The organism is Aquimarina megaterium XH134 (genome assembly GCF_000520975.1).
In the GTDB taxonomy this organism is placed as follows: Bacteria; Bacteroidota; Bacteroidia; order Flavobacteriales; family Flavobacteriaceae; genus Aquimarina; species Aquimarina megaterium.
Map to the genome: position 1 here is coordinate 1 of NZ_JACB01000035.1, position 57,671 is coordinate 57,671.

General features: G+C 33.0%; 48 protein-coding genes (1 of these 48 running past the window's edge). 21 read left to right on the top strand and 27 right to left on the bottom strand.

Annotation, left to right across the window (positions count from 1 at the left end):
• The 6 genes from Z053_RS0118100 to gcvP all read right to left on the bottom strand — a co-directional run.
• On the bottom strand, positions 1-1,140 hold a 1,140-nt coding region (locus Z053_RS0118100), incomplete at its 3' end, for a TlpA family protein disulfide reductase (protein ID WP_025666401.1).
• A gap of 96 nt (positions 1,141-1,236) precedes the next feature.
• On the bottom strand, positions 1,237-2,088 hold the full coding sequence (locus Z053_RS0118105) for a glycosyltransferase (RefSeq protein ID WP_025666402.1): 852 nt from the start codon (positions 2,086-2,088) through the stop codon (positions 1,237-1,239).
• 39 nt (positions 2,089-2,127) lie between these two features.
• Positions 2,128-2,658, bottom strand: a complete 531-nt coding sequence (locus Z053_RS0118110; RefSeq protein ID WP_025666403.1) for a class I SAM-dependent methyltransferase — start codon at positions 2,656-2,658, stop codon at positions 2,128-2,130.
• Between the two features lie 84 nt (positions 2,659-2,742).
• Complete coding sequence (locus tag Z053_RS0118115; protein ID WP_025666404.1) at positions 2,743-3,801, bottom strand: 3-oxoacyl-ACP synthase III family protein; 1,059 nt, start codon at positions 3,799-3,801, stop codon at positions 2,743-2,745.
• A gap of 225 nt (positions 3,802-4,026) precedes the next feature.
• Positions 4,027-4,392, bottom strand: a complete 366-nt coding sequence (locus Z053_RS0118120) for a group III truncated hemoglobin (protein ID WP_025666405.1) — start codon at positions 4,390-4,392, stop codon at positions 4,027-4,029.
• Positions 4,393-4,645: 253 nt separating this feature from the next.
• Complete coding sequence (gene gcvP / locus Z053_RS0118125; protein ID WP_025666406.1) at positions 4,646-7,501, bottom strand: aminomethyl-transferring glycine dehydrogenase; 2,856 nt, start codon at positions 7,499-7,501, stop codon at positions 4,646-4,648.
• A gap of 227 nt (positions 7,502-7,728) precedes the next feature.
• Between gcvP and Z053_RS0118130 the strand changes: the two genes are divergently transcribed.
• Positions 7,729-8,469 (top strand): UbiA prenyltransferase family protein, encoded by a 741-nt coding sequence (locus Z053_RS0118130; RefSeq protein WP_051476094.1) that lies wholly within the window; start codon positions 7,729-7,731, stop codon positions 8,467-8,469.
• Here Z053_RS0118130 and Z053_RS0118135 read toward each other — a convergent pair.
• The 8 genes from Z053_RS0118135 to Z053_RS0118170 form a co-directional block, all read right to left on the bottom strand.
• A complete protein-coding gene (locus Z053_RS0118135) occupies positions 8,462-8,719 on the bottom strand; it encodes a hypothetical protein (protein ID WP_025666408.1) in 258 nt (85 codons plus the stop codon). The genes Z053_RS0118130 and Z053_RS0118135 overlap by 8 nt on opposite strands.
• A 55-nt stretch (positions 8,720-8,774) precedes the next feature.
• Positions 8,775-9,023: a hypothetical protein gene (locus Z053_RS0118140; protein WP_025666409.1), complete on the bottom strand. Its 249-nt coding sequence runs from the start codon at positions 9,021-9,023 to the stop codon at positions 8,775-8,777.
• Positions 9,024-9,029: 6 nt separating this feature from the next.
• A complete protein-coding gene (locus Z053_RS0118145) occupies positions 9,030-9,584 on the bottom strand; it encodes a sigma-70 family RNA polymerase sigma factor (RefSeq protein ID WP_025666410.1) in 555 nt (184 codons plus the stop codon).
• Between the two features lie 99 nt (positions 9,585-9,683).
• Entirely contained in the window at positions 9,684-10,169 is a 486-nt protein-coding gene (locus Z053_RS0118150) for an SRPBCC family protein (RefSeq protein ID WP_025666411.1), read from the bottom strand.
• Positions 10,166-11,083: a TIGR01777 family oxidoreductase gene (locus Z053_RS0118155; RefSeq protein WP_025666412.1), complete on the bottom strand. Its 918-nt coding sequence runs from the start codon at positions 11,081-11,083 to the stop codon at positions 10,166-10,168. Before Z053_RS0118155 ends, Z053_RS0118150 begins: the two co-directional genes overlap by 4 nt.
• A gap of 13 nt (positions 11,084-11,096) precedes the next feature.
• A complete protein-coding gene (locus Z053_RS0118160) occupies positions 11,097-11,978 on the bottom strand; it encodes a class I SAM-dependent methyltransferase (protein ID WP_025666413.1) in 882 nt (293 codons plus the stop codon).
• Positions 11,979-11,990: 12 nt separating this feature from the next.
• Entirely contained in the window at positions 11,991-12,434 is a 444-nt protein-coding gene (locus Z053_RS0118165) for a hypothetical protein (protein WP_025666414.1), read from the bottom strand.
• A gap of 89 nt (positions 12,435-12,523) precedes the next feature.
• Positions 12,524-13,027 (bottom strand): GbsR/MarR family transcriptional regulator, encoded by a 504-nt coding sequence (locus tag Z053_RS0118170; protein ID WP_025666415.1) that lies wholly within the window; start codon positions 13,025-13,027, stop codon positions 12,524-12,526.
• A 612-nt stretch (positions 13,028-13,639) separates the two neighbouring features.
• On the opposite strand from Z053_RS0118170, the gene Z053_RS30345 reads away from it, so the two are divergent.
• Entirely contained in the window at positions 13,640-16,021 is a 2,382-nt protein-coding gene (locus Z053_RS30345; RefSeq protein ID WP_081748295.1) for a M20/M25/M40 family metallo-hydrolase, read from the top strand.
• Positions 16,022-17,137: 1,116 nt separating this feature from the next.
• Here Z053_RS30345 and Z053_RS0118180 read toward each other — a convergent pair.
• The 3 genes from Z053_RS0118180 to Z053_RS0118195 all read right to left on the bottom strand — a co-directional run bounded on the left by Z053_RS0118180 (position 17,138) and on the right by Z053_RS0118195 (position 21,471).
• On the bottom strand, positions 17,138-19,159 hold the full coding sequence (locus Z053_RS0118180; protein ID WP_025666417.1) for a M3 family metallopeptidase: 2,022 nt from the start codon (positions 19,157-19,159) through the stop codon (positions 17,138-17,140).
• A 580-nt stretch (positions 19,160-19,739) separates the two neighbouring features.
• Complete coding sequence (gene purE / locus Z053_RS0118190) at positions 19,740-20,225, bottom strand: 5-(carboxyamino)imidazole ribonucleotide mutase (protein ID WP_025666418.1); 486 nt, start codon at positions 20,223-20,225, stop codon at positions 19,740-19,742.
• Between the two features lie 91 nt (positions 20,226-20,316).
• Positions 20,317-21,471 (bottom strand): 5-(carboxyamino)imidazole ribonucleotide synthase, encoded by a 1,155-nt coding sequence (locus tag Z053_RS0118195; RefSeq protein ID WP_025666419.1) that lies wholly within the window; start codon positions 21,469-21,471, stop codon positions 20,317-20,319.
• A 292-nt stretch (positions 21,472-21,763) separates the two neighbouring features.
• On the opposite strand from Z053_RS0118195, the gene Z053_RS30740 reads away from it, so the two are divergent.
• The 7 genes from Z053_RS30740 (at position 21,764) to Z053_RS0118230 (ending at position 27,837) form a co-directional block, all read left to right on the top strand.
• On the top strand, positions 21,764-22,870 hold the full coding sequence (locus tag Z053_RS30740; RefSeq protein WP_081748296.1) for an adenylate kinase: 1,107 nt from the start codon (positions 21,764-21,766) through the stop codon (positions 22,868-22,870).
• Between the two features lie 86 nt (positions 22,871-22,956).
• Complete coding sequence (gene obgE, locus Z053_RS0118205; protein ID WP_025666421.1) at positions 22,957-23,955, top strand: GTPase ObgE; 999 nt, start codon at positions 22,957-22,959, stop codon at positions 23,953-23,955.
• A gap of 423 nt (positions 23,956-24,378) precedes the next feature.
• A complete protein-coding gene (locus Z053_RS0118210) occupies positions 24,379-25,758 on the top strand; it encodes a hypothetical protein (RefSeq protein ID WP_025666422.1) in 1,380 nt (459 codons plus the stop codon).
• A 59-nt stretch (positions 25,759-25,817) separates the two neighbouring features.
• Positions 25,818-26,171, top strand: a complete 354-nt coding sequence (locus Z053_RS0118215; RefSeq protein WP_025666423.1) for a hypothetical protein — start codon at positions 25,818-25,820, stop codon at positions 26,169-26,171.
• 146 nt (positions 26,172-26,317) lie between these two features.
• Positions 26,318-26,662: a hypothetical protein gene (locus tag Z053_RS0118220; protein WP_025666424.1), complete on the top strand. Its 345-nt coding sequence runs from the start codon at positions 26,318-26,320 to the stop codon at positions 26,660-26,662.
• 10 nt (positions 26,663-26,672) lie between these two features.
• Positions 26,673-27,194, top strand: a complete 522-nt coding sequence (locus tag Z053_RS0118225) for a hypothetical protein (protein WP_025666425.1) — start codon at positions 26,673-26,675, stop codon at positions 27,192-27,194.
• Between the two features lies 1 nt (position 27,195).
• Entirely contained in the window at positions 27,196-27,837 is a 642-nt protein-coding gene (locus Z053_RS0118230; protein ID WP_025666426.1) for a hypothetical protein, read from the top strand.
• Positions 27,838-28,131: 294 nt separating this feature from the next.
• Here Z053_RS0118230 and Z053_RS0118235 read toward each other — a convergent pair whose 3' ends face one another.
• Complete coding sequence (locus Z053_RS0118235; protein WP_025666427.1) at positions 28,132-28,578, bottom strand: carboxymuconolactone decarboxylase family protein; 447 nt, start codon at positions 28,576-28,578, stop codon at positions 28,132-28,134.
• A 313-nt stretch (positions 28,579-28,891) separates the two neighbouring features.
• On the opposite strand from Z053_RS0118235, the gene Z053_RS0118240 reads away from it, so the two are divergent.
• A complete protein-coding gene (locus Z053_RS0118240; RefSeq protein WP_025666428.1) occupies positions 28,892-29,488 on the top strand; it encodes a fasciclin domain-containing protein in 597 nt (198 codons plus the stop codon).
• A gap of 57 nt (positions 29,489-29,545) precedes the next feature.
• On the opposite strand, the gene Z053_RS0118245 is transcribed toward Z053_RS0118240, so the two are convergent.
• Positions 29,546-30,208, bottom strand: coding sequence for a TIGR02117 family protein (locus Z053_RS0118245; protein ID WP_025666429.1), 663 nt, complete (start codon positions 30,206-30,208; stop codon positions 29,546-29,548).
• Between the two features lie 98 nt (positions 30,209-30,306).
• The gene (locus Z053_RS0118250; protein WP_241459842.1) at positions 30,307-36,366 is read right to left on the bottom strand and encodes an alpha-2-macroglobulin family protein; all 6,060 of its coding nucleotides are present in this window, start codon (positions 36,364-36,366) and stop codon (positions 30,307-30,309) included.
• Positions 36,367-36,759: 393 nt separating this feature from the next.
• On the opposite strand from Z053_RS0118250, the gene Z053_RS0118255 reads away from it, so the two are divergent.
• Positions 36,760-38,118, top strand: a complete 1,359-nt coding sequence (locus tag Z053_RS0118255) for a UDP-N-acetylmuramate--L-alanine ligase (RefSeq protein ID WP_025666431.1) — start codon at positions 36,760-36,762, stop codon at positions 38,116-38,118.
• Between the two features lie 115 nt (positions 38,119-38,233).
• Here the strand turns inward: Z053_RS0118255 and Z053_RS0118260 are convergent, their stop codons facing one another.
• Both Z053_RS0118260 and Z053_RS0118265 read right to left on the bottom strand, forming a co-directional pair.
• A complete protein-coding gene (locus Z053_RS0118260; RefSeq protein WP_025666432.1) occupies positions 38,234-38,677 on the bottom strand; it encodes a DUF1569 domain-containing protein in 444 nt (147 codons plus the stop codon).
• Between the two features lie 107 nt (positions 38,678-38,784).
• Entirely contained in the window at positions 38,785-39,228 is a 444-nt protein-coding gene (locus Z053_RS0118265) for a hypothetical protein (RefSeq protein WP_025666433.1), read from the bottom strand.
• A gap of 230 nt (positions 39,229-39,458) precedes the next feature.
• On the opposite strand from Z053_RS0118265, the gene radC reads away from it, so the two are divergent.
• The 6 genes from radC (at position 39,459) to Z053_RS31610 (ending at position 45,216) form a co-directional block, all read left to right on the top strand.
• On the top strand, positions 39,459-40,157 hold the full coding sequence (radC, locus tag Z053_RS0118270) for a RadC family protein (protein WP_025666434.1): 699 nt from the start codon (positions 39,459-39,461) through the stop codon (positions 40,155-40,157).
• Positions 40,158-40,203: 46 nt separating this feature from the next.
• Positions 40,204-41,508, top strand: a complete 1,305-nt coding sequence (locus tag Z053_RS0118275; RefSeq protein WP_025666435.1) for a DUF7033 domain-containing protein — start codon at positions 40,204-40,206, stop codon at positions 41,506-41,508.
• A complete protein-coding gene (locus Z053_RS0118280) occupies positions 41,501-42,187 on the top strand; it encodes a YjjG family noncanonical pyrimidine nucleotidase (protein WP_025666436.1) in 687 nt (228 codons plus the stop codon). The genes Z053_RS0118275 and Z053_RS0118280 overlap by 8 nt, the downstream gene beginning before the upstream one ends.
• Before the next feature lie 262 nt (positions 42,188-42,449).
• Positions 42,450-43,025, top strand: a complete 576-nt coding sequence (locus Z053_RS0118285) for a hypothetical protein (protein WP_152538338.1) — start codon at positions 42,450-42,452, stop codon at positions 43,023-43,025.
• Positions 43,022-44,404, top strand: coding sequence for a DUF5723 family protein (locus Z053_RS0118290; RefSeq protein WP_025666438.1), 1,383 nt, complete (start codon positions 43,022-43,024; stop codon positions 44,402-44,404). The genes Z053_RS0118285 and Z053_RS0118290 overlap by 4 nt, the downstream gene beginning before the upstream one ends.
• A gap of 5 nt (positions 44,405-44,409) precedes the next feature.
• Entirely contained in the window at positions 44,410-45,216 is an 807-nt protein-coding gene (locus tag Z053_RS31610) for a hypothetical protein (protein ID WP_025666439.1), read from the top strand.
• Between the two features lie 58 nt (positions 45,217-45,274).
• Here Z053_RS31610 and Z053_RS0118300 read toward each other — a convergent pair whose 3' ends face one another.
• The gene (locus tag Z053_RS0118300; RefSeq protein ID WP_025666440.1) at positions 45,275-46,552 is read right to left on the bottom strand and encodes a replication-associated recombination protein A; all 1,278 of its coding nucleotides are present in this window, start codon (positions 46,550-46,552) and stop codon (positions 45,275-45,277) included.
• Between the two features lie 202 nt (positions 46,553-46,754).
• Here Z053_RS0118300 and Z053_RS0118305 point away from each other — a divergent pair, with 202 nt between their 5' ends.
• Positions 46,755-47,498, top strand: a complete 744-nt coding sequence (locus Z053_RS0118305; RefSeq protein WP_025666441.1) for a rhomboid family intramembrane serine protease — start codon at positions 46,755-46,757, stop codon at positions 47,496-47,498.
• A gap of 6 nt (positions 47,499-47,504) precedes the next feature.
• Here the strand turns inward: Z053_RS0118305 and rlmB are convergent, their stop codons facing one another.
• From rlmB to Z053_RS0118325, 4 genes are all read right to left on the bottom strand, one after another.
• A complete protein-coding gene (rlmB, locus tag Z053_RS0118310) occupies positions 47,505-48,239 on the bottom strand; it encodes a 23S rRNA (guanosine(2251)-2'-O)-methyltransferase RlmB (RefSeq protein WP_025666442.1) in 735 nt (244 codons plus the stop codon).
• Between the two features lie 194 nt (positions 48,240-48,433).
• A complete protein-coding gene (locus Z053_RS0118315) occupies positions 48,434-49,624 on the bottom strand; it encodes a hypothetical protein (protein WP_025666443.1) in 1,191 nt (396 codons plus the stop codon).
• 481 nt (positions 49,625-50,105) lie between these two features.
• A complete protein-coding gene (locus tag Z053_RS0118320; RefSeq protein WP_025666444.1) occupies positions 50,106-51,500 on the bottom strand; it encodes a SusD/RagB family nutrient-binding outer membrane lipoprotein in 1,395 nt (464 codons plus the stop codon).
• An 11-nt stretch (positions 51,501-51,511) separates the two neighbouring features.
• Positions 51,512-54,691: a SusC/RagA family TonB-linked outer membrane protein gene (locus tag Z053_RS0118325; RefSeq protein ID WP_025666445.1), complete on the bottom strand. Its 3,180-nt coding sequence runs from the start codon at positions 54,689-54,691 to the stop codon at positions 51,512-51,514.
• 1,035 nt (positions 54,692-55,726) lie between these two features.
• On the opposite strand from Z053_RS0118325, the gene rpsL reads away from it, so the two are divergent.
• The 3 genes in view from rpsL to fusA are tightly spaced (at most 23 nt apart) and all read left to right on the top strand, a layout consistent with a single transcriptional unit that may run on beyond the window.
• Complete coding sequence (gene rpsL, locus Z053_RS0118330) at positions 55,727-56,101, top strand: 30S ribosomal protein S12 (protein WP_024770883.1); 375 nt, start codon at positions 55,727-55,729, stop codon at positions 56,099-56,101.
• A gap of 23 nt (positions 56,102-56,124) precedes the next feature.
• Complete coding sequence (gene rpsG, locus Z053_RS0118335; RefSeq protein WP_024770882.1) at positions 56,125-56,601, top strand: 30S ribosomal protein S7; 477 nt, start codon at positions 56,125-56,127, stop codon at positions 56,599-56,601.
• A gap of 10 nt (positions 56,602-56,611) precedes the next feature.
• Positions 56,612-57,671: the beginning of an elongation factor G gene (gene fusA, locus Z053_RS0118340; RefSeq protein WP_025666446.1), read on the top strand. Its footprint extends 1,067 nt past the window's final position; the window shows 1,060 of its 2,127 coding nt (coding positions 1-1,060); its start codon is at positions 56,612-56,614; the stop codon falls past the right edge of the window.

A 57,671-nucleotide genomic window follows, 5' to 3' on the forward strand; every position in this document is an offset into this window, starting at 1 on the left:
ATATTGTTTTTCGATTTTCTTTAGGTGCGGAATTTCGGCCTTACAAGGTCCACACCAGGTAGCCCAAACATCGATGTATACATATTTTCCTTTAAGATCACTAAGTGAAGTTGTTCCTCCTTTGTAATTTTCATAATCATTAAATACGGGCGACACATTACCTTTAACCAATACTTTTATTTTTTCGAATTTATTGGTTAATTCACTTTTAAATTCTTCATCGTCTGAGGCTGCCATTAGCATATCATATAATTCTGCAGCATTATCATTTCTAGGTGATACTTGATATGCTATATTTTTCATAAAAGCATTTCTGATATTTTTACTCTTTAGTTGAGCCAAATTCTCCATCATTGCTTTATCCATAGAGATACTGTCATTCGAAGCTTTTTCTTCAGAAATTCTATAAAAAACATCAGAACTTAATCTTCTATAAGCGTTAGATTTCTCATAATCTTCGCCATTATCAATATTAAAATCTTTTAATTCATCCAAAAGACCTTCTGGAGCTTTATAGTCTTCTTTCTTTGCATAATGGCTATGAGTCGACGGATAATTATTTAACATTGATAAGTATTCATAGCGATTATCCTTAGTTTGAGTAGCTACAAATTCGGGATCTAAATTTTTATATTTTTTAATTGCGTCGTTTTTAGCTTGTTCATTTTGAGATATTAATTTTTTAAACTCATCGACTTCATTCATAAAAAGTTTTTTATACCCTTCTGGACCACCAGCAAAAAGACTTTCTTCTATTAAAGCTTTTTCTGCCAGATAATTGTTGGCATCCGCGGCAGTACCCGTATATTTTATACTTTCATCAAACTGTTTAGTATCTATTGTTAATTCTAATTGATCTCCATGATCTAAATATAGGGATGATCTTTCACGACCAATCACAAAAGTATAGGAACCTTTGGATTCAATTTTTAAAGTATCAGAGAAAGTACCATCTTCATTAATTGGTATGACTTTTTTGAAGCTATCACTATTTCTAAATACGCTAATCTCATTTTCTAGAGTATTACTTACTTTTCCAGAGAAAAGCACATAATCTACTTTTTCTGCTTTGTTTTCCTTATTACAAGCAGCTAAACATAGTACGCAACTTAATGCCCAAAGAAATGGTTTGATTTTCATGAAATTATTTTTTAAAAAAAATTATTGTTTCAATGTAAGAATAATTTATGGTAAAAAAGTTAAAGAAATACTAGTTTTTCCGAATGGAACTATTCGCTATATGAGCTTTTTTTTCATTTTTTTCCAACGAAGTTTACGAATAAAATCTCCTTCTTTTTCGGAAACGAGGAAAGCCTCTTTTTTTGCTTTTGCTTTATAATATCCTGTTAAATAATTATTGATCAGGCGTGGTTGTTTTTTAAGCAATGCCAATTTTACTGAAGCAATTAGCGTAATCCAAAACCCGTATCTCATTTTATACATGGCTTCACCATGCACATATTTTGTGTTTTTATTATAGTTCTTTCCTGTTGGTTTAAGATGTTTTACAATTAAACTATGGCAAGTTTTGGTTTTCCATCCATGATATTGAGCTAATAATACATCTAGGGTATCCCAGCCAATTGATTTTTTAAGCCCATTAATAGCTTCAAAACATTCTTTTCGATATGCTTTTATAGGGCCTCGAACATGATTCTTATCTGCAATATGCTCATATACCCATTTGTTCTTTTTTTCGATATATAGAATGCCAGAAGCGATACCGACTTTTGAATCTGATTCAAAAATATCAGCAATAGTTTTTAAGTAATTTTCTTGAAAAATTAGGTCAGCATCAAATTTGCAAATGATATCATAATTAGTATCCAAAGTTTGAAAACCTTGATAAAAGGCGTTAATAACTTTGCTTCCAGGCATATGCTCTTTAGAAGAATTGTTGATGTTGATCAATGAGATAAAATTATACTTGCTTATAAATTTATGTATAATTGGTACTGTATTATCTGTAGAATTATCATTTACAACCACTATTTTTTTGGGAAGTAACGTTTGTGAAACGAGAGAATCGAGAGTTTCTTCGATAAATCTTTCCTCATTATGAGCAGGTATGATAATAGATATATTCAAAAAGTATATTTTTAGATTTTATTATTCAAAACACACACATTAAGGTTTTTTTACTCGCTCGGCATACACAATATAATATCTGGGAGTAAAAAGTCTTAATAAAGGACGTAACCCGATTTTTTTAACAGGATGTGCCCATTTATTTCTTGCTTTAATTTCCCAACCTGCTTTTTCGAGTAACCAATCAAATTGCCAATCTTCAAATTCGTGATAATGTCTGTCCCAGGGATCAGTTTTGCTACGATATGCCGAAGAAAACCATAATTTTAATGGGATAGAAGCAACCAGCTTATCAGCTTTGATGTCACGTAAAACATTAAAAGGAGCGATAAGGTGCTCAAAAATTTCGAAGGCAGTAACAATTTGAATATCTTCTTTTTGTACCGCTTCTGTGTCGAGGTCCAGATCTTCGCCAGAAGTGTTTGATACTGTATATCCTTCTTTTTCCATAAACTCTACAAATGGATTTCTAACTCCCAAATCCAGAACATTACCTGGAGCAGGCGTATTTTCTCTAAGAAATTCTAAAGTTTTTTGGTATCGTCGGTGAGGAAAATTTCCTTCGTACATAATAGTTAAATCAGTAATTATAGTGTAAAAATAGACAATTACCCAGATTACTATCTGTACATCTAAGAGAATTTTACAAAAGGTTTAAAATTGGTATAAAAGAGTATTAATGTTCATCCCTGCGCCTACACTGGCAAATAGCAAAATATCTCCTTCTTTAATGGATTGGTTTTCTACTTTACCATTTAAAATAAGGTCATATAGAGTAGGAACAGTAGCAACACTACTATTTCCTAGCTTTTGAATAGTCATGGGCATAATGCCATCGGGTACTTCCTGGTCATATAGACCATAGAACCTTTTTGCAATAGCTTCATCCATTTTCTCATTAGCTTGATGAATGATAATTTTTTTGATATCTGTGATGTTAATATCAGTTTTATCAAGGCAGATTTTCATGGCTTTAGGTACTTGATTTAAAGCAAACTCATATATTTTTCTCCCATGCATTTTGATGTATCTCGTATCATCATTAGAGATATTATTGTTTGTTTTTCCGAAGAATAAAAAATTACTTTCTTCAAGTGTATAAGAAGCACTTATTGAAGAAATTATCCCTCCAGGTTGTTTTGTTTTTTCTAGTATCACAGCTCCTGACCCATCAGAATAAATCATAGAATCCCGATCATGCTTATCTATAACACGAGATAAAGTTTCTGCCCCAATAACAAGACATTTTTGAGCCATATTACTTTTTATATATGATTGGGCTTGTATGACTCCTTCTATCCAGCCAGGGCATCCAAAAAGCAAATCATATGCGACGCAGTATGGATTTTTTATTTTTAATTTATGTTTTACTCTTGCCGCAAGACTGGGGACAGTATCTGCCTGAGAGGAACTTTTGTCTACATCGCCAAAATTATGAGCTACAATAATGTAATCAAGGGTTTCAGGATCAATTTTTGAGTCTATAATTGCTTTTTTTGCGGAAAGAAATGCTAAATCAGAAGTGTTTTGATGGGTAGAGGCATATCTACGTTCTTCAATACCAGTGATTTTTTTGAATTTATCAATTATAGCGGTAGTGTTATGTTCGATTAAGACCTTGTTTTCAGTAAAGAATTGATGATTGGTAAAATCGTTGTTTTTTCTAATTTCATTAGGAATATAGCTCCCAGTACCCGTTATTTTGATATTCATTGTACCCAATTATTTATTATAAATGGTAAGGTACATGATAAGAGTTATTTTATTATGCATACATAACAGATACTACGATGCCCAACTCTTTTATGGATTTGATTAAACTCTGTTGTACATTAGAAAACTTATTATAGTTTGATACTACTTAGGAATATTTCACTGCACTTATTAGCCTTCATAATATAGAGTTTTAATGCATAGTTCGGGTTTAGAACTAATAGATTATTCTATTTTTAATTGCATAACTGTTACAATAGATAAAGCTCTTGTTTTGATAAGATGTGCTTTTTCTCCTTCAAAATTACGATCTACCGTTTTGTGAAACAGTGATAGCCAAGTATCGAAATGAATTTTTTCTAACTTTTTTTTACTGCTTAAATTTTTATGAATCTGCATCACATTCTTTTTGTAATTTCCTGTTCTAAATAATTGCTGTTCCCAAAAATCTGTGATTTCCGGAATATGTTCTTCGAGATTAATTTTTGCAATTTTGGTAAAAAAGATACCAATTGTAGGATCTGCAAAAGCGTCTTTATAAAACGCGTTCATTAAGAATTCTATGTCTTGTCTTGAAGTTATATCTTTCATCTGTTCTTTTTATTATTTTTTAGTTGTCAGATGGAATTACTCATCTGTTGATTACTTTTAATCAAGGTATTCGTGAATCTTTGATTTCACCATTGAACATCTCAGTTGGTATCAACTTTAGTTGTTATGGTTCATTTCATAGGTTTACTGTGCAGTTTTAAAAATTACACTTATTTTTTGATCATAGTATGGTTAACAAAAAAAGAGGCAACCATAAAGTCACCTCTTCATCATTCATGGGTTAATAGCTTTTTTAAGCTTCTGTTTCCATATACTCTTCAATAGGAGCACAGGTACAAATTAAGTTTCTATCTCCATATGCATCATCTACACGACGAACAGATGGCCAAAACTTGTTATCAGCTACATATGATAATGGATATGCTGCTTGCTCTCTCGAATATGGGAAATCCCAGGAGTCAGCTGTAAGCATAGCGAGTGTATGAGGTGCATTTTTCATTACATTATTTGGATTATCAGCAGTTGCTTCTGCTATTTCCTTACGTATTGCAATCATTGCATCACAAAAACGATCTAGTTCTGATTTACTTTCACTTTCGGTAGGTTCGATCATAATGGTTCCTGCTACCGGGAAAGAAACTGTTGGAGCATGAAATCCATAATCCATAAGTCGTTTTGCAATATCGGTAACCTCTATACCATTTGCTTTAAATGGTCTACAGTCCAAGATCATTTCATGAGCAGCTCTTCCTTTTTCTCCTACATACAATACGTCATAATGCCCATCTAAACGTTCTTTGATATAATTAGCGTTTAAAATAGCGTATTGAGTAGCTTCTTTTAATCCATTTACTCCAAGCATAGTAATATATCCATAAGATATCAAACATGCTAGGGCAGACCCCCAAGGAGCAGCAGAAATTGCTGTTATTGCCTGATCTCCTCCGGTAGTGATTATTGGATTACCTGGTAAAAATGGAACCAGCTGTTGTGCAACACAAATTGGCCCAACGCCAGGGCCACCACCACCGTGAGGTATAGCAAAGGTTTTGTGTAAGTTAAGGTGACACACGTCTGCGCCTATTGCACCAGGATTGGTTAAACCAACCTGTGCGTTCATATTGGCACCATCCATATATACTTGTCCACCATTATCATGAATAATTTGAGTGATTTCTCTAATTCCAGATTCATATACACCGTGTGTAGATGGATATGTAACCATTAAGGCGGCTAGGTTATCTTTATATTTTAGTGCTTTTTCTCTTAGGTCATCTATATCAATATTACCTTCTTCTGTGGCTTTGGTAACAATTACTTTCATTCCTGCCATTACTGCAGAGGCGGGATTTGTGCCATGAGCAGATGAGGGAATCAAACAAATATTACGATGATGATCTCCATTTGACTCATGATATGCTCTAATTACCATTAATCCGGCAAATTCTCCTTGTGCACCAGAGTTTGGTTGTAAAGAGGTAGCTGCAAATCCTGTAATTTCTGTAAGCTGTTCTTCGAGTTTTTTTAGAACTTCTTGATATCCCAGAGCTTGATGTACTGGAGCAAAAGGATGAATGTTCCCCCATTGTGGATCACTAAGTGGTAACATTTCTGAGGCCGCATTAAGTTTCATCGTACAGGATCCTAACGGGATCATCGAGTGATTTAATGACAGATCTTTTCGCTCTAACTTTTTAATATAACGCATTAATTCTGTCTCAGAATGATAAGAATTGAATACTTCATTTGTTAAAAAGTCGGTATTACGTCTTAGGTCTTTATCTATATTATTTGAAGTATCAATTTTCTGAATAGGAGTATATTCTTTTCCTGCAACTTTTGCAAAAATTGATAGAATAGTATTTAGATCTTCAATTGTTGTTGCTTCATTTAAAGAAATTGAAATTGTATCAGAATCCGGATAAAAGAAATTTACTTCATTAGCTTCTGCGATTTCTTTTATTTTGGTTGCATCTCCTTGTATACGAACGGTATCAAAATAGGCAGTATTAAGTTGATTGAAACCTAATTTTTCTAATTCTGTACTTAATGTTACGGCCGATGTGTTAACTTTTGAAGCAATATAACTTAAGCCTTCCGGACCGTGATATACGCTGTACATTCCGGCCATAACAGCCAATAGTACTTGTGCTGTACAGATATTAGAAGTTGCTTTATCTCGTTTAATATGTTGTTCGCGCGTTTGTAGTGCCATTCGTAAGGCACGACCTCCGTTTAAATCTTGAGTAACTCCTATGATTCTGCCAGGAATAGTTCTTTTATATGCTTCTCTTGTAGCAAAAAATCCGGCATGTGGTCCACCATATCCAAGAGGGATTCCAAAACGTTGTGTAGTTCCCACTACGACATCTGCATCAAAGCTTCCTGGGGATTTTAATGATACTAAACTTAATATATCTGCAGCTACAGCAACTTTGATTTCTGCCAGGTGAGCTTTTTCAACAAAACCTGCATAATCATGTACCTGACCCGATTTACCTGGGTATTGCAAAATAGCGCCATAAAATTCGGTCGAAAAATCAAATTGCTGATGATCTCCTACTACCAATTGGATATCAAGAGGAATTGCTCTTGTTTGTAGTAAGGAAAGTGTTTGCGGCAATATTTCTTCGGAAACAAAAAACTTGTTTACATTATTTTTTTTCTGATCTCTGGATCGTACAGCAAATAACATAGTCATTGCTTCTGCAGCAGCTGTACTCTCATCTAATAAAGAGGCATTAGCCAACTCCATACCTGTAAGATCACAGACCATGGTTTGATAATTTAGTAATGCTTCTAATCTACCTTGCGCAATTTCTGCTTGGTAGGGGGTATATGCAGTGTACCATCCTGGGTTTTCGAGGATATTACGTTGTATAACTGCGGGTAAACTAGCTTCGTGATATCCTAAACCGATATAAGTTTTGAATACTTTATTTTTTGCTGAAAGCTTTTGTATATGTGCAGAATATTCTTGCTCACTTAAGGCAAAATCTAGATTTAACGATTTTTTTAAAAGAATATCATCAGGAACAGTTTCGTAGATTAATTGTTCTAAAGAATCTGCTTTAATTGTGTTTAACATCTCGCCAAGATCTTTTGTTGATGGACCTATATGACGTAGTTTAAAGGAATCAGTTTTCATAACGAAAAAAAACAGTTGAAATTGAGATTTCAAAAATACATATTTAATTGCTAAAACTTTCACAATTAATTAACCTAGACCTATCAAGTTTTTAACCAAATTCGGGTTTTGTTAACACATAACCCCTAATAAATAACGTGAAAACCTTAAAAAGTATATTCAGATTCTATATTAACGGTAGTATTCATGTCGCTTTAGCTATATGTGCTTTAGTACAAGTTACCTTTATGAAATATGGAATATCAGATCAATATACCTTCCTCCTTTTTTCTTTTTTAGGTGCTATTACGGCGTATAATTTTGTAAAATATTCTAAAGTCTCTAAACTTTACCACAAAAGATTGACCAAATCGATGAAAGGGATTCGTGTTTTAACCATTTTGAGTTGCGTGTCTTTTATCTACCTTTCGTTTAGAGTGTCGATTAATACGTGGCTCTATATGGCACCGTTTATAGCACTTACTGTTTTGTATGTTGTTCCTGTTTTTCCTAACAAAAAGAACTTAAGGAGCCTTGCAGGGGTAAAAATTTTTATTATCGGAATGGTTTGGGCTGGTATGACTGTATTGGTTCCATTAGTACATGTTAAAGGAAATCTGAATTTAAATTTTTTAATAGAAATGATTCAACGGTTTTTATTTATTGTGGTTATGATGTTACCTTTCGAGGTAAGAGATTTGCAGTATGATGATGTAGCTTTAGAAACGATTCCGCAAAAAATTGGAGTTACAAGAACTAAGCTTTTTGGTAGTATTTTATTAGTTATCTTTTTATTATTAACTGCTGTAAAAGATGAGTTGTTATCATCGATAGAAATTTTAAGTACTATATTGATAACTACAATAAGTTTATTCTTTTTATGGGGAACAGATAAGAAGCAATCAGAATATTATTGTTCTTTTTGGGTAGAGAGTATTCCTATAATGTGGTTAATAATTCTCGTTATTCTGGAGTCTTTATTTAGTTAATTCTTTTTGTTATTTCTTTTTTCATTGCTTCTTTATCTGAAGCGCTGATTGATTGTGTTTTAGAATTGTTAATGGTTTTTGTAAGTTTTGTGTTTCTTTTGGAATACGCTCGCGTTACTTTACAATAGATCAGGCGAATATTAAGTTTTATTATTTCGAGAAAAGATGCTTCACCATATTGATTTTTATCGCAAATATGTTTTGCTTCTTCACAGGATACAAATACTTTATTCTTATTCGTAGTTTTCATTATGCTATTTGGGTAATTCTTTTATTCGAGGGCATTATACTATAACTATTTAAGGTTACATTCTTTGCTTTAATCGTTCTTTCATTGCTTCTTTATCAGAACGGTTAATACTAATCACTTTTGGGCTCTTTACCAATTTGGTTAACTTCATGTTTTTTGCAGTGTACTTCCTGCATGCTCTACAATATATCAAATGTATGTTCAGCTTTACTTTTTCCCAAAAAGAAGCTTCTTTATACTGATTTTTGTCACAGAAGTGATTTGCTTCTGAACAACTTACTAATATTCCCTTTTTATTACTCATTTTTTCCTAAAACCAATTTTTTTCTAGACATTCGGCCATGGCTGTACGTGCTCTATGGATGATCACCCATAAGTTAGACGCAGTGATATCAAATTCATTACAAATAGCTTCAGTATCGAAACCTTGTATTGTTTTTAATTTAAAAATAACAGCTTGTTTTTGAGGCAATTTTCCCATGCAATCATGTATGGCTAGACCTAATTCTTCGTTTTCGATCTCGCCTTCTGCATTGCCATCAAAAGGATCTGCTACACGTTCTTCTAACCAATCACCTTCAGTTTCAGAATCAGAGGTATAGTTCATTCTTACCTCTGCTTTACCTTTATTACTATTAATTTTACGATAGTGATCGATGATTTTTCTTTTCAGAATAGAAATAAGCCAGGTACGTTCACTAGCTTCGCCTTTAAAATTTTTCATGGATTTAAGTCCGGCAAAGAATGTTTCCTGTACTAAATCTTGAGCAATTTCTTTATCATCAACTCTTACAATGGTATAGTTGAATAGGTAATCACTGTACTTATCCACCCACATATTTGGGTCTATGGTATTTGTTGACATTATATTTCCTGTTGTTATATTCACCAAAAATAGGATAAAAAGTTGAATCTTATAGGCGCTTTAACGAATCAGTATTTTGTGTCTATTAATATTGAATCCTTATAAATAGTTATTATAATGCGATTTTACTGCGTTTTTGGATTCTAAATACAGTTTTATAGATTGATTGCGAGCAGAAAGAAATTGAGTGAGATGCTTTTTTAGGGCTAGATTATCAAATAATTTACCTAAAATACTGTAGGGTGTTTCGTATTCGAGTATATCGATCATTTCTGTTCCAAATGCTGTTTTATAAAAAATATGTTGATGTTTAAAAAACTTAAAACATCCTTTAACCATTTCATCGGTAAAGTTATTTGGGGATTCATACTCGGTAATTATACTTTTATGAATGAGATGAATCCCAAAATGTTGCCCTCTCCAGGTAACGGTTTCTCCTAATTCGATTAATCCCGAAGTTTTTCCTGCTATGGCTTTTTCTTTAGTCTTGTTTGCAGATACCATATGAAAGTCAATACTCCTAGCTAAATCAAATACCTCTTTAACCGGGTTTTTGATTTGAGTTGTTAGTCGTATAGTTGTCATAATTTTCTAGATAAGTGAATTAATGCTGGTTTAAGTTCGGGATATAAGAACTGAAATCCATTATTCATAAGTTTTGAAGGGATTACATTTCTACTCTTGAGTACAAGTTCGGTTTCTGTGTTAATAATTCTTGCTCCAAGTTGAAGTATGGGTTTTGAAATAGGAACTCCGAAGGGAATTCTCATAACTTTTCTAAGTGTTTTCATAAAGGCTGAATTAGTTACTGGTTTAGGTGAAACAATATTTATCACACCTTCAATGCTAGGGTTTTTAATAATAAATTCGATACTTCTTGCAAAGTCTATTTCGTGTATCCAGCTTAATTTTTGATTCCCATTACCTTGTTTTCCCCCTAACCCAATTTTGGTTAAATTAAGAATTGATGGCAAAGCTCCTCCCTTTTCTCCTAAGACAATAGATGTTCTTAAAGCAATTTTTCTGGTTTTGGTAGTTTGCTGATTAAAAAAAGTTTTTTCCCATGATGTAGCGACATCAACAGAAAAACCAGTCCCTATTTCTCCGTCAATTTCGTTCATTTCTTTATCTAAAGAATGCCGATAGATGGTTGCTGTTGATGAGTTTAACCAGATTTTAGGAGGGTTTTTGCATTTGCTTATAACTTCTCCCAAAATAGAGGTTGAGGTTACTCTTGAATTTAAAATAAGATCTTTATTTTTTTGAGTGTATCTACAATCTACTGATTTACCTGCTAAATTGATTAATATTTCTGCATCCTCTAGTTCTTGTACCCAATCTCCAGAGGTTTTTGCATTCCAATGAATAAATTGAACGTTCTTTTCTATTCTACTTTTTCCACGAGTTAGAATTGTAATAGTTTCTGCTTTCGTTTTAAAATATTCAACAAGTACCTTTCCAAGAAAACCTGTTCCTGCTGCTATAACTATTTTTTTCATATGTTTTCTAATTTCATTTTTCTGCAGTGATTAAATAATATCCAAAACTTTTGGTATGTAGACCAGAAAGTAATGCAAATAGCGATCCTTTTAAGTTTTTTATGCTTTGTGGTTTTAGAATTTCTCTTCTACATAGTTTTTTTAGCATAAATCCTGTAATTGCAAAAGGAACATGAAGAACAGAAGGAGCAACTCTAAATGATACATCTTCGATATTTACATTCTTAAAACCTATGTGTTTTAATGTCTGTTCTATTTTTTTAATACTTCCTAAACCTTCTAAGCTCCATCCTTTGCAAAGTTGTTCGTAGCAATAATTACTACCTATGCATAATTGCTCTTCATCTTTTTTTAAGAATGCATCGGCTATTACTAATTTAGAGCCTGGTTTTAGTATTCTGTATGCTTCCTGTAAAGCTTCTTTACTATGCCCAGAATGACAAAAACTTTCTATAGCATAAGCTCCATCTACACTATTAGTTTTAAAAGATGTATTGCAATAATTTTCTTCTAAAATCAACCCATTCTTATGTTGTAACCTTTTATTTCCCTCCCTTACCTGAAAAGAAGAAAGTGTTACACCAATGATATGTAGTAGAGGGTATTTTCTTAATCCATACTGTATCGCCCCGCCAATACCACATCCCAGGTCTGCTACGAGTGAATTTTGTTTAGGAGCTTGTAAACGATTAAAAACCTGCTGATTCATTTCGTTAAGCATTGAATCTCTTTTTAGAATACTGGTTTTGAAAGGGATATAATATCCAAAATGCATATTGAAATCGGTACTCCAGAACTTATAATCTTCTGTTGCTTCATCATAAAACCTGATTATTTTTTCTTTTGTAGCAGATTTTTTAAGTCTTAGTTTGTCTAATATGGTAAGTGTACTCATGATGATATAGTTTTAGGAGAGGTTAAAAAAACCAATACAATTATAGATTAACAATAAAGTATAAACAGTAGCAAAAAGGACGAATAGGCAATTCATAACATAGCTACCTATTTTGAATATCTTTTTCTTTGGAATTTCATACATAGGATAATATGCTATTTGGGTTGCAACTTTACCAACCCAGTAGGCTGCTATTAGTCCGGTTAATGCAATTGCTAATTCAGATTGTTCCTTAAGGTGGGAGGTAAGTAGGATTGCTATTAATCCAAAAGAAAAATTAAGACCTTGGATGTATCTTCCATACGTTTTTGCGATTTCTTGATTGAGTGGCTTTAGCTGCTTTACATCGGTATACCAATCAAATACTTTATGTCTTATATAAGGATATATTAATGCAGTGAATATTTGACCGATACCTGCTGTAATAATCAACCAGTTTGGAATATAAAATTTCATGTTTTGTTAATTTTAAAGTTTCAGAAAAAATTGAAACTATGATTGAAAATAAAAAGGAGAACATCTCCTTTTTTGTTTACGGTGCTTTTTTATTTAATTAATTTCACCAACGCTTTTGTGATCCAGTTATGATCCTGACCAATAACTCTATTCATTAAAATATCTAAGGTATCAGCCATTTCATGTAATGCCTTGGTTTGTTTTATTAATTCTTTGGTTTTTGCAGTTCCATCTTCATCAATGTTCGAAACATCTTTTAAGATTTTAATAGTCGGTTGTAATTCTCTTCTACTTCTTTCTTTGGCGATTTGTCTTGCCAGTTCTTGTACATCCTTCTCTGAAGTGAAATATTCTTTTCGTTCTCCCATTTTATTCTCTTTGAAAACAATACCCCAATCCATCAATTGACGTAAATTCATACTGGTGTTGCCTCTAGAGATTTGTAATTGTTCCATAATATCTTCCATAGAAAGAGGTTCTGGGGATATTAATAATAAAGCATGGATCTGTGCCATTGCTTTATTGATGCCCCATAAGGTTCCTAAAGACCCCCAGGTAGAGATAAATTTATTTTTTGCTTCATCATAATTCATATTACAAATATATAAAAAATTTTAAACTTTCAAAAAATATTGAAAGATTAAAAATGATCTATAACCCGAATCAGTAGTATTTTGATGTGATGTATTGACTATACTATAGCCAAAAGGTGTACTAAATTGTGTTTTAGGACATCTTTTCATTGATTTAGGACATACTTATATTGGCTAGGTAGGGCTTTTTTGGTAGTTTAGTTACTTAAAACACACAAAATCAACTTATGAAACTTAATAACCTACTTAGGAGCATTTGCTATGTGACCTGGGATTCCTCCCGATCTTTGCAATCGATCTATAACATCACTTCACAAAAAGAACTTATTATTACAAGAGGCAAGCTATAGATTTTAGGTATCACTTTAATCTTTGATGGCACGTATATAGTCTAGTAGAGATAGGTTTATTTTTACTATTGATGAGTGAATGGTATCATATATAGATGATAAATTTTAAAGAATATTCACTTTTTACTTTCTTCATAATTGATAGATTATTACGGATTTACCTTGATTATTCTATGATAAAACGTCTTTTGTTCGACTTTGATATTATGTACTTTAGCTACTACACAAACACAAATTATAAACTCAACAAACTAAACTAACGATGAGAAAACTAAATCTATTTTTTTTAGCGGTATCGCTAAGCGTATTAACGTCATGTATTTATGCGCAGGAACGATCAAAAATGTTTCATGCGACGATGGATACTCAGGACGCATTAAAACTAAAAAAGAATCATCCCAATGATGTGAAAATTATTAAATCGGTTAACAAATATAGTGCCGTAATGCTGAATGAACATTCGGCAGAAGAACTACATCATACGGGATTAAGGCATGGACCAGGATATTTTTATGAAACTTCAGAAAAAACTGCTATAGAAGCAATAGTGAAAGCTAATTCAATTCAAAAATCAAAAAATCAATCCTCAACAAAAGCAGCAGTTGCTTTTGAGATTACTCAGGATCAATTGGTAAATCAAAGTTTAGGGTTGGTAAATAACACTAATATTGATAGACAAATTAAAGAACTTGAGAATTATGGTACCCGCTACCACACAAAAAGTAGTGCAAAAAGAGCTTCTACAGACTTAAAAGCAAAATGGGAGGGACTTGCCGGTAATCGTAGCGATGTATCGGTTAGACTTGTCAACCATTCTGGTTCCCCAATGCCGTCTGTTATTATGACGATTACCGGTACAGAAAAACCAAATGAGTATGTGGTTTTGGGAGGACATTTGGATTCGACATCACCACGTGATCAAAATAATGCTCCGGGAGCAGATGATAATGCTTCTGGTATTGCAACAATTACAGAAGTTGCCAGAGTATTATTTAGCATGAACTACAAACCAAAAAGAACAGTAGAATTTATGGCATTTGCTGCAGAAGAAATCGGTTTGGTAGGGTCTAAAGAAATAGCAAGAGATTATAAAAATCGTAATGTAAATATAGTGAGCTATATGCAATTGGATATGACTAATTATAAAGGTTCTACACAGGATGTCTTTATTACAACAGATTCATATAATAGTACTTCTTTAAATAATTTCTTGAAAAAATTAATGGATCATTATAATGCTTCTGGAACACATAAAATTACGTATAGTAATTCTGCTTGTAACTATGGATGTTCTGATCACCATAGTTTTGCACAACAAGGATATGAAACAGCATTTCCTATAGAAGCAAAATTTAGTGAGAGCAACCCTAATATTCATACGTCAAGGGATACTTCATCTAGATTTCCTACCTCAAATGCAACACATGCTGCCAAATTTGCCAAATTAGCTTTAGAATACCTTATCGAAATTTCTAATGCAGGCTCTGGAGGCAATCCTCCAACAGGATATTGTGCATCTAATGGGCAAAAAACATCAGACGAGTATATAGGTAAAGTTGCTTTAGGAACAATTAATAAAACCTCTACTGCAGGAAGCGGAGGGTATAGCGATTTTACAGCAGAAACTACTAATCTATCTAAAGGAACATCACATACCATTACGGTGACACCAACGTGGTCTGGAAGTACTTATGATGAAGGATATGCAGTATGGATTGATTATAATCAGGATAAAGATTTTGCTGATTCTGGCGAGTTGGTTTGGAGCAAAGCGGCTTCAAAAACAACACCAGTAAGTGGTAGCTTTACTGTACCAGTAGGAGCAAAAAATGGAAGCACAAGAATGAGAGTTTCTATGAAATATAATGCAATTCCTACTGCTTGTGAGTCTTTTGAATATGGAGAAGTAGAAGATTATACTGTTGTTATCGGAGGATCTGGTGGGGGAGATACTCAGGCGCCTTCTGCTCCTTCAGGATTATCCTCATCAAATGTAGCGCAAACTACTTTAACACTATCATGGACATCTTCTACAGATAATGTTGGCGTGACCGGATATGATGTGTATAAAGGAAATACAGTTGAAACTTCTGTTTCTGGAACCACGACTAACATTACAGGCTTAACTGCTAATACTGCATATACATTTAGTGTAAAAGCAAAAGATGCTGCAGGTAATGTATCTGCTGCAAGTAATGTGATAAATGTAACCACCACAGGAGGAAGCAGTGACCCTTGTGCTGGTGTTCCGCCATATAGTTCTTCTGAAACCTATCAGCCTGGTGATCGAGTAACGTACCAGGGGAGTCTATATGAAAAAACCAATACAGGTTGGACTTATATTGGATCTTGTGGAGCACTGTTCGCAAGAAGCTCTACTGTTGATGTATTAGCAGATGATAGTATGTCTTTTGATTTTTATCCTAATCCAGTAACAGAAGATCATATAGAGATTACTGTTAATAATGAGCTGTGGAAATCAGGAAGTGTATTGGTTGTAGATGTAAAAGGAAATATTGTACGAGAGATTAGGCTTAAAAATAAAGTTACTCAAGTCAATACTTCTAAATTTTCTACTGGAGTATACTTTTTGACACTTTTTAATGGATCAAAAAGTGCTACAAAACAGATGATTATAAAATAATTATAACATATCAACTCATCTTAACTTTTTTTCTGTTAGTGAAAATAAAGTTAAGATGAGTTTATTGATAACTACCCAGTATGATAGTTTTGTGAACTGGATTACTATAGAATCAAACTATTATGGCATTTAGAGCCTTGTTAAGGGGAACCTTTTTCTTATGAAACTTTGTTTTACTTATTTTGAGATAGAACAAAAAAGGAAACTACAAATGCACAAAAAATAATAGAAATTACTCAAAACAATATTCTAATCCCAATACAATTGTTTGAGCTTTAATATGGTATACAAACTCGTCATAATTCAGGGAAAAGTATACTTCTCTTGAAAACAAAAAAGCAGATACATTTCACTAATGTATCTGCTTTTTTACTAATTTTTTTATTGTTAAATATCTCTATTGCTTACCCTAAGAAATCAGAAGCATAGATACCTTACTTATGAACTCTTAAGAAAACAAATGATCGATAGCATTAGCAAAGAACGATCAGAGAGGTATTAACAAAATTGTTTAAAGGCACATATTTCAGTTTTATACAAAGAAAAATAACAGCATGCCATATTATCAGGGCAATCAGAATCAGAATTACATTCTGTATACCTACCACCGTTAATACTTTTTTGCTGAGTTTTACTTAAGACCTTCCCTAAAGTTAAAATTGTTTTTTTCATTTTTACAATAATTTAATTAATATGAATTTGGTATAACACTATTTAATTCTAAAAATTTGTAGTTATTCTTGAGTTTTAATTTTAATGTGCTTTAGTTCAAAAAAAAGAATAATATTCTCATTCCTATACCCTGAAAACAGGGTTTTAGGAATTCTATATGTAAAATGGATTTAAGAGACTTTATTATTACTCAATCACGTAAGCATAAAGACTTATATAGTATTGTATTTATATTTATAAAAAGGAAATATTGCACAAGAGATTAAGCTTAAAAGTGAAGCTGTCTAAATCAAGATTTCAAAATTTTCTGGCGAAGTATACTTTTGGTAGATCAAAAAAAATATACAAAGAAGATGATTATAAAATGATAGCGAAGGATATATTAGATTTACCAAATGGGATCTGTTAAAGTTTTTAGCTTCAACAGATCCCATTTGGTATTTTTTATTTAATTAATCCTGCTCGTTTTAATAACGCTTCAGGCTTAGGTTCTTGTCCTCTAAAACGTTTATAAAGAGTCATAGGGTTTTCTGTACCTCCTTTAGATAACACATGATCTTTAAATTTGGTAGCGATTTCACGATTAAAAATTCCATTTTCTTTAAAATACTCAAAAGCATCAGCATCTAATACTTCTGCCCATTTATAAGAATAATACCCCGCAGAATACCCTCCTTGAAAAATATGCGAAAAAGCTGTACTCATACAGTTTTCCTCTACATTTGGATACAAAGAAGTTGCCGAAAAAGTAGTTTTTTCATGTGCTTTTACGTCTTTTATATCGCTAGGATCTTGTGCATGCCATGACATGTCGAGTAGTCCAAAACTCAATTGACGCAGTGTAGACATACCTTCCATAAAGGTTGCAGATTCTTTAATCTTTTCGACCAATTCCATTGGGATTATTTCACCTGTTTCATAGTGTTTTGCAAAAAGCTCTAAAGCTTCTTTTTCATAACACCAATTTTCCATAACTTGACTAGGTAATTCTACAAAATCCCAGTATACACTAGTTCCCGACAAACCGGGATAGGTAGTATTAGCCAGCATACCATGTAATGCATGACCAAATTCATGAAATAGTGTTGTTACTTCATTAAACGTTAATAAAGATGGTTTACTAGGTGTAGGTTTGGTGAAGTTGCAAACAATAGAAACATGAGGTCTTATGTTTTTATCATTCTTCCTCATTTGTGATTTATAGGATGTCATCCATGCTCCATTACGTTTTCCTGGTCTGGGATGAAAATCGGCATAAAACAATGAAACAAAATTACCTTCAGTATCAGTAACATGATAAGTTTTTACTTCTTCATGGTATTTGTCTACATCATTAACTTCTTTAAACTGAAGACCAAATAATTTATGGGCTACAGTAAAAACCCCTTCAATTACATTTTCTAACTTGAAATAAGGTTTCAGTTTTTCATCATCAAGGTCAAAAAGCTTTTGTTTTAGTTTTTCTGAATAGTAAGCTCCGTCCCATTTTTGTAAGTGATCAATCTCATCTAATTCCTTTGCATAAGATGTTAATTGTTTAAATTCTCTTTCTGCCGCAGGTTTGGCCTTCTCTAAAATTTCATTTAGAAAAGAAAATACAGTATCGGGAGTTTCTGCCATTCGTTCTTCCAGTATATAATTGGCATGAGAGGAATATCCTAAAAGAAGAGCACGTTGATGTCTAAGGTTTGCAATTTTTAAAACAATTTCCTGGTTGTCAAGATCGTCGTTGTGAAATCCTTTGGATCCAAAAGCAAGAGCTAGTTTTTTACGCAACTCTCGATTATCGGCATAAGTGATAAAAGGAATATAGCTTGGGTAATCCAGAGTGATTAACCACCCTTTTTTACCTTTTGCTTCTGCCATAGATTTTGCTGCTTCCTTAGCTCCTTCTGGTAAACCAGCTAGATCAGATTCGTTGGTAAGCAACATCTCAAATTTATTAGTCTCGGCCAAGACATTTTCGCCAAACTTTAGGCTTAGCGTAGAAAGCTCTTTATCAACCTCTCTTAGTTTTTCTTTTTTTTCATCAGGAAGATTAGCTCCATTTCTCGAGAACGATTTGTATCTTTTTTCAAGAAGTCTGGATTGTTCTGGATTAAGATCTAATGATTCTTTTTGTGTATACACTACTTCGATTCTCTTAAATAAGTCGAGATTAAGTGCTATGTCATTACTAAATTCTGAAAGTAGAGGAGAGGCTTCTTGTGCTATTTTTTGAATCTCCTCATTAGTCTCAGCACTATTTAAATTAAAAAAGACACTTGTAACTCTATCTAACAACTCTCCGCAATATTCTAATGCCTCTATAGTATTAGAAAATGAAGGTGGTTCGGAATTAGAGACTATGGTATCAACTTGTTTTTTGGCAATAGAAATGCCGTTTTTTATAGCCGGTAAAAAATGATCTGACTTTATTTCTGAAAATGGTGCAGCATCAAATGGTTTTAATAGTGGATTGTTCATTGTGTATTAATGATTTCTTCTTGTTTTTTTATGTTACGTGTTCTTACATCGGAAAAAACAGCCTTTTATCGAAAAACGTTGCCAGGTTATGGGTGTTTTTCATTAAACTAAATTTTATACCAATAGATTTGATTAGGTTTATTAGTATGGTCTAGTATTTAGAATAAAAGATTATTTTTATTTGGGGTATGAATATAAATAATTGTTCTAATGCAAAGACCAAATATATCGAAAGAGCTGCATTTTGCAGCTCTTTTGTCTTCTATTTTTTAGTAAAAAACCCATTTTTTACTAAAAAAACTGTTTTACTGTCTGTTTTTTCGATCAAAAAATAGTTAAAAAAATCTTAATTATTGTTTTTTGTCGATGAAATTGGTATTTCATCGAAAACTATGAATATTTTAGCATTACTTTTATTGTGTAATTAAAGTAAGGTTTTACCTTTGTTGTAGGTTTTAAGAGTAATGGTCTTACGATGAATTTTTTGTGTAATATATTTAAGTTGGTTAATAAATATTGTTATATTCTTTTGTAAGGCCTGATATTCAAAAGAGTCACTGAAAAGTGACTCTTTTTTTTGTTATTTTTTTATCTGCTTAGCTCCTTCGATTACTTTTTGCTTTAATCCTTCTTTGTAGATTAAGATTTTATCTAAAACACATGTATCATTTGCACCTATAATTTGTGCTGCTAAAATACCAGCATTTAGAGCTCCATCTAAAGCTACAGTAGCTACAGGAACTCCGCCAGGCATTTGTAAAATAGATAAAACAGAGTCCCATCCATCGATAGAGTTACGAGACTTAACAGGAACGCCAATCACTGGTAGAGGAGATAATGAAGCCACCATCCCGGGAAGATGAGCAGCGCCACCAGCACCAGCTACAATAACTTGTATGCCTCTTGTATGAGCATTTTTGGCATAATCAAATAATTTTTCTGGAGTACGATGTGCCGAAACAATGTCTACTTCGACTTCGATATCAAAACCTCGTAATACTTCGATAGCTTTTTCCATTACTGGCATATCACTAGTACTACCCATTATTATTCCTACCTTGCTCATTATATTATTTGTTATTGTTAGTATTTGTTTGTCAAAAATTAGTAATCATAATAGAGTATGAAGGTATATAAAATAAGTTTCTACACCTCTGTTAACTAATTACTTGTATTGTGTTTTTTACTTTTTCAGCTATTTTTCGAGCTTCATCTATGTTTTCATGAACTATAGTAACATGCCCCATTTTTCTATAAGGACGTGTTTGTTTTTTACCATAAATATGTGGTGTAACACCTTTCATTTTCATGATTTCTTCTATGTTTTTATAAATAACATCTCCTGTGTATCCTTCTTGACCTACCAGATTGACCATAATACCACCTACTTTACTTTCTGTAGCTCCTAAAGGCAAATCTAGGATAGCTCTTATGTGTTGTTCAAATTGATTAGTATAGCTTGCTTCGATGCTATAATGTCCACTATTATGTGGTCTTGGTGCAACTTCATTTACAAGAATCTCATCTTCTTGTGTTTGAAACATTTCTACAGCCAGTACTCCTACATGCTCAAAAGCTTTAGACACTTTCTCGGCAATTTTTACTGCTTTTTGAGCAATTTTAGAATCAATTCTGGCTGGGCAAATCACATATTCTACCTGGTTGGCCTCTGGATGAAACTCCATCTCTACCACAGGATAGGTTTTGATTTCTCCACTAGGATTGCGAACAACAATTACAGCTAATTCATTTTTAAAATCAACTAAATGTTCTGCAATGCATTCTGTATCAGGAATTTTTGCTAAATCTGCTCCAGATCTAATAATAGAAACGCCTTTACCATCATATCCTCCCTGTGTACTTTTCCAAACAAATGGAAGTTTGATTCTATTGTTGGTAATTCCTTCAGTAAGGTGAGCCTTGTTAGAAAACCGTGTGAACTCTGCAGTTGGAATTTTGTTTTCCTCGTAAAAAAGCTTCTGTTCTCCTTTGTTTTGTATCTTTTCCAGAGTTTTTGAACTTGGATAGACTTTTTTGCCTTCTTTCTCTAGTTGAACTAAAGCTTCTAGATTTACAGTTTCAATTTCAAAAGTGAGTATATCTACCTTTTTTCCAAAATTATAAACAGTCTCATAATCCATCAAATTACCTTGTTGAAAATGATCACATGCAATTTTGCAAGGAGCATCTTGACTTGGGTCAAGGACATATGTTTGGATGTCATATTTTCGGGTGTCATAAAGCATCATCTTACCTAGCTGACCTCCTCCTAGTATTCCTAACTTAAAGTTTGACGAGAAAAAATTTGTCATTTTCGGGGTTTCAAATTTATCTTAAAATGCAAAAATAATTTTTTCAGAAGGAATAACCACAATAATGTAAGGTAAATGCAATAAGTTAACCATAATAAAGCTTATTTTGTTGGTATGCGTTTTTATTTGTTGATGATTAAATCTATACTAATTCTGTATTTGTATAACAATCATTTTGACCTGTTTGTGGTTGTAAGAAGGTTGATGTCGTAATTCTTAGTTATGCTCATTACTAATCACTATCTTTGCGGCTTTAAATTAAAAAATCAAACCAGAACAAGTATAAAATAAGATGGTAAAACTGCACGATTTACAGTTTGTTCCTTTCATTAGTGAAGAAGAAATAAAGACTGCAATAGATAAGGTATCTGCTGGATTAAATCAAGATTTAGCAGATAAAAACCCTTTATTTATAGGAGTATTAAATGGTGCGTTTATGTTTGCTTCAGAGGTTTTGAAACGGTTTGATTATGATTGCGAAATTAGCTTTGTGAAATTAGCATCGTACGAAGGAACCGAAACTACGCACGAGGTTAAAGAGTTAGTAGGTCTAGGTGAAGAGGTTTCAGGAAGAACAGTGGTGATCTTAGAAGATATTGTAGATACGGGTAATACGATCGAAGTGCTAACAAAAATGTTAGTAGAAAAAGGGTGCTTAACATACAAAATAGCTACTCTATTTTATAAACCCGAAGCATATACTAAAAAAATTAATATAAATTATATTGGGATAGAAATCCCAAATCGATTTATTGTAGGATACGGACTTGATTATAATGGATTAGGGCGTAATCTTACAGAAGTTTATCAATTAAAACCAAACAACATGACAAATTTGGTGTTATTCGGACCTCCAGGAGCAGGAAAAGGAACACAAGCAGAAGTTTTAAAACAAAAATATAATCTGATACATATCTCTACAGGAGATGTGTTTAGATACAACATAAAAAATGAAACAGAGTTAGGTACTTTGGCAAAATCATATATCGATAAAGGTCAATTGGTACCAGATGAGGTTACAATTAATATGCTGAATGCCGAAGTTGATAAAAACCCAGAAGCTAAAGGCTTTATTTTTGATGGGTTTCCAAGGACCGAGGCTCAGGCAGATTCGCTAGCTAAATTACTAGAGTCAAAAGGAGCAATGGTTAGTGCAATGGTAGCTCTAGAGGTAGATGATGAGGTATTAGTACAACGATTACTCGAAAGAGGAAAAACATCAGGACGACCCGATGATGCAGATGAAAAAGTGATACGTAATCGTATTAAAGTATATTATGACGAAACAGCTATCTTAAAGAATTACTACCAAAAACAAGATAAATATTTTGGAGTAGATGGAGTAGGAGGTATCGATGAAATTACAGAGAGGTTAAGTAGTGTAATAGACAAACTTTAGTTTGTGAAAGCTGAATCTAATTCAGTATAGTAAAAGTAAAATTGAAATATCTCTGATTTTTATTAGGGTGATATAGGAAACGAATTATGACAGAAGGGAATTTTGTAGATTATGTAAAATTACATATAACTTCCGGGAACGGAGGGAAAGGATCTGCACATTTACATCGTGAGAAATACATTACCAAAGGAGGACCCGATGGTGGTGATGGAGGCCGTGGTGGTCATGTTATTATTCGCGCAAACCCTAACATGTGGACACTACATCACCTTAAATTTAAACGCCATCTAAGAGCTGGTCACGGAGGGCACGGAAGTAAAAGCAGAAGCACAGGAGCCGATGGAGAAGATGTTTATGTAGATGTACCTCTGGGAACAGTAATTCGGGATACCGAAACACAAGATATTATTAAAGAAATTACCGAGGTAGGACAAGAATATATTGCTGCCGAAGGTGGTATGGGGGGTAGAGGTAACTGGCATTTTAAAAGCCCAACAAATCAAACTCCTCGCTATGCCCAACCAGGTGTAGAAGGACAAGAACATGATGTTACGCTAGAGCTTAAAGTACTGGCAGATGTTGGATTGGTAGGGTTTCCTAATGCAGGAAAATCTACTTTGCTGTCGGTTATAACCGCCGCAAAACCAAAAATTGCAGATTATGAGTTTACTACACTTAAACCAAATCTGGGTATTGTAGAATATAGAGATTTTCAAACTTTTGTGATGGCTGATATTCCTGGTATTATAGAAGGAGCAGCAGAAGGTAAAGGTATAGGCCATCGTTTTTTACGTCATATCGAACGTAATTCTACCTTGTTGTTTTTGATTCCGGCAGATGCTCCCGATATCAAAGAACAATATGAAATCCTTTTGGATGAACTACGACGGTACAATCCAGATTTATTAGATAAAGAACGACTTATAGCAATATCGAAATCTGATATGTTAGATAATGAATTAAAAGAAGAATTGAAGGTAGAGTTAGATCAGCAACTCAACGTTTCTTACCTGTTTATTTCTTCGGTAGCACAACAAGGTTTGCAAGAGTTAAAAGATAAGCTTTGGCAAATGTTGAATGACTAAAAATTTGATTTCTTATTTTGTAATATAGTATTAGTGCTAATTCTACTTTAGCATTAAGATAATATATTAACTTTTTTTGCATAGTTTCATATTTAGTGCACCACTTATTTTTCTAATAAAAAAGACTTACAATTCTTCAATTTCTTTTTCTACAAAGTAGAAACCAAACATTCTGGAGTTCTTCATTGCATTGTTATATGTAGTTCCTTCTCTTGAAATGTAATATTACCATTCAATAAAAGATCTTAACCATAGATCAAAAGCCAAAATTCCCATTATAACCCCAGAAAGGTTCTTTGCTAATTTTTCAAATATCAAATAATACGTATCGAATATCACTAAAAGCAATGCGGATATGAAGTAAAGCTATTTTTGTTTTGACCGATATCTATATTTGAACACTTAAAAAATTCCTTTAATAATATGAATCAATTTAAGAGTATTCTCATTGTCATTTTAGTATTGTTTTCTGTAAAGACAAGTGCTCAAAAAATTCCTGATGGACTCTATTTTGTGAGCGGAAATAAAATAAATCAAATTACTATTCTTAATAGAAGAGATGGAAGTATAAAAGCAACATTCGATACATATCGAGGAACTTCAGAGATGGCTTTTTCATTACTAAAAAACATACCAGGTAGTTATGAAAGTGTTGATACTAAAGAAAGTTACATTTTGACAAAAAAGAATAACCTTTTAACACTTCTGGTATTAGGAGATATGAATCTGGTCATAAAAAAAGAAGTTTTGGCGATTAGTAAAAAAGAACTAAAAGCGGCAAAAAAACAACTAGGTATTAAGTCCGAATTATCTAAGGAGTTAGGAAGCCTTTGGGGGAAAAAGAAAAAGAAGGAGGAGGAAGAAAAAGGGCCTTTAGAATATTTTGTGAAAGATGCAACGTCAGATTTTCATCAAAAGAATGTTGGGAAAATAGTTTTCTTTTCTAAAGAGCCTACTGTTGGTAACGAAGATGTATCAACAATAAAAACAGATTTTAAAGTTGGAGATGAAATTTGGGGAGTGGCTTACTTTCCTGCAAAAATGAAAGATAGCTATTATTTGAAACGGCTAAGTAATCGTTTTCAAGATAATTTTGGACGAAATCACTATTGGATAACTATAGGAATGGATAAAATGGAGAAAGATCTGTTGCCAAAAGAAAATGAAGTAGTAAATCAATGTACCGTGAAAAGGTTGAAAAAAGCAGATTTAGAGAAAAATTATGCGGTATTTCAAATAGTTCCTTCTTCTCTAGAGAGTATGAAAACGGATAGAGATGGAGCTTCCTTTTTGTTGGGAAGAATGGGCGAGCGCTTAGATCCTTATAAGCATAATTTAAGAATTTCACTTACCGATGGGAAAATGGATCAGGAAGATGAACTCTATTTTGGTACGATAACCTATGATACAACAAAGGGAACAGAAAGTTTAATAATGATGGCTAAAGAAATTGAAGAAGGAGCTTTAAAAGCAAAAAGAGCACCTACTCCTGTAAAACATAATGCAAATTTGGAAGCAGAAATGATGCAACAAATTGAGTTATGGGCAAATACGAAAGACTGGCCAGGGGTGAAATTTCATAAAGTTATGATCACATTAGATTGGCAAATCTTAAGGGATGATTATGGAAATATTACGGGAAATTATGTAGAAGGTGATGTGCTATATTCTGATGATGAAGGCTGTGGTTATAGAAATTTTGGATTTTTAAAAGCCTATTTAGGTAATGGGCAATATGATGAAAACATCAAACAGCATACCATTGGTCATAGAGGAGAATTAAGTTGTGATAAAGTGAAATAAACAACAAAATACAGGTACTGATTATAGAAAAGGTTACTTAGCCAGTAAAAAAAATAGTTATGAAAGAAGAGTTAGTAAAAGAAGGAATCCAAAAAGAAGAAAAAGTAGGATATCTTAAATCAAAAGTAAACTTGATGCAGGGAACACTTTATTTAACACCCAATAGACTTGTGTTAGATGCCCATAAGACTGGTGTAAGTGGATTAGGGCTTTTGGGTAGTTTACTCAAAAAACAAGTTGAAAAGAAAAGTTTTGGATTTAATCTTGAGTTTAAGGAAATACAGAAAATAACCCAGGGAAAACATGGTGTAACAAAAAATGTCCTGGAGGTTACAAGTAAACAAAATGAAACATATAGGATCATTGTGAAAAATTATGAAGAGTGGGAAAATGAATTGAATCAAAAATTGTAACCTTTTAATTTGAACAAAAGGAAATATACTCTTTTAGAATCAAAAGAAGATCTATCCCTTCTCCTAAAAAGATTTGTTGGTTTAAACCAACAAATAATCAAGGTTGCATTTAAATAAAACGATTATAAAATTGTAGGAAACTAAACATGGCGAGAAAAATTGAAATAACCACAGAGAAAACTCTTAACAAAGAAGTATTAAAAGATTATCTAAACATGATGTTTTCTTCTTTTGGATATGAGGTGTATCTAAGTTCCTTGATAGGAGCAGATGTTGTTATTAAGAAGAATAACTGGATAGGTGCTTCTGTTAAGTTGAAAACTAAATCTGATAAAAACTATATAGTAATAAGTGGGTTTTCGCCATCAACAATGGCAAGAATACTAGTCTCTGGTATTCTTCCCATCTTAATATTATTACCAAAATGGTTACGATTTGAAAAAGAAATAGAAAGTATAATTAAAGAGGATCAAGCAATTTTTAATACATGAATAATAGCAAATGGTTTATAAATTAAATACAGAAAATGTAAATGCAGCAAAAGAAGAAATAAAAGAATTTGTTTCTGGATTAGCAGCTAAGTTAGATAATAATTTTGGAGATGAATATATAGTTTCTTTAGGGAAAGACACCGAAATAGAAGACGATTGGAGTTATGACATAAAAATAAGAAAAGGAAATAAAATCGGTGCTTCATTATCTCTAAATTGGAAGAAACAACATTCTGGTGATCTAAATATAGAGATTTCAGAATCTACAAAGATTGGTAGTTTCTTGATGTATGCTATAGTTTTTCCTTTTATGCTTATAGGTGCTTATATGGGAGCTAATCATATAGCACCATTAGATTTTTTACCAGGTTATAAATTGGCAGGAGCTTTGGGAGGAGTTATAGCTCTTATTCCAGGAATGATTTTGATGACTCTTATTAAATCGATTATACTTAAAAAATATAAAGAGGAGAATGCAAATCTTATGAAAAAAGTACTAAGTACAACGGGTAATACATTTCAGAAAATTTAATATGAAAATAGTTATAAAATTTTTTATCGGATTTGTTATTTTTTTGGTACTAGGAGCAATCATTCTTGGTGTTATAGCAAATGAACAGGATGGAGCAAGACAGCATTTTAGATTGTTTAATACCAGTGAAGAGCAAAAGTCAGTTACTTTTGAGATGATTTATGAAGATGGTACACCAAGTGATGTTTGGGCAATAAACGAAATAATTGATCCAGGAAATACTACAAATGGAAAACTCCTCCCCGGGACTTATTTGGTTAAAATATGGGATCATGAAGAAGTACTGGAAAACGAATTTGAATTTTCATTTAGTTTACCTAATCCAGAAGAATCAAACTATAATTATTACAGGTTTGATATAGCTATGGATAAAGATTTTAGAGTTGTAAATATGGCAGCAGCTTATGAAGGGAGCTCGCTGGCCAATACGATGTCTAAAGCAGTAGGGGCACATCAAGATGAAATTTTGATAGTAGAGACTTACATGGGAAACAGGCCTTTTTTAATTCCAGAAAGTTATACAGATCGCACATTTATTGATGTGTATGAGGATATGCCTAATCGAATTAAATACGGAGAATTAATTTATAGATTAGAAATTGTAGGTGTCGATAGTAAAACAGCTAATGAAACAATAAAATAATTATGAGTTAAGAAGTAACCAAACTCATGTTGTATTGTTTTGAATGTTAAAAATATAGATGAGCACAGAAGTATAAAAATAGAGTTATACTTTGTAGTTTACCTTCTGTGCTAGATCTTAATGTGTTATGCTGATTACTTTTTACTTAATAATGTATCGATTTCGAGATATTTTTCTTTGATGATGCTAAGCCCAAATCGGTCTGCCACAGCAGATAAAAAACCTAAAGCAATACTTACTCTTAGAAAGAGTTAGATATTGATAATCTTCATTGATATAAAAATTTAATTCTTTTTAAGAAGGTATTGGAGTCATTAAAGTAGCTCTTCCTATTCTATTCCATACATTGATACAACAAATTGCCATAATAATGTCTGCCACTTTTTTTTCACCAAAAAGATGAATGGCTTTTTGATATAACTCATCACTTAATCCATCTGCAGAAATATGTGTTATTTCTTCTGTCATTTCCAGGATGACTTGTTCCTCTTCAGTAAAAAAAGGAGATTCTCTCCAAAAAGGCAAAGCATGTATGCGATATTGTTTTTCTCCTTGATTAACAGCTTCCTGAATATGCATTTGCACACAGTAGGCACAACCATTAATTTGTGAAGCCCTAATTTCTATCAATAAAAACTCTAAGTCAGATAATGAACTTTTTTTGATATCATCATAAAGTGCCAAAATAGGCTTGTAGGCATTTGGATTAACCTCACTAATATCGATCCGATCTTTTTTCATGTCATTGATTTTATTTGCTTAAGACAAAATTCAATATATAAGATGACTAAAAAAATAATCTAGATTAAGAAATGCATTATGAGTATGACTAAAAACGAATACTAGAAGAAACGTTACGGATAATAAGTTGACGTTTATAATTTTGCTCCCCCTGCTACCTTTATAGAGTAATTGTATAGTAGTGTTCTTTGGCTCTTAAAATTTGTTGAATAATGAATTTAGTGTTTTGTTAAGATTTATTTAACCAAAATTTACCAAAGAAAAATGCTTCTTTGCCGTTTCCATACAAACAAAAAAACGAAAAATCCTTACAATGAAAATTAGAAATGTATTACCAGTTTTTGCTTTATCCGGATTGTTATTACTGACCGCCTGTAGTGAAACGAAAAATGATAGGACTACACAAAACGAAAAATTAATAGCACAGAATGTAACACCTTCGGAAACTATTAAAGAAAAACTACCCACTATACTCGAATTTGCTTCTATGGATAAAGGGTTTTCTACACTCACATCTGCAATTAAAGTGACCGAATTAGCAAAATCACTAGAGGATAATGGTTCGTTTACCATATTTGCCCCGGTAAATTTAGCTTTCGATAAATTAAACCCGATCACATTAGAAAAATTGCTAAAACCAGAAAATAAAGAGCAATTAAAAGCTATTTTGAATTGTCATATCATACCTAATGTAATTACAAAAGAAGATATTGTTATTGCGATTAATGAAGGTAACGGAAGTGTAAAATTAAAAACAATAGGAGGAACATTATTGACTGCAACAATGAAAGGGGATAGAGTTTTTCTTATCGATAAAATGGGTAATGGAGGTAATCTGGTGACTACAGATGTTAAGGCATCTAATGGACTTATCCATACCATAGATGCAGTAATGATGCCCAAGAAATAAAATTACATCTTTATAATATTTCTAGACCTGTCGGTTTAAAACCAGGCAGGTTTTTTTTTATCTATCAGATTGATTTTTATGCATGCCCAGTAATCCAAAATCAAAGGGTGTCCATAAACACGCTTTTATATCGCTTTGTTTCAATCCGGTGTTGACCCAACTATTACAAGTGTTAAAGCATGTATAATTTCCTGTAGCCTCATAAAAGTCATCGTTTTTGTAATACCCTAAACCGGGTAATACTATCTTTTTGTTTTCACTATTTAGTCTAAAAGTAGCAGAGATATATTGGTTTATTTTTGTGAGTTGTTTTTGATTGACTCTTAGAGCTACCCAATCCTCTTGCATAGAAGAATGCCTGGTAACATGTAATAAGGTCGGAGTATTAAGAAATAAAGCTTGAAATCCATTAACAAATGTAAGATCAGCCCATAATGGAGTTTCGACATAAAAGTTTTTATCGCCCCAGCCAAATGAGAAATATTGTGCCTGAGGAGTATCTAACTGATCTTCTAATACACTAGTATTTAGGTCGTTTTTGGCAATGATAATTTCTAAATGAACACCATTAGAGCTCAGGTAAACAGTATGATTTTTTTCTTCGCTATCTTGTTTTCCATTTACTGGAATATAGGTTAATACCAAAGATATGATAAGATATAATGCCGGGAGTATTAAAATGATCCCAATGTATTTAAATATCTTTTTGATTATCCTCATAAGATAAAGTCTGAATATTAGTTAGTCTTCTTCAAGAATACCAAACTGTACTCGGTAAACTTGGAGAAGACTAAAATAATTAAAAGAAATGTATTATTCTATTTGATGGTTACTCTGATTCCTTCAGAATGACTAGAGAATTCTGGGGCATACATACTTTGTATCGTGGTGATACCATTAGAAAAATCTCCTTTATTATTGACACGAAGGTCATACTCAAAAACATATACTCCTTTGGGTAAATAGTCAAAGAAAAAGTTTGTAGAAGCATCTTTCGTACTTTCATAATATCCTAAACCATCTTGCCATTTGTATTGTGAGATTACATTGATGGGTTCTAAACCAGATGCTCTCATATCTTTCATATGAACGAACTCCATTGCACGATCAGATCTCAATTCGATACGTACTCTTATCAGATCACCTAATTCTAGCTTAGTTTTTGAAGTAATTTCTGTAATTTCTTCACCCGTATCTGTATTCTTCTTTAGGAACAATTTTTTCTTTAAAGAGAGTGGTGTTTTTGCCGAAGTGATTTTGTCTAGCTCTTCAAAATATTGCCAGTATAAAGCTCCCCAGGCAATACCTTTTCCTTTTTTAGAGATTTTGGCAGTTGCCATATTAGGTTTTATTTCATTACCATTCCAGGAGGTTTTAAAATACCCTGTTCCAGCTTCGACTTTTACATCTTCCATTTTACCCGGATCGATTTTTTGATCTCCTAATACGATATCTACCATATCGGTTACCGATAACCAATCACTACCTTGTAGTAATAATGCATATACAGCATCAGAAGTAGCTTTAGTGGTTTTCCAACGATTGGTTTGTTTGTTTTTAAGTAACCAGATTTTTAGATTATCAACAATTTCGGTTCGTTTAGGTTCTGCTTCCACTTCAGAAAAGACTTCAATCATTAAAGATTGAGTTTCAATTGGAGCCTGATACCAGAACCAACTTGCTGTATTAGATTTCCAATACATTCCTAATTCTTCACTAGATATACTTTTTTCGTCTAGTGATCTTATGATTTTATTAGCTGTTGCACTATCATCGTTTCGGTGTGTTATTAAGGCTAACATTCCCTGTGCATACAAACTCTGATTTAACCAGTATTTTTTGGATTGTCCAAGATAGTAGTTCCAAGCCTCGTTAGTATTTTTTGGCCTTTTGATATTGGTAAAGAAACTACGCATATACAAATAATGAATCTGAGTATAGCTTAAATGATTTTTATTAATATCAATCTTGTTTTTTTCACAATACCGTTTAAGTTCTTTGTATTCTTTTACAAACTCTGCATCCAGAAAACGAACTGCATTTTGTAGCATAGTCGAAGTATCTCTATCATATTGAGTAACACCTAATTTTTTTAGATGTCCGAAACCTGTGGCAATATGTTGCGTGATGAATCTGTTTTCTCTTCCTCCCTGAAACCATGGGAACCCACCAGAACCATACTGCATTTGTTTTAATTTGTTTAATGCAGATTGTAGTTCATTATTCATTTTATTAAGATCAAACAGTAAAGCAATTCGTTTCTTTTGTTCGGTTTCGCTTTGTGCATCACGTAACCAAGGTGTTTCCTGAATCATCAGGGATTTTAATTCATGGTTTTTTTCAAGATTACTTAGTAGGGCATCGCTAGATTTCCATTGATTAAATACTTCCTGAATTCTAGGATTAGAGTTAGCGATATGGCTAGCTAAGGTATTTGCATAATACCTCGAAAATGTTTGCTCTGCACATTCATATGGATACTCCATAAGGTAGGGTAGTGCCTGTACGGCGTACCAAGCTGGATTAGAAGTCATCTCCAGAGTAAGCTTATGGTGTTTTAATGTACTAGAGGTGTTATCTTTTAATTTATCTAGTGTAAATGTCTTTGTTTGATCAGAACGAATCCACATTGGTAACGTCTCGGTAACCAACATTCGATTACTTAATACCGGAAGTACATTTTGTTCGCCATCAGAGAAATCTCCTGCTTTTGCTATGATTTTATATTGAACAGTCTGTACATCATCGGGAATCTGAAGCTCCCAGGATACATTAGTGTTTCCTTTGGCTTTTACCATAAAGTCTAGACGAGCATTATTGTTTTGAAGCTTGGTATCTATCACTTTATTGGTTAACGCATCAAATAATTGTAACTCTACAATACCATTAAGATCTTTGGTAGCAAGATTTGATATTTTAGAACTTAATACAATCTTATCGCCTTCTCGTAAAAATCTGGGTGGATTAGGAAGAATCATTAACTCTTTTTGAGTTACTGTTTCTAAAGTTGTTGTTGCTGCATTTAGCCCTTTGGTATGTGATAGAAGCTGTAATTTCCATTTTGTTAATGCCTCTGGAGCGGTAAAATTAAAACTTACATTACCTTCTGCATCGGTGGTTAATTGCGGAAAGAAAAAAGCAGTTTCCTGTAGGTTTTTTCGAATTTTAACACCTTCAAGAGATTGCTGTTCTTGTTGTTTTTGTTCTTGTTGTTTTCCTGCTCTACTTTCTTCCTTGTCTTTCTCGACAATATCGCCAGCAACTCCGGCAACTCCATCATCGGCATTAAATTCTGCTTCTTCCATTACTTCATTGGCAACGGCAGATTTGGCAGCAGATCTTTTCATCATTGGTGCAGGAGCACCACTCTCCATAATATCGTAATTTCTATTTCTTCCAAAATATTGTTGCCCAAAGTATAAACCATACCAGTTTAGTTGATCATACCCCTGGCTACTATAATGATATGATGGATTATTGTGGTTTTGTAATCTAAACGTGAGCACTCCAAAACTCTGCGTAGCATGTCGTTTGCTCTGCGTATAATATGTAGGGCGATTGATGGGATCAAAATACCACTGATGAGGTCTGAACTGATCTAAAGAAGCATCATACATACTTGCTAATAGTTCTGCACTTACCTTATCACCTTTAGGGCCTTTGATCGTAAAACTCCAGGTTTCCTGTTGACCAGGAAGTAATTTGTCTCTAAAGGTTTTGGTTTCTATACTAAGCTCTGTAGCTTCATAAGGTACAGGAATTATTATTGCTCCGCTCTGGTATCCATTGTAATTTAGGTAGCTGTACCCTATTGAAAATCCTCCCAAATCTTCTTTTGTTACTGGAATTCTAATAGTTTTACTATTCTTCGAGAGCTTAATAATTTTGGTTTCGATAATAGTATGGTTCTTCTCAATGTCTACTGTAATTGTTATATCTTCTGAGGCAGAACTAAACTTAACAATTGCTTCATCTCCGATTTTATAGTTCGATTTATTGGTAGTGACCTCAAACAATTGCTGATCACTAATATTTTTGTCTTCCAGACTATATAGGGTAATGTATTGGATATCCTTTACATCCTGACCGAATCGATCTTTGGTATTTAATTCGATAACATATTTACCAGACTCCCACTTTTTGATGTTACCTAAAGAAAGTTGTTGTGTTCCTGTTTCATTTTCTTTTGTCGATGCAGTATTAAACGGTTTATTCAGTACCATATTTCCTTTATCCCATTTTCGATAATCATGCTCATTTTTAAAAGCATCATGTGGGAATAATTCTTCAAATTTTTCTTTTTTGAAACCTTCATAATCAGGCGCTTTCCATGGGCGAATTCGCATAGGTTTTTTAGGAGCTTTCAATTTGTAAACCTTAATTGTTCCTGCTGTAGCAACAGACTCATTATTTAGGTTAATGGTGGTTATCGTAAGTGTGTTGTCTTTTTGTGTTTTATCAATCTTATCTTTGATCGTAATAGCAGCGGTCAACGCGTGATATCCTACATTAACTATTGTTGTAGTACTACGTGTTTCTCCGTTTATATCGATTACATCTGCTGTAACCTCGTAATTAAAAATTGGTAAATCCTCTTTAGATACCCCTAGATCAGGAAGTGCTTTAAAATTAATATTGTACTCTCCTTTTTCGTCGGTTATGGTTTCTCCATGGGTAATTTCCTGAGGCTCTACTGTATGTCTTGGGTACCAATAGCACCAACGAGGGTATTGTACTTTACGATGTACCCGATACACTACTTTGGCATCGGTAATTGCACTACCAGCATAAGCTGTGGCAACTCCGGTAAGTTTTATTTCATCATTAACTTTATAGGTTTCTTTAACTGGATTAAATTTAGTTTCAAATTTAGGTCGTTTATACTCTTCGACAGAAAAAGAAGTACTGTGGTAATTATTAGTTTGTATAGTATACACTCCAGTAAGTCCAGAAGAAGGAACTATAAACTCACCGCTAAAGGATCCATAATCATTCGTTCTAAAGTTTAACGTTTTTACATCTTGTCCGTTTACATCTTTTAGTGTAGCAAAAGTGGACTGATTGGGTAATACTTTAAATTCTTCTTTGCCATCAGAAGACATCATAATTCCTTTAAAATATACGGTTTGTCCAGGTCTGTAAATACTGCGATCTGTAAATAGAAAAGTGGTAGTATTTGTTTTGGTGCTATAATCTGGTTTATATGATTGATTTAGATAGTACCCTTCAAATCTAGCTACATCTTTCTCATGCGAAACAGTAATACTAACATCATAGTGATATGTATTTACTGTTAAATAAGCCTGACCCTTGGCATCGGTAATTAAGGTTTTATCTAATTTGTTGCCATACCCTCTTTGATTATTTGTTTTTAAATGTATTTTGGCATTGGCAATGGGTGCTCCATTATTACGATCTAAAACCTGAAATATAGATTTTTCTGGAGTTCTGTTTTCTGTTAATGCTAAATTACTAACCTGGGTATTTCCGTAAGAAAACAAACTTTTTTGAGAAAGATCTTTTGATATCGTTGCTAAAATAAGATAAGAGTCTTGTTCTAATTCTGGTAACAATACTTCAGTAGTATGAGTCTGATAATCATGTTCATCGCAAATTTCTGCTTCCCATGTTTTAGTTGCCTTTAAGGAACTCAGGAATTTGATCTGATCTGGAGTTTTGTATAATTTATTTAAGTCTTTTAATTGTTTAGGAGTAATTTTAAAAGCGTTAAAATAAAGTTTATTCAGGTTTTTATATGTGATTAGTAATCTGCCCGGTTTTTGTATTGGAACGTATTTTTCGGTTTTGATGTTTAACTCGGTATGAAGTATCTGGCTTTTTAATGCTTCACATTGGTTGGCTCCTCTCGAATCTGGGAACTTCTTAATTGTAGCATCACATATCTCTAAGGCTTCTTTTAATTTCCAGCGATGGGTTTCGTTTTCTTCTGGGATATACGTATCAGCATATTCTTTATATAAATTTGCAATTTGATAATCGTATAAAGCTGAGGCACTATGAGTTGCAAATTTCTTTTTTTCTGATTGTAAACATTCGAGTAAAACAGTTTTTTTGTCGCCAAAAACAGCATTTTCTGATACAAATTTTATGCGCTCTATATTTACTTCGATCAAAGCATCTGGTGCTTTGTCTCTTGCATGAAATTTTATTAAATCTTGAAATAGCTTTAAAGCATTAAACTGTAGTGATAATGAGTCTTTGGTTTCTATTTTTAATGACGAAAAAACAGTGTGCTCCTGTAAATATTTTTTATCATTTATAGTAAAAGCATACGAAGGTTTGGTGATATTGGTTTCTGAGGTTTTATAGAAATCTAAAGCATTATGAGCTAAAAAATCGTATAGTGTAGGGCGATATTTTTTAGAATCGGTAGCGGTTTGTAAGATTTGATCAAACCTATTAAGATTTGTTTGCTGGGCCAAAACTCCATTTTTAAGAGATTTTTGGTAGTAAAGATGTGTTTCTGCAAATAATGTTTCTAGATCCCAGGTTCTAAAATCTTCGGTATCAACTTTTTCTGAAGTTTGAGTTCTATTGTAGAATTTCCATCGATTTTGTTGAAAATACTGCCAGTATAAGTTGGCAAGAACGCTTTCTAGGATATTTCTTTTAGGAAACTCGCTATTTTTAATATCGCTTTTCAAGTTTTTGATAATGGTAAGTTGTGCGTTTTCTTCTAGAGTAAGCATATACTTTGCCTTATGAAGAAAAGCTTTAATTACCTGGTTATCATTATTTTCTTTTTTCGCTTTAGTATATATAGTTTCAACTACTTCCAAAGCAGATTTTGGTAATCCTTCCTGGTTAAAAGCTTCTACTTTTTTCCAATCACTTTGATAGTCATTTTGACCTTTCATAATATACAGGTTTGATATACAGATTATAATAAGGATGATATGCTTTTTCATCATATATTTTTTAGGTTGTGAAACAAACGTAAATAAGTGTTGTATTATTTTATATGATAACGCTTCATAATTCGTAAATAACATCATAAAACTACGTATTTGAAATGAGTCAGGATAATTTTGTTACTATAAATCAAAATTTCTGCCACATTTTATTTGACGACTAAGAAAGGCTTAAAAAAGAACAGATAAAATGATAAATGAGGGAAGTCTCTGTTTTGTTTAGGAAACCCTACGATTTAATGAGGAAAATAATTAAGACTCGAAATTATTTTTCATTACCTCATTATTTTATTAGCTAATTGTTAATTGTATCTTTACTCTCTGATTTAAGAGTTTACTATGCGTGTACATTTTATAGCTATTGGAGGTAGTGCGATGCATAACCTGGCCATAGCATTACATCAAAAAGGATATCAAATAACAGGAAGTGATGATACTATTTTTGAACCTTCAAAATCAAGATTAGAACGACATGGATTATTACCTACCGAATTTGGTTGGTTTCCAGAAAAAATCACTTCAGATCTTGATGCAATTATTTTGGGTATGCATGCCAAAAAGGACAATAAAGAACTTCTTAAGGCTCAGGAATTAGGGTTGAAAATATATTCGTATCCAGAATTTTTATACGAACAGTCCAAAAATAAGACCCGTGTAGTAATAGGAGGATCACATGGCAAAACAACGATTACTTCTATGATTTTGCATGTATTGCACTATCATGATAAGGAAGTAGACTATATGGTAGGAGCGCAATTAGAAGGTTTTGATACCATGGTACATCTTACAGAAGAGAATGATTTTATCGTTTTAGAAGGAGATGAGTATTTATCTTCGCCGATTGACCGCAGGCCAAAATTTCATTTGTATCACCCTAATATTGCTTTGGTAAGTGGGATTGCCTGGGACCATATTAATGTATTTCCGACTTTTGATATGTATGTCGATCAGTTTAGAATTTTTATGAATTCTATTGTTAATGGTGGTGCATTAGTATATAATCAAGAGGATACTGAGGTAAAAAAACTAGCAGAGTTAACAGAAAATCCAATTCGAAAGTTTGAATATGTAACTCCGCAGTATCGCGTAGAGGATGGAGAAACTTTACTAGATACTCCTGAAGGAGAAATGCCTATCGAAATTTTTGGCGCACATAACTTGAATAATCTTGCTGGTGCAAAATGGATTTGCCAGCATATGGGAATTGATGAGGATGATTTTTATGAGGCCATTGCTTCTTTTAAAGGAGCATCAAAACGATTAGAAAAAATTGCAGAGAGCGATAAAGCTGTGGCATATAAAGATTTTGCGCATAGCCCGTCTAAAGTAAAGGCAACTACAAAAGCAGTAAAAGAGCAATATCAAAATAGAAATGTGGTGGCCTGTCTCGAGTTACACACTTATAGTAGTCTGGATGCTTCGTTTTTAAAAGAATATGAAGGCGCTTTGGATGCAGCCGATGAGGCAGTGGTGTTTTACTCTCCTCATGCAGTAAAGATAAAACAGCTTAAAGAAGTTTCTGCTTCACAAATTGCCGAAGCTTTTAATCGCAATGATCTCATTATTTATACCGATCCAGAAAGTTTTCAGCAGTATTTAAAGCAGAAAGATTTAGATAATTCTGCACTATTGCTTATGAGTAGTGGTAATTATGGGGGATTGGATTTTAGCGAAGTGAAACAATGGATTGAAAACTGAAAATGTTTTCAATAGACTTGATAGTAAATTTTCTATACTTTTTTGGGTTGGATTGATTAACAACTCATGGTTTAGTACTTCTGGATAATGCTTTTTTATACTAGTATTTTAGGAGTTATGTATTAAACTGTTGAAGATGGTGGTCGAGATGTTTATATTGTAACTGTCCCCACTGTTTATTAGTGAATTTCCCGAATATTGGATGAGGTTCCCATTCTTTTTTATCCCTTTGGTTAGAAAATTCGGTTACAAGATGTAAAAGTTTTTCTTTCTCGGTTTCAAAATCTTTTTGCTCAACTACTTTTAGTTTTGAATGCGTTGGCAAGTTTTTTCTCCATGGTTTATCATTATACATAGATTTTTTGAAGAGTAGCTTTGCCAATATATTGGGTTTAAGTTTGGGATGATCTTTTTTTAAAGCAATTTTTAATGGAAATTGACAATGATGAAACATTTGCGAAACATTCATTTTTCCCCAGATAGCACTACTGGTAACGGATAATTTGTTTATGCGATTTTCTATCTCATTATGTACGACTGGATCGAGTAGAGATTTCATAATAAGTTTTTTTAGGCGGTGTACTCAAAAATACCATTTTTTAGACTAAAAAAATAAAGGCTAATCATATGATTAGCCTTTATAGAATATTATATATATATGTTTTTTTAACTTACCTCATCAAAGAAAAGACTTAGAAACCCATCTAGATCATCATTATTTGCAATATCTTTTGGAGTACCCAAATTGATCATTAACGGTTGATCTTTAATTGTTCCTTTCAAAAAATATTGGAAAGTAGTACCCATCTTAAATTTATATCCTTTTAATTGGGCACCAAAAGAAGTAAAGGTTACTTCTGTTTTTGAACTATTACTTTCTGCAAATGCACTTATTGTAGCATCAAAAACTGCAGATAACATGTCATCATTATAATAATCCCATTTTATAGATGTTCCATCACAAGCTTGCAGCTCATATTCAGATTGTGCTTGGCATCCTTTAGGGACCTGTATGTTATTTCCTACTAAATTAAGAAACGAAATCTTCTTATCCTGCCCATAGAAACTCACAGTTGCAAGAAGTAAAACGAAAGTAAAAATATTCTTCATAAATAGGTTCATTTGAAGGTGTTAAAATATTCATTTTTGGATTAAGGGTGACCAAATATAGTAAAACTTTCATTTTCAAACAAATATATATAGTAAAATAATGCAATTTGACAACAAATGAAGTGTTAATATAGTGATATTAATTCGGGAATAAGTTGTTGTAATTGAGATAAATAGTTTATACTTACAGATAGGATTTACCAACTATTTTTAATTGTTAAACTTGTCATATGAGTAAATTAAATTCTTCATTTTCTATCAAGGAATGGAGTGAAAATGATCGTCCAAGAGAGAAATTAATCGCTAAAGGGAAGAACGCATTAACAGATGCAGAACTGATTGCAATACTCATTGGTTCGGGTAATCGCGAAGAAAGTGCCGTTGCATTAAGTAAGCGTATTTTGGCTAGTGTAGATCATGAAATTAATGCGTTGGGAAAATTATCTGTGAAACAATTGATGAATTTTAAAGGAATTGGTGAAGCTAAAGCGATAACTATTGTTGCCGGTTTAGAGCTAGGAAGAAGACGAAGAGATGAAAATGTAGCTGTAATACCAAAAATTACATGTAGTAAAGATGCATTTCATCTTTTTCACCCTATCATGGGAGACCTTGAGCATGAAGAATTTTGGGTGCTGTTTCTGAATAATGCAAATAAAGTAATTCAGAAAAAGCAAATAAGTGTTGGAGGAAAGACAGGAACTCTGGTAGATGCCCGAATCGTTTTTAGATCTGCTTTAGAATATGGTGCTACTGGAATAATATTAGGACATAATCATCCTAGTGGAGTAGTGATGCCTAGTCAATCAGATAAAATGTTAACCCAAAAACTAAAACAGGCAGGGATAACTTTAGATATCAATCTACTGGATCATCTTGTTATTACAGAAAAAAACTATTTTAGCTTTGCAGACGAATCCATAATATAGAAGTGAGTCTTACGGGATTATAAATCGTAATTCACAATACAACAATATGCTATTAATTCACGTACAAAGAATTACTCCAAGAGTTTCCTATACATTTAAACAAATGTGTAAGCGAATACTAGGTTTGGATATTGATTTAACATCTAAAATAGAACCTTTTATCGCTCATGATGGCCCTAAGCTTTCGTATGGAAGACAACCATTAGGAAAAGAACTTTATTTTCAGAGTGTCGATTTGCTTTTTGAACATGGCTTAAATGATGTAGATGTTCAAGTTTTTGATTGGGAAGAAACAAAATGTTTTTTTGATGTTAAGCATACCGATTCTGCATTACCGTTTGATATTTTTGCAGCTACTTTTTATCTCTTAACCCGATACGAGGAGTATTTGCCACATGTAAAAGATAATATGGGACGTTTTCCTGCTACAGAAAGTATAGGATATATCTATGATTTTTTACAAGATCCGGTAATAGATATATGGGCATATAAATTCAAAAAAGTGCTTTTAGAAAAATACCCTGACCTCGAATTTAGGAAAAAGAAATTTACCATTATTCCAGTTTTTTCTGTTGCTCAGACTTTTGTGTATAAAAATAAAGGCATTTTGCGATCAATAGGAGGAGGGATTCGAGATTTGTGGAAACTACAATTTGATAAACTAACAGATAGAATAAAGGTGCTTGTTGGATTAAAAAGAGATCCATATGATATATTTGATTTTGTAATTCAACTTCAAAAAAAGAAAAAAAGAAAAGCTAAAGCTCTATTTGGATTGGGAGATTATTCTAAATATGAAAAAAATGTAGGGTATAACCGCCCAAAACACCATACTATTATTAAGCATATTGCAGATTATATTGATGTAGGGCTAAAAGTTTCATATGAAGCTATCTCTGATCTGTCACTTTTGAAAAAGGAAAAATTACGAATAGAGAATATTGTTAATAGAAGACTTCAATACTCACTCTGCTCTTTTTTTAAAATAAAATTACCAGAAGCATATCGCAATTTTATCGAGTTAGAGATAGGAGAGGATTATTCTATGGGCTATCCCAAACAATCTGGTTTTAGAGCGGGAACTTGCTCTCCGTTCATGTTTTATGATCTTGATTATGAGGTGCAAACTCCTTTAGTGGTGTATTCTTTTTGTTTTGCCAGTCAGGGTGATAGAGAAGATATTAATGATCTAATGTCGGCAAGAAAAGAAATTAGCATATATATGGATAAAGTAAAAAAGGTAAATGGGGTTTTTATTCCGGTTTTTAGTAACACATTGTTTAGTGATTTGCAAAATGAACCTTTTTGGAAATCGATTTTAGAATTTATTTGGACAACAGAAGATGAATAGTACGGTAAAACATATATTTTTTGATCTAGATCACACCCTTTGGGATTTTGACAAGAACTCTTCTTTAGCATTTAAGATGATTTTCGATAAATTTAATGTCAATACGAAAATTGAAGATTTCCTGGCTGTATATCAGCCCATTAATATGAAGTATTGGAAATTATACAGAGAAGAGAAAGTAAGTAAAAAACAACTTCGCAGAAGTAGACTTACAGAAGCCTTTACACATCTTGACATATCATTTTCTCTAGAAATTATAGATGAAATGTCTGATGATTATATTAATTTTCTACCGCTTCATAACTATTTGATTGATGGAACCCAGGATTTATTAGAGTATCTTAATCCAAAATATGATTTACATATCATTACCAATGGTTTTAAAGAAGTACAAAACAAGAAACTATCAAATTCTGGAATACTACATTATTTTAAAACAATAACAGATAGTGAAGAAGCAGGCGTTAAAAAACCCAATCCATTTATTTTTGAACAAGCAATACAAAAATCTGGTGCAAAACTTGATAGTAGTATGATGATAGGTGATAATTATGAAGCAGATATATTGGGAGCAGAGGCAGTAGGCTTAAGAACTATATGCTTTAATTATCATAAAGAAGAATTGCCAGCGCATAATATTCAAGTTTCCGAATTAAAACAGATTAAAAAGTATCTTTAGGAGATAAATATTTGTAATTTATTTCAATTCATGTACAATTCTAGAAATTTTTTAGTAGCTTAAACAGTGATTACTAAGTGCTCTAAATTATATCCTTTAAAACACAAAATAAATTAACAATTTGAAAATAGGGTATTTGTAACTTATACTGTTGTTATAATTGAAGGTCATAAAGTGAATCTTAGAAGTAAAGGAAATTAAGACAAGATAATGATATGAATAATTTAAGAATTTGTCTTAACTTTTTGTAATTCCCTGCAAAATGAAAGTAAAAAAAGTTTATGTATTACTATGCACTATCTGCATATTGATGCCATTAATTTCTTGTGTAAAAGACGTAGATTTTGATCAGGCAGAAAACGTTGTGCTTACTCCGGTCTATGAGGTTGATTTTGTGTATTCTCGATTTGATACAAGCCAATTTATAGATTCTAATATAGACCCTGTGATTGTTATTCCAGAGGTAATTGTAAATGACACTTTGGACTATGACCTTTTAGGAACCGATTTTGTAGTAGATAATTTAGAAAGAGTGGAATTAACTTTTGAGTTTACCAATACTATAGAGCGTGATTTTGAATTTGATTTGGGGTTTTTAAACGATAATAACCAGCCAATTGGCCCTTTATATAGTATGACTGCCAATTCTGGAAACGGAGAAGGTACAGATCCCATTGTTACAAGAGAGGTTATCATTCTCAACACTGCAGACATTGATGTTTTGAGAGATGCTACACGACTTATTTCTTCAATGAGAGTACAAAATATTAATAGTAGTTTACGAGGGATTCTTGAATTACGATCCAAAGGAACTTACTTTTTTAATTACGAACTATGAGAATTATTATATTCTTTATAGGTCTGTGGGGATGCTTGGGGTATTCTCAAAATAAAGAAACCTTATACGATTTCACAGACCTTCCTCAGTCTTTACTTCTTAATCCTGGAGCTGATATAAATTTTGATTACCATGCAGGAGTGCCTTTTTTATCACAGTTTCATATAAATGCAGGGTTAAGAGGAGCCTCTATCTATGATGTTTTTGCAGATGATGGAAGAGATATTAATGATAAAATAGAAAATACACTTAATACGCTTACAAGCAATGATTATTTAACTCTTACGCAGCAATTAGAACTTATTAGTTTTGGGTGGGAAAGCAAAAAAAATAAAAAGATGTATTTCTCTGGAGGAATCTATCAGGAATTAGATGTTATAGGGTATTTTCCGAAAGACTTTGTGGTTCTTGCTTATCAAGGGAATCAGGATTTCCTTAATCAACCGTTTCGTTTTTCTACTATAAATGGATCTGTAGAATTGTTAACTACATTTCATTTTGGATACACAAAGAAGGTAAATAAGAAGTTAACTTTTGGAGCCAGAGCCAAATTATATTCCAGTATGTTTCATATTCGTAGTGCTAAAAACAAAGGAACTTTTACCACTGTAGAAACCCCAGCAGGAAATAATGTTTATCAACACGTCATTAGTAATGCAGATGTTACTGTTAGAACATCTGGGTATGCTTCTCTTAAAGATAAAGAAGGAAAAGATATCGTTAATAAACTAATAGGAAGAGCTTTTTTGGGAGGAAACCTGGGACTTGGTGTAGATATAGGGTTTACTCATAAAATAAATGAACAACTGGCTATTACAGGAAGTGCAAATGATTTAGGGATGATATTGTATACTAAAGATGTAGAAACCTATCGAGCACGAGGTAATTATGTTTTTGAAGGCTTTGAAACACCAATTCAGTTTTCTGGTCAGGATGCTCAGAATTTTTTAGATGAACTAGAAGAAGCTGTCCCGCTTGATACATTAAGTACAACTTATATAACGATGCGCCCTTTAAAATTAAACAGCTCTGTTAGATATTCTTTTAACCGATATGATGATGGTACATGTGATTGTTATATTGAGGGAGAAAAGCCTCCATACATGGATGCTATAGGGGTACAGTTATTTACTCAATTTAGACCCAAAAGACCTCAATATGCAGCTTCATTGTTTTATTATAAACGTTTTTTTAATTTTTTAAGAACAAAACTTACATATACTATTGATGATTATTCATATTATAATATAGGATTTCTTACATCTATTCATATTAATAAAATTAATTTTTATATTTCGGCTAATAATTTGTTAGAATATACTAACCTTGCAAAAGCAAGAGGTACTTCTGTACAACTAGGTTTTAATGTCATAATGTGATAGATATGTTACGTATTTTGTTTTTAGGGATTGTTTTAATTTCTACGTTAAGTGTAAATGCTCAAAAAAATATCAATGAGTATAAGTATGTCATAGTGCCCAATAGCTATAATTTTTTAAAAGGAGAGGATAGGTATCAGCTTAATTCACTCACTAAATTTTTATTGACAAAGTATGGCTTTGAGGCCTATATAAAAGAAGAAAATTTCCCAGAAGATCTTAAGACTAATGGTTGTAAGGCTCTAAGAGCTCATGTAAAAAAAAGATCCGGCGTGTTTTTAACAAGGCTAACATTAGAATTAACAGATTGTAATGGTAGTGTTGTATTTACATCGGTAGAAGGAAAGAGTAGGAAAAAAGAGTTTAAGGAGGCATATCATGAAGCACTTAGAAATACTTTTACCTCGGTAGAGGCGCTTAACTATACATATAGTGGTGATAAAGAAGAAGAGATTGTAAAAAAAGAAGTTGTTAAAACACCGAGTGTTAAAAAAGAAGAGCCTATACAAACTAAAGAAGAAGTGAAAGAAATTGTAGAGGCTACATCTCCATCAGAAAATTCTATTACATACCTTTTTAATGATGTAAGTTTCATGTTCAAAAAACAAGATTATGGATATGAGATATTTAAAAGTGAAGAAAAGCAAACCTCGATAGGGAAAATTTTTAAATCGGGAGGCGGAAAAAATTATATAGTTCAAGCAGGAGATCTAAGTGGTAATGGGTATTTTGATGGGTATGGTAATTTTATATTAGAGCGTATTAATCCAGCAACCAATAAGCTTATTACAGATACTTTTGCTAGACAGTAAAATTTGATCATTCCTTTTTTAAAAGGAAAAATTATACAATGGGGAGATAAAAGAAGAGTTAATACTCATATTTATCTCCCCATCTTGATTTAAGAAATGTTCTAAATGAGTTTTCACGCTGGTTATTTCCCGGGTCATATAATTTTGTGTTGGCAATCTCATCAGGAAGAAATTCTTGTTTTACAAAATTGTCTTTATGATTATGGGCATATTTGTAATCTTCACCATATCCTAATTCTTTCATTAATTTGGTAGGAGCATTTCTTATATGTAATGGAATAGATAAATCTCCTGTTTGTTTTACCAATTGCTGAGCTTTATTTATAGCCATATAAGATGCATTACTTTTAGGTGAAGAAGCAAGATAAACCGTACACTGGCTTAATATAATCCTAGCTTCGGGATAACCAATGGTATTAACGGCCTGAAATGAATTATTTGCTAAAATCAAGGCAGTTGGATTAGCGTTTCCGATATCTTCAGAAGCCAATATAATTAGCCTTCTGGCAATAAATTTAAGATCTTCGCCACCTTCAATCATACGTGCAAGCCAATATACGGCAGCATTAGGGTCGCTTCCTCTAATAGATTTAATAAAAGCAGAGATAATATCATAATGCTGCTCTCCGGTTTTGTCATATCGTACCGTATTTTGTTGTACTAATTTTGAAACCAGGTCATTAGTAATTGTAATAGGTTCCTGATCCTGACTAGAAACTATTAATTCGAAAATATTTAAAAGCTTACGAGCATCTCCACCACTTAACCTTAGTAGAGATTCTGTTTCCTTAAGCACTATTTCTTTAGATTTTAAATGTTCATCTTCTTGCATAGCTCTATTGAGTAATGCTTCTAATTCTTTCTTGCCAAAAGGATTAAGTGTATACACTTGACAACGAGACAAGAGTGCAGGTATGACTTCAAAACTTGGGTTTTCTGTAGTAGCCCCAATAAGGGTAATCCATCCTTTCTCGACTGCACCTAATAAAGAATCTTGTTGTGATTTGCTAAAACGATGAATTTCATCAATAAACAGGATAGGGTTTTTGGCGGTAAACAAACCTCCACTTTGTTTAGCCTTATCTATTACCTCTCTTACTTCTTTAACACCACTGTTAATAGCACTAAGAGTGTAGAAGGGTCTTTCTGATTCGTTAGCGATGATATTGGCTAATGTCGTTTTTCCCACTCCTGGTGGACCCCAAAGTATTAGAGAGGGGATAAGCCCTCTTTTGATTTGCTGGGTCAGAGAACCATCATCACCAATCAGGTGTTCTTGGCTTAGGTACTGTTCTAAGGATGTTGGACGTATTCGTTCTGCAAGTGGTTTGTTCATAAGTGTAAAAATACAAGCTTTTATAGAATTTTGAGCTCAAATATTAGATATGTAATAGATTAAGAAATGTTTTTTCTAAAAACATTTCTTGTAGATAGTATAATTATTATAAATCTACAGACTTAGAATAAAATATAGGATACACCTGACATTTTAACCGAACTTTTTGTTTTGGACTTTTTTTTGATATATTCTTATTACTATGCAAGAAAAAGAGACTCATTTTAAGTTTAATACGGGGGTAGTAGGATATCCATTGTTGTTTGTGTTACTTATTTGGATAGTTTTTTGGTTTGAAATTCGTTTTGGTTTAAGTTTTAATCATTTTGGAGTACTTCCTAGAACAATGATTGGATTAAGAGGAATACTATTCTCTCCTTTTATCCATGCCGATATCACCCATTTATGGCATAATACTTTACCATTATTGATTTTATCGGCTGCACTCTTCTTTTTCTATCAAAATAACGCTTGGAAAGTATTATGTATAGGAGTTTTTCTTACGGGCTTTTTAACCTGGTTATTAGGTCGGCCAGCGAATCATATCGGAGCAAGTGGTGTAATTTATATGCTTTTTGGTTTTTTATTTTTTAAAGGGATTTTCGCAAAACACTTTAGATTAATTGCATTATCCTTTGTTGTAGTTTTTATTTACGGAAGCATGGTAATGTATGTACTGCCTATAGACCCTAAAATCTCATGGGAAGGACATTTATCAGGTATACTATCTGGGGCTGTGTTAGCATTTTTTATCAAAAAAGGAGTAGTACGACCAAAAAAATACATCTGGGAATCTGACCATTATGATCCTGAAGAAGATGAATTTCTAAGGCATTTTGATGAGAATGGTAATTTTATTGAAAACCTGCCTCAGAAAGATTTGGATGATGAGATTAGTATTATATACGAATATAAACCTAATACAGATAGACCTGAAGAAGAATAATCAGTATTATAGCCTTTGTCTTATAATTTCATATAAAAACACACCACAAGCTACAGATACGTTTAATGAGGCAATATCTCCATACATTGGTAGTTTAGCCTGTTGATCTACTAGTTTTAATACAGATTGAGAAATACCTTTACCTTCACTTCCCATAATGATAGCGGTAGGAATAGTTAGATTTGTATCATAAATAGTGGTGTTGGCTTTTTCTGTAGCAGCTACTATCTGAATACCAGAGCCTTGTAAATAAAACATGGCATCTTTTATATGATCTACCTTACATATTGGGATCTTGAATACCGCACCAGCAGAAGTTTTTACAGTATCGGCATTAACAGGTGCTCCTCCTTTTTTCTGAATGATAATGCCATGTACACCTGTACATTCTGCAGTTCTGATAATAGCTCCAAAATTACGAACATCAGAAAGTTGATCGAGAATTAAAAATAAAGGAGTTTCTCCAGATTCAATAACATTCATGACAAGATTTTCGAGATCATAAAAATCGATAGGAGAGGTATAGGCAACAGCACCTTGATGATTGCTACGGGTTAATCTGTTCAATTTTTCTACAGGAACATAGTTAATAGTAATATTCTGTTTCCTTACAAGGCTCATTAATTCTTTAGCCAGATCACCATGTAAACCTTTTTGGATAAAAAGCTTATCGATGGTCTTGCCAGACGTTATAGCTTCTATAATTGCTCTGATACCAAAAACTAAGGAATCGTTTTTCATCTGTATATAGTATATTATTGTATAGTAAGGCTATATCTGCCATAACGGTAGATTGGCATTACCTTAATTGTTTGTAGCTTATTTATAGGAGCCAAAGATAGTATAATAGAAATGAGTTTTAGGAATTGTATACAAAAAAAGGATGCGATCAATAGGATCGCATCCTAATATGTAATGTATGGATAAAGAAAGAATTAATCTATGATGCTATTTTCTTTAAATGTTAGAGCAATATCAACATTTGTTCCTGCATTTATCACTGTAATATCACCTACAAGAATAGCTCCATAATGATTTTTTAATACTGGGGTATCTGTGGTTCCGATATTTCTAACAATTTTGTATACATAAATCTCGTCTTTCATAACTTGAACAGAGGTAGAAGGTGTTCCTGCGTCAAAATCAACTTTAGCTTGCTCTACGTCGTTGTATGCGTCATAAAATGATGCTCCGGTACCTCCTAGCTTTACAAACTGTATGTCTACAGTGTAATTTTCTCCATTAACTGTATTGTTGATAGCTCCAAACCCTTGCGGCCCGACAAAATCAATATCTCCTGCAAAAGTATCATCTTTAGAAATAGAACCAGTTAAGAGGTCAATCTGGTTTTTGGTAAGATCACTATTTAAATTTCCACTTGCACCACCATTAAATGGTTGAGGTGTAATTTCAATTTTAGCTTCTGCTTTATCAGTAAGAGTTCCGCTAGAGACAGTAAAGGAATAAATAAGTACATCTCCTTTTGTAAGGCCATAAGCAATATAATCTTTGTTTTTAAGATCAATTGTCCCTTTGTCAATACTAAAGCCCGTAGAAATATCTGTTTCTGTTCCTGTTTCTCCTTTTCTCCAGGTGACTGTAATGTCATCAATCTTAACTCCAGCGGTAGAAGTAACATATTTGATCAAATTAGTAGACGCACTATCTTTAAATTTTATAGATGAAACCTTATCGGTTAACGTAATGACTTTTGCTACCGACAGCTTTTGTGCTGTTATTGCAGAGGGAATATTTCCTCCAGAAATATCGTATACCAAATCTAAGTCGAAGCTTCCTGATGAAACTGTTTCTCCTTCTTCTTCGCCCGGAAAAACAAAAGGTAATAGTGATGAAGAATTAAAAGTAGCTGTATTACCCGAAATCACAGCATCTGCAATTTTAGTCGCACCTTTATATACATCAAGATTAGTAACCTGGGCATTTGTAAAACTGTTTATATCAATTTTTAAGTCTTTGTTAATGTCAAATACGGTTATTTCAGTATCAACTAGTTTAACAGCCACTCCAGCAGATACCCCTGTAATCCCTCGATCATCATCGCTTGAACACGCTAGCATTGAAATGATAAATAAAGTAATAAGTATGTTTCTTGTTAATGTTTTCATTTAGCTTAATTTTAATTAGAGTTATTTATTTAAAGTATTTGTCTTATAGACTGCCTGCTTCTATATGGTTGCGTAATTTGATGATATAATTGATTTGTTATTTGAATAAAAGTGCTACAAAGAATAAACAAAGCCGACTTATAAAAGCCGGCTTTGTTTGTACAAATACAATGAGTGATTGCTATTCTTTTTTAGAAATCTAGAATAACTTCTTACCTATTATATACTAATGATTACTTCTATTGCGTATTTTTTTGAAAAGAGTTTATACTCGCAATGAAAGATAATCTTGATTGCGTACTATTTGAATCTGTTTTGCTTTTGTATATGAAAATATTTCATGTATATAAAAGAAGATACTGATAGAGTAAGAAAAGGAGAGGAGATGCTCTAAATATTATGATTGCTATTTTTTCGACAAATAAAAAGAGGCTATCCATTGGATAACCTCTTTCGAATCTTTATTATTTATCTGACTTAATTAATCTTTATAAGCCCAAATATCTACGTCTAATAAATGACCTCCTTGTACAGAAATGGCAGCTTGGAAAGAATCTGGATTAGACACCCTTTCAGAAATTGGATATAACCAACGTCTTGGGATAACACCAGAAGGGTTAAAACCATTTGCTCCATCAGGATTTGCTGTTAAAGCAGGGAATCCTGTTCTTCTATAATCATTCCATACTTCGATAGGAGTGTTACCGTAAAGAGCTTTGTATTTCTCTCCAATAATAGTCTCGATATCAGCATCAAGAGTACCTCCTAATGCTAATGCACCAGTATATGTTGCAATATCAGCTGCAGGTACACCAATAAACTCCATATTTGCAGTTACAGCAGCTACTAATGCAGCTGTACCATCTCCACCTGTACGCTCAAGAGCTTCAGCTTCGATAAACTTTTGTTCTGCATAAGTCATTAACAGACCTGGAGAATCAAATTGTGCCCAGAATAAATCTTCATTAGAACCATCATAAAATAAGAAATCTCCATCATCTTCTGTCATGTATAAATCCTGTCTTGGATCTCCTGTCATAAGTGTAGCAAATTGAGGATCAATGATCATAGTGTTTGGTCTTCCCTGACCAAATAAAGCTAATGCATTACCACCATTTTGAGAATCCTCAAAGTTAAATTGTGCTTGATCTGCATTACTTCCCATTGCATTAGCTATAGCAGCCAATGCCTTTGTTGATGCTTGAGGATCTCTTTTTGTAAGTTGAATAAGGTAACGTGCTTTTAAAGCATTAGCCACTTTAATCCAACCTGCATTACTTAGAGATACTAAACTTCCTTGAATACTTCCAAGAGGATCAGTAGCATTTAAATCTGTTTCAGCCTCATCTAATAATCTAATTATTTCTGAATATATGAATTCTTGAGTATCATACTTTGGAAATAAATTATCAGCTCCTTGAAAAGCTTCAGAGAAAGGAACGTCACCCCATGAATTGGTTGCCATACCTAAATTCGCTGCAAGATATATTTTTGCAACACCTCTTGTATTTACTCCTTCAATATCACTAGTTCTGTTTATAATATCTACACAATCTCTCATAGAACCAACATATAGCCCGTTGTTCCAGAAGTTTTCTATATCAGTTTCTCCTATGGCATATGTAGTATATGCTACTTGTTGTGCATCAAAACCGATCCATTGTTGTGTTACGATCCCAGACAAACGTCCTAATCCTGCAGTAATATTTCTATGTGATTGTATCTGCATTATAGGCATAACTGCCAATGTTGGTACCGCGTCTCCACTAATTCTTGTAGGATCATCATTTGTGGTACCATACTCACACGAAACCAACATCATCGCTGTTGCCATCATGAGAATAAAAACCTTATTGATTTTATATGTTTTTTTCATTTTTACTTTTTTTAGAAATTAAGTTTAAGTGAAACAGCATAACTTCTTGTATTAGGCTGATTAAAGTAATCTAAACCAATACCATTAGAAGCTCCAGTTAAGTTAGTCTCAGGGTCAACACCAGGATAATCAGTGCTTAACCATAAGTTTCTTCCTGATACAGTAACAGAACCAGAAGAAAGAGGTGTTCCATTTAATAACTTTTCTCCAAAGTTATATGTTAATGAAGCTTCTCTTAGACGAACCCAAGATGCATCATAAACACTATCTTCTCCTACTCCACCAAAACCATATCTTACCCATCTGTTACCACCTAAACCTGCAGCAGGATCTGCTAAAGCAACTTGTTGAGTGTTTGGTTGACCAGTAGATTGTACAACTCCATCAAATACGAAATCAGTAACATTTCTAAGATCAGCAGTCTCTTGACCTACACCAAAGTAATTAACAATACCACAAGTACCACACCATACATCTCCACCTTCTCTAATATCAAATAAGAAACCTAAAGAAAGATTCTTGTAAGAAACAGTGTTCTTAATACCCATTTGCCAATCTGGAATTGGATCACCAATTACACCAGATGTTGGATCAACTATTGGGAAACCATTATCATCGATAAGTACTTGGCCTGAATCATTTCTTAACCACTTATCTCCAAAGATTGCTCCATAAGATTCTCCAGGAAGTACTCTAGAAGAAACTGAAGTAAACCCAGCTAAAGTAAATGACTCAACTCCAGGAGCAAGTTCAATAACTTTTGACTCATAAGTAGTCCAGTTTACATCAATATTCCAAGAGAAATCATCAGTACGAACAGGTACAAAGTTTGCGCCAATTTCAATACCGTTGTTTTCTATTTTACCAGCGTTAATATTACGACCATTAAATCCAGCAGACGGAGCTGTGTCAACTCCAAATACTTGACCAGTTGTTTCTTTGTCATAATAAGTAATGTCTAATCCTATTCTTGAATTGAAGAATTTTATTTCTCCACCAAATTCTAATTCTGTAGTTTCTTCAGGCTCTATACTAGTACTTCCAGCAGTTCCCGTTCTCTCAAAACCAACAGATCCAAATAATGGGAAATTGTTGTTTCCTATGAAACCATCACCACCAGCAACTCCAGAGTTATAAAAAGTTTGAGTAGCATAGATAGGAGCGTCATTACCAGTTCTACCATAAGAAGCTCTTAATTTTCCATAGTTTACTAGTTCACTTTCAAAAAGCTCACTAAAAACAAAACTAAGACCCGCACTATAAGATAAGAAATCATTGTTATCTTTTGGAAGAGTAGAAGACCAGTCATTTCTAACAGAACCGTTTATAAAAAACATTTCGTTGAAACCAAATTTTGCATCAGCAAAAACTGCGTCTAACTTCTTTCTGAATACAGAATTAGTTGTAATTTGAGCAGCTGTATTTGATACATCAAAGAATCCAGGTACAGTCATACCATCTCCTTGAACACTTCTTCTTAAGTAATCAGTATTATAATTTTCATATCCAAGTATCGCATTAAACGTAATTGTTTCAGATATGTCTTTATTAAATAATGCCATGAAGTTAGTTGTGATATCTTCATTGAAAATATTATCATCAAATACTCTACCTCCAGGATTGTTAGCAGAATTGATATCTTCTCCAGCTTTTCTTATATCACTATATCTATCATAAGAGTATCTTCCTTGTAGAGTTAACCAGTCTAATGGTCTGTACTCAAAAGATAATCTACCCGTAAATCTATTTACGTCATCAAATGATGGGTTTTTTGCTACGGTCCAGTATGGACTATCGTATACACCAGCTCTATAACTTCTTTGAGTTCCGTCTGGCAATTGATATGCAAGAGGATTTGAAGCGGCATCTCTACCTGTCAACCCATTACCATTATCAAAAGTAGGAGTAGTTCTTAATAGACCTAACATAATACCAGAGATGTTAGAACCTCTTTGTACTCTTTGTCCACCAGAATTTACAAAAGCACCACTTGCAGAGATTTCAAATTTATCAGAAAGATCTGCTGTTATATCTGCTCTAAAAGATTTTTTTCCAAATTCTTCAGTTGGTGCAACCCCTGTTTGATCTAATTTACCCGCAGATAAATAGTATCTTACAGTTTCAGTTCCACCTCTTACAGATACATTCAAATCGGTTAATAACCCTTTTACAAAAAAGTTATCTACATTATCATACGCTTCTGCAGCACGACCATTTCCTGTTCCAGCAGGTACTAATCTACCAAATCTACTGAAAGAATATGAAGAATCACCATCGAACTCTAAGCTAGAAATTGCTGGACCCCAGCTAAATCCTTCACGAGTTTCAGGTCCTCTGTGAGTAGCAACACCACCTACAGGTCTACCTTGAGCATACTGTTTTTGTAAATCAGGTGTTTGAGTAATCTCACTTACCTGTACAGTTGAGTTGATAGAAACAGTAGGAGCACCACTTTTACCTTTTTTGGTAGTAATGATAACAACACCATTTGCAGCTCTTAAACCATATAATGTTTGTGCAGCAATACCTTTAAGGATAGAAATGCTTTCGATATCATTTTGGTTGATATCAATAGCTCTGTTAGAGTTTGCAGTTCCTCCTGTTGCATTACCAACACTTGAATTGTCAATTGGTACACCATCAACAATAAAAAGAGGAGAGTTACTTCTTGTAATAGAAGTATTACCACGAATTCTTATGTTCGCCGATGCTCCAACAGCACCTGAAGACGAAACAACTGAAACCCCAGGAGCTTTCGCTGTTAAGGAACTTACTAAGTTAACCTCTCCAGTGTTTTCAATTTCATCATCTGCAACTGTAGCAATGGCATAACTTAAAGACCTTGGTTTAGCCTTAATACCTCTTGCAGTTACGATAACCTCTTCTAGCTCTGAAGCAGAAGCAGATAATTGAACATTAATTGAGTTACCGTCCCCAATTACTACTTCTTTCGTGTCGAATCCGACATAACTGAAAGAAAGTACTCCTCCCCGATTCGCTTGAAGGGAATAGTTCCCATCAAAATCAGTTTGAGTACCACTTGCTGTATTTTTTACAACAACATTAACCCCAGGAAGAGGTAACCCTTTATCATCGGTCACAGTTCCTGAAACTGTTTTTTCTTGTGCAAAAGTGAATTGCACAACAAACGCTAGTAATAGCGTTAGAATTCCACTAAACTTTGTTCTCATTTTACAATTTATTTGAATTAGCCAGTTCCAAAAATCATAATAATATCTTTATAAAACAACTTTTTGTTATTAAAATTTAAATTGCAGCTATCGTGATGTATCCAAAATTGTTAGGTGTTGCTGTAGGAGGAATGGGAGGTGTTTGTAAGATTTTTATGCTTTTGTTATTATTAAGTATCACATAATGAACAACTTCTTTGGTCGTTTGTAATAAGGAGTTGATATAAGCTTCTTCAGATTTGAACCTTGTTTGAATAGTGATATAAAAATATAAGAGCTTTCTGACAAGAGTTCTTGTTTGTGTAAAAAAGCTTTATTTAATTTTGTTTTATAGGGCTAGGTAAGCTGTATGATGTCTTAAAATAGTAGGGGTGTTTTCTATTTGCGATTCTAAAAATAGACAGATATTCTTGTTTTTTAGTGTTTTGAAAAATTATCAAATTCTAAACGCGCATAGTTCTTGGTTTTATGTATGCTATAAATTATTTAATGTGTTTTTGGGTGCTAAATAAATAGAATAATGTTGGTTAATTCTCTACTTTCTATTATATATAATGTAGAGGAGTGTTCTTTTGAGTAGCAAACTATAAAAGCTTGGTATTGTATAGAAGAGTTCCTTTGATTTGGAGGTAATAAGTGTTTAAGTTTGGTTATAGTATATATAAGGATACAAAATATAGGGGGTTTATGTTGCAATTGAATAAGTGTTTTTTTAGACAAAGGATAAGTTGTAGTAATTTAAAGTGTAGCTATTATAAGGTTAGTATGATTAGTTAAATATATACCTTAATATATAATAAGATGTTGTAATCGTATATTATAGTGCTATGTTTGTCTTCAGTTTAAATTAATTCAGAAGTTTTTTGTGGTGGTTTGTTTGGTGAGATTACTGTTTCGCCTTGTTTATTTCGGGTGATATATATAAAGGAATAAAAATTAATCCCTTAGGATTTGATTTGCTCGAAAATATTTCTACCTTTGCAGCCCTTTAAAAGGGATATTTTTTAAATTTTTAATAATAGTGTAAAGCAAATTATGCCAACAATTTCACAATTAGTAAGAAAAGGTAGAGCCAAAATAACTAAGAAGAGTAAATCGGCTGCTTTGGATTCGTGCCCGCAACGCCGCGGTGTTTGTACACGTGTTTATACTACTACACCAAAAAAACCAAATTCAGCTATGCGTAAAGTAGCTCGTGTTAGGTTAACAAATGGTAAAGAAGTAAATGCGTACATCGGTGGTGAAGGTCATAACCTCCAGGAGCACTCGATAGTATTAGTTAGAGGTGGAAGGGTAAAAGATTTACCAGGAGTTAGATATCACATTGTTCGTGGAGCTTTAGACACCGCAGGTGTAGAAGGAAGAACACAACGTAGATCTAAGTACGGTGCTAAACGCCCTAAGAAGTAATCAAAAAACTTTAAGAAGAAGACATGAGAAAAAGAAAGGCTAAAAAAAGACCGATTTTGCCAGATCCACGTTTTAACGATCAATTAGTTACACGTTTTGTGAACATGATGATGTGGGATGGAAAGAAATCGACAGCTTTTAAAATATTCTATGATGCAATTGATATCGTAGAAGAGAAAAAACAAAATGACGAGAAAACGTCTTTAGAAATTTGGAAAGATGCTTTATCTAATGTAATGCCACACGTAGAGGTGCGAAGCCGTCGTGTAGGAGGAGCTACTTTTCAGATTCCTAATCCAATCAGGCCAGATCGTAAAATATCTACTGCTATGAAGTGGTTGATTCAATTTTCACGTAAAAGAAATGAGAAATCTATGGCTCAGAAACTTGCTGCAGAAATTATAGCTGCAGAAAAAGAAGAAGGAGCTGCTGTTAAGAAAAGAGTAGATACTCATAAAATGGCTGAAGCAAATAAAGCATTCTCTCACTTTAGATTTTAATCGTTAAGAAATGGCTAGAGATTTAAAATATACTAGAAATATAGGAATTGCTGCGCATATTGACGCAGGGAAAACTACAACCACCGAACGTATTCTTTATTATACTGGGGTGAGTCATAAAATTGGTGAGGTGCATGATGGTGCAGCCACTATGGACTGGATGGAGCAAGAGCAAGAGCGTGGTATCACGATTACTTCTGCTGCTACAACGTGTGAGTGGAATTTTCCAACAGAAAATGGTAAGCCAGTAGATGATACTAAAGGATATCATTTTAACATAATTGATACTCCGGGTCACGTTGATTTTACCGTAGAGGTAAATCGTTCTTTAAGAGTATTAGATGGATTGGTATTCTTATTTAGTGCTGTTGATGGGGTAGAGCCTCAATCAGAAACAAACTGGAGACTTGCTGATAATTATAAAGTACCAAGAATTGGTTTTGTAAATAAAATGGATCGTCAAGGATCTAACTTTATGGCAGTTTGCCAGCAAGTTAAGGATATGTTAGGATCTAATGCTGTGCCAATTGTAATGAATATTGGTGATGAAGCAGATTTTAAAGGTATTGTAGATTTAGTGAAAAACCGTGCAATTGTATGGCATGATGAAACACAAGGTTCTACATTTGATGTTATTGATATTCCTGAAGATTTAAAGGCTGAAGCTGCAGAATTAAGAGGTAAGCTTATTGAAGAAGTTGCTGCTTATGATGAAAATCTTTTAGAGAAATTCATGGAAGATGAAGATTCAATTACAGAAGAAGAAGTGCATGCTGCGCTTAGAGCTGCTGTAATGGATATGTCTATTATTCCTATGATTTGTGGATCTGCATTTAAAAATAAAGGAGTACAGTTTCTTTTAGATGCTGTATGTCGTTATTTGCCTTCTCCAACAGATAAAGAAGGTATTGTAGGTGTAAACCCTAATACTGATAAGGAAGAATTACGTAAGCCAGATGTAAAAGAACCATTTTCTGCTTTAGCATTTAAAATTGCTACAGATCCTTTTGTAGGACGTTTAGCATTCTTTAGAGCATATTCTGGTCGTTTGGATGCGGGATCATATATCT

What these genes read in the sequence shown, in the direction of transcription:
- Z053_RS0118135 (WP_025666408.1), bottom strand. Translation starts at nt 8,719, where the DNA reads ATGAAAACTACGAATAAGAATAAAGTATTTGTATCCTGTGAAGAAGCA.
- Z053_RS0118230 (WP_025666426.1), top strand. Translation starts at nt 27,196, where the DNA reads ATGAAAATAGTTATAAAATTTTTTATCGGATTTGTTATTTTTTTGGTA.
- Z053_RS0118300 (WP_025666440.1), bottom strand. Translation starts at nt 46,552, where the DNA reads ATGAACAAACCACTTGCAGAACGAATACGTCCAACATCCTTAGAACAG.
- Z053_RS0118315 (WP_025666443.1), bottom strand. Translation starts at nt 49,624, where the DNA reads ATGAAAACATTAACAAGAAACATACTTATTACTTTATTTATCATTTCA.
- Z053_RS0118150 (WP_025666411.1), bottom strand. Translation starts at nt 10,169, where the DNA reads ATGACAACTATACGACTAACAACTCAAATCAAAAACCCGGTTAAAGAG.
- Z053_RS0118320 (WP_025666444.1), bottom strand. Translation starts at nt 51,500, where the DNA reads ATGAAAAAAACATATAAAATCAATAAGGTTTTTATTCTCATGATGGCA.
- Z053_RS0118250 (WP_241459842.1), bottom strand. Translation starts at nt 36,366, where the DNA reads ATGAAAGGTCAAAATGACTATCAAAGTGATTGGAAAAAAGTAGAAGCT.
- Z053_RS30345 (WP_081748295.1), top strand. Translation starts at nt 13,640, where the DNA reads ATGAGAAAACTAAATCTATTTTTTTTAGCGGTATCGCTAAGCGTATTA.
- Z053_RS0118255 (WP_025666431.1), top strand. Translation starts at nt 36,760, where the DNA reads ATGCGTGTACATTTTATAGCTATTGGAGGTAGTGCGATGCATAACCTG.
- purE (WP_025666418.1), bottom strand. Translation starts at nt 20,225, where the DNA reads ATGAGCAAGGTAGGAATAATAATGGGTAGTACTAGTGATATGCCAGTA.
- Z053_RS0118155 (WP_025666412.1), bottom strand. Translation starts at nt 11,083, where the DNA reads ATGAAAAAAATAGTTATAGCAGCAGGAACAGGTTTTCTTGGAAAGGTA.
- Z053_RS0118170 (WP_025666415.1), bottom strand. Translation starts at nt 13,027, where the DNA reads ATGAATTATGATGAAGCAAAAAATAAATTTATCTCTACCTGGGGGTCT.
- Z053_RS0118180 (WP_025666417.1), bottom strand. Translation starts at nt 19,159, where the DNA reads ATGAACAATCCACTATTAAAACCATTTGATGCTGCACCATTTTCAGAA.
- Z053_RS0118165 (WP_025666414.1), bottom strand. Translation starts at nt 12,434, where the DNA reads ATGAAATTTTATATTCCAAACTGGTTGATTATTACAGCAGGTATCGGT.
- Z053_RS0118115 (WP_025666404.1), bottom strand. Translation starts at nt 3,801, where the DNA reads ATGAATATCAAAATAACGGGTACTGGGAGCTATATTCCTAATGAAATT.
- Z053_RS0118215 (WP_025666423.1), top strand. Translation starts at nt 25,818, where the DNA reads ATGAAAGAAGAGTTAGTAAAAGAAGGAATCCAAAAAGAAGAAAAAGTA.
- Z053_RS0118140 (WP_025666409.1), bottom strand. Translation starts at nt 9,023, where the DNA reads ATGAGTAATAAAAAGGGAATATTAGTAAGTTGTTCAGAAGCAAATCAC.
- Z053_RS0118210 (WP_025666422.1), top strand. Translation starts at nt 24,379, where the DNA reads ATGAATCAATTTAAGAGTATTCTCATTGTCATTTTAGTATTGTTTTCT.
- Z053_RS0118220 (WP_025666424.1), top strand. Translation starts at nt 26,318, where the DNA reads ATGGCGAGAAAAATTGAAATAACCACAGAGAAAACTCTTAACAAAGAA.
- Z053_RS0118275 (WP_025666435.1), top strand. Translation starts at nt 40,204, where the DNA reads ATGCTATTAATTCACGTACAAAGAATTACTCCAAGAGTTTCCTATACA.
- Z053_RS0118160 (WP_025666413.1), bottom strand. Translation starts at nt 11,978, where the DNA reads ATGAGTACACTTACCATATTAGACAAACTAAGACTTAAAAAATCTGCT.
- Z053_RS0118325 (WP_025666445.1), bottom strand. Translation starts at nt 54,691, where the DNA reads ATGAGAACAAAGTTTAGTGGAATTCTAACGCTATTACTAGCGTTTGTT.
- Z053_RS0118110 (WP_025666403.1), bottom strand. Translation starts at nt 2,658, where the DNA reads ATGTACGAAGGAAATTTTCCTCACCGACGATACCAAAAAACTTTAGAA.
- Z053_RS30740 (WP_081748296.1), top strand. Translation starts at nt 21,764, where the DNA reads ATGGTAAAACTGCACGATTTACAGTTTGTTCCTTTCATTAGTGAAGAA.
- Z053_RS0118265 (WP_025666433.1), bottom strand. Translation starts at nt 39,228, where the DNA reads ATGAAGAATATTTTTACTTTCGTTTTACTTCTTGCAACTGTGAGTTTC.
- Z053_RS0118145 (WP_025666410.1), bottom strand. Translation starts at nt 9,584, where the DNA reads ATGTCAACAAATACCATAGACCCAAATATGTGGGTGGATAAGTACAGT.
- Z053_RS0118235 (WP_025666427.1), bottom strand. Translation starts at nt 28,578, where the DNA reads ATGAAAAAAGATCGGATCGATATTAGTGAGGTTAATCCAAATGCCTAC.
- Z053_RS0118225 (WP_025666425.1), top strand. Translation starts at nt 26,673, where the DNA reads ATGGTTTATAAATTAAATACAGAAAATGTAAATGCAGCAAAAGAAGAA.
- Z053_RS0118260 (WP_025666432.1), bottom strand. Translation starts at nt 38,677, where the DNA reads ATGAAATCTCTACTCGATCCAGTCGTACATAATGAGATAGAAAATCGC.
- Z053_RS0118245 (WP_025666429.1), bottom strand. Translation starts at nt 30,208, where the DNA reads ATGAGGATAATCAAAAAGATATTTAAATACATTGGGATCATTTTAATA.
- Z053_RS0118195 (WP_025666419.1), bottom strand. Translation starts at nt 21,471, where the DNA reads ATGACAAATTTTTTCTCGTCAAACTTTAAGTTAGGAATACTAGGAGGA.
- Z053_RS0118120 (WP_025666405.1), bottom strand. Translation starts at nt 4,392, where the DNA reads ATGAAAGATATAACTTCAAGACAAGACATAGAATTCTTAATGAACGCG.
- Z053_RS31610 (WP_025666439.1), top strand. Translation starts at nt 44,410, where the DNA reads ATGTTACGTATTTTGTTTTTAGGGATTGTTTTAATTTCTACGTTAAGT.
- Z053_RS0118285 (WP_152538338.1), top strand. Translation starts at nt 42,450, where the DNA reads ATGAAAGTAAAAAAAGTTTATGTATTACTATGCACTATCTGCATATTG.
- Z053_RS0118280 (WP_025666436.1), top strand. Translation starts at nt 41,501, where the DNA reads ATGAATAGTACGGTAAAACATATATTTTTTGATCTAGATCACACCCTT.
- rlmB (WP_025666442.1), bottom strand. Translation starts at nt 48,239, where the DNA reads ATGAAAAACGATTCCTTAGTTTTTGGTATCAGAGCAATTATAGAAGCT.
- rpsG (WP_024770882.1), top strand. Translation starts at nt 56,125, where the DNA reads ATGAGAAAAAGAAAGGCTAAAAAAAGACCGATTTTGCCAGATCCACGT.
- obgE (WP_025666421.1), top strand. Translation starts at nt 22,957, where the DNA reads ATGACAGAAGGGAATTTTGTAGATTATGTAAAATTACATATAACTTCC.
- Z053_RS0118130 (WP_051476094.1), top strand. Translation starts at nt 7,729, where the DNA reads ATGAAATATGGAATATCAGATCAATATACCTTCCTCCTTTTTTCTTTT.
- Z053_RS0118305 (WP_025666441.1), top strand. Translation starts at nt 46,755, where the DNA reads ATGCAAGAAAAAGAGACTCATTTTAAGTTTAATACGGGGGTAGTAGGA.
- rpsL (WP_024770883.1), top strand. Translation starts at nt 55,727, where the DNA reads ATGCCAACAATTTCACAATTAGTAAGAAAAGGTAGAGCCAAAATAACT.
- Z053_RS0118240 (WP_025666428.1), top strand. Translation starts at nt 28,892, where the DNA reads ATGAAAATTAGAAATGTATTACCAGTTTTTGCTTTATCCGGATTGTTA.
- radC (WP_025666434.1), top strand. Translation starts at nt 39,459, where the DNA reads ATGAGTAAATTAAATTCTTCATTTTCTATCAAGGAATGGAGTGAAAAT.
- gcvP (WP_025666406.1), bottom strand. Translation starts at nt 7,501, where the DNA reads ATGAAAACTGATTCCTTTAAACTACGTCATATAGGTCCATCAACAAAA.
- Z053_RS0118290 (WP_025666438.1), top strand. Translation starts at nt 43,022, where the DNA reads ATGAGAATTATTATATTCTTTATAGGTCTGTGGGGATGCTTGGGGTAT.